Raw genomic sequence first — 57671 nt, 5'->3', positions numbered from 1 at the left:
AATCGCATGCTAAATCACGTTTTTATTTTGTGCAGGAGGCAACGAAGTTAGGGCGAAAAGAGTTTGTAAAGTGGACGTATTTATTGAAAAATGCGAGGAAGCCCTATGAGCAGCTTAAGCAAAGTGACTGTACAATTCCGAAGTTTTATCTAATCGGTAGAGAAGATCATTTATTTTTAGATGAAGCGAAGCGTGCAGTAGAGAATAATCCATACGCATCATTACAAATTCTCGATGACTGCGGGCATGTATGCGTTATTGAAAAAAGCTTGGAGTCAAATGAAGCGATCCACCAATTTATCGAGTCCAATCAGGTGTTTGCAAAAGTTAGTTCACTGTGAGACTTTTCAACACTTTCATAATAACAACTTTAAAGCCATCTACACTTTTATAGTAGGTGGCTTTAAACATTTGTAATGAACATTTAGAGGAATTCTTAAGGTATCACTTTTTTTAATATAAAATGAAACTAGATAAGTACTCGTTTACTCTAAAATAATTGTTTTTTAATCAATAGTAGTTTAAATGGTGCTCTTTTTATACTTATAAATATTTTTTCGGCTTTCTTCTATATCGATTACGGTTTTAAAACCACTTTAATACAATCATCTTGTTTTGTGTCGAATATTTCATAACCATGTTTTGCTTTTTCAAGAGGGAGGACATGTGTAATAATATCGCCCGCATTAACTTTACCATCGGCGATTAAGTTATAGACATGAGGCATGAGATGTACAACCGGGGCTTGTCCGGTACGGATTGCTACATTGCGTTGAAAGATATCTCCGAGTGGGAAAGCATTGTATCGACCACCATAAACACCGGTAATTTGAATTGTACCTCCTTTACGTACGGCTTGGCTGGCTAAGACAATCGCTCCCATAGCACCACTTTGCAGTTTTACGCCACTTGCAAGGAATTCTAGAGGCGTCATTTTTCCACTCATCCCGACACAATCAATGACAACATCTGCGCCGCCCTTTGTAATCTCTTTCAAATATTCACCACAATTTTCATGGTCTTCGAAATTAACGATTTCCACCTTGTTTGTCTTCTTTGCGTGTTTGAGACGATATCCAATGTAGTCAACTGCGATTACTCTTTCTGCACCTTTCAACCAAGCAAATTTTTGCGCCAATAGTCCAACAGGTCCGCAGCCAAGAATAACAACCGTATCTCCCTTTTTTACACCGGCATTTTCTACACTCCAAAAAGCAGTTGAGGCAGCATCGGCAAGGAGAACTAAACTTTCATCGGGAACTTCGGATTTTTCAGGGATTTTGAAGGGGAGAAAATTACCATAGGGAACACGCATATACTCTGCCTGACCTCCCGGAAATCCGCCTGCTGTGTCTGAATATCCGAAGTAGGCGCCCATTTCACCATTGTCATTGGCATTATCGCATTGACTTTCCAACTCGTGATTACAATACCAGCAGTTCCCGCAAGCGACATTAAAAGGAATGACAACCCGGTCACCTTTTTTCACCTTCGTTACATCCTTGCCAACTTCTTCTACAATTCCCATTGGTTCATGGCCAATGACATAATCTTGCCCTATATTTGGGATCATACCATGCATCAGATGCAAATCAGATCCGCAAATAGCTGTTGTTGTTAGGCGAATTATAATATCATCGGATTTTTTTATTTTAGGATCTTTTACTTCTTTAACCTCAACATTTTTTATACCTTGGAAAGTAACAGCTTTCATTAAAAAATCCCTCTTTTCCGTTTACTTTTTTGGTGGGGTAGGGAACATTCCTTTGCGATTCATGCTCTTAGGGAATAGATCCAACTGTGCAATACTAATCGCATTCTCTGCAGATTTAATATCCAATTCTTTTTGACCTTCAAGATCATAGGGCTTAAGCCATTCTTTCTTCAACATTAGCTCAGAAATCTCAAAGTATATATCAATCATGACTTCTAGCTGCGTTCTCATGATTTTTTGGAGAGTTGGGGAAGCTGTTTCTGTTAAGGCGATTGAAAGATTTCGAATTCCCGTTTTTGTTGTAAGTAAAAATTCAAGGGCAATTCCCGAATCAGTTAGTTCGGGCATTCCGATTGAATTTAAAGGATCTAAATAGTCTTCCATAACATAGTCCTCCTAATATTCTAATTCCGATTTAGCGTAGAGCTTAACCATAGCGGTAAGTGCGGGGGTAGTTAATTTTACGTTTTTGTCTAATAAAGCTCTTAAATCATCATCAAAGACTACACCTTGACTCAGCTTCGATTTAAGTAAACTAGTTGTCATAAAGTTAATGACTTCATGAAATTCCATTGTTTCATGAAGTGCTAATTTTTTCTCAAACATTGTCATCCCACCTCCAGAGTTTATTTGAAAAAGTTTGCCCTGGAGCGAGTCTATTTATTCAAATTCACCTTTTAGGTTGGATTAAACAGCTGTTTTTATTAATTGAATAACTAAAAAGACGAACTGAAGCACATACTTCTTTTGTGCTTCAAATTCGTCTCTTTATTTACGTTTGATAAAAACAAATGATTAAGACTTATGCATTAAACCACATCTGTATTAGTCATCGTTAAGGTTGTCCGGAGTGGAAAGCAACTTTTAGCCTCATAGTAATATTACTTATTATTGTTTTTCTTGATAAATTTAACGTTGTTGTTATTGTTGTTATTACGGTTAATTTGATTATGATCATTTAAATTATCAAAGTTGAAATCTTCACCGAATTCAAATGCATTATTATTGTTCTTATTGTTATTATTATTGCGTTGACGTTCACGTTTGAAGTTATTATTTTCCAATGCTGCTCACCTCCTTACGCATAATTAGAATGGCTTAAACAGCTATAGAAAATACTCAATAATCAGTTGGAAATTTTCCCTTAAGTTTAATTTTTTGAGTGCATCATTACAGGAATTATTTACCATCGCAGCGCATGAAAAAGTACAATTTGTCATACATAAAGAGCTGAATAAAAGTTGTGCCGTTGTTCAAGCTACTGGACTTTAAAGAAAAATTTATCCATAAATTTGAAGATACTTATGAGTAGTTGTATTAAATTCTTATTTTATTATCTCCACATTCAGAGCATACTAGGTAATAAAAATTTGCTTAGAGAGGTAAGTTGAGTGAGTGATTTAGAAAAGTATGAAAAGTTAAGAGCTTATATTGAACAACAGATAGCTGATATACAAGGAAATCTTGAATCGATAGGAATGGCAGAAAAATTAGCTAAACAAATGCAACTTCATTTTTTATTTCAGATAAAGGATAAAATGAATCAGCTAGATGAAGAAGATTGATTAATTTGGAAGGAAAATAACTCTTGAAAAGTTCTGCTCAACAAGCCACTCTATTTTCGGACAGAGTGGCTATTTTTATAAATTTTACTTGTAATAACCCGCCTATTTATCCATAACTTAATCGAGAGTGTGATGGTACCAAATAGCTGAATGATATCTTTTAATATCCTATTGATCAATCAAAAGATTGTAATTTTATTTGTAAGAATATTACAATCTATTACAAAGAGGATTGGCAACAATGGTAATAAGCAATACTAATCTTATTACTTTGAATCAATCCGACTATAAAAATAAATTAGAATTGGAGGATATTCATTGATGAAATACGAAATTCCTAAACTTTTGAAAGAACATGAAAACTTGATTAAAGGTACTTTTTTATAGTAATGAGATAAGTTTTAAGCGTGAAGAAACAAAACCTTATGAAAGTAAATTAGGGGGATGTCCCTATTTGGAAAATAATATAGATTATCCGATGGGTGAAAATGGAAAACCTATGTTGTTTTTAGCACAAATTAATCTGGGGGATCTTGAAAATATAGTTGAATTACCAGAAAAGGGATTACTACAATTTTTTGTTACAAATGATGACTTGTACGGTTTGGAAGACCCCATTTTCGTAAGATATATTGAAAGTTATATAGAAAATGAAGAACATTTAGTGAAGGAACATCCTTTTGGAAATGAAGAATATATCATGAATCTCCCTTTTTCACATAGTGGTAAAATGTATTTTAAATCAAGGGAAATGCCTATGTCTTCCTCATTAGATTTATTTCAAGAGACTTTCATGGATAAGTTATCAGAAGAAGAATATGAGAAATTGAGCGAAGATTGCTATAGTAGTGATAGCAGAATTGGCGGTTATCCTTATTTTGTTCAAAATGACTATATTGGATTTGGTGATGACGATTTTCTTTTATTGCAACTAGATATTGATGATGAATGCGGTATTATGTTTGGGGATTCTGGGAATTGTGTTTTCTCTATTCCAAAAGATGCTTTGAAAAATAGGGATTTTTCGAAAGTCGTGTATGATTGGCAAAGTTGCTAGTGAGACACCAAATTCGTCTAAAGCTTATAAAAAAGCCGCCACTAATAAGCGAAAGAGAGGTTTAAAGTTTATATGGATAAACAATCCTATGCAAGATATTTACTTCAATTGATGGATGATGATATGAATTCCGGAGAAGCAGATATCGATGAAGCACGATTCTATGGTTACTTTCAAATGTTTATGCCAGATGGAAAAGGTGTAGGGGCTACTTTTGAACCTCTTGAAGCTGGACATGTTTATTTGCAGAGGATATTACAAATCTATGAAATGCTAAATCCTGTGGATTATAGTGGGCCCACAGTGTCAGGATATTTTATTAGTAAAGATAGTAATGTACCCAATGATATACTCGTAGATTATGGCAGGCAGTTTATTCAAGGCTTAAAGGATTTATTGCTGGGATCTTCCAGGAAGTTTGATACGAAAGATTCTACTGAGTACCTAGATGGAATCGAGGAGGTTAAAATTGTACCTCCCGGATCGATAGATGGAATTCGTCAGCAATATGATTCTGAAATATATGAGGCGATTTTTGATATAATCAGCGAACAGATTGAATACGATGAACCGATTGAAGTTTTGGACGAGGCATATTACTCGATTGCTTGTGATTACTGGATTTCATATTATCTTCAGTGGCCCCGTTATAGATTAAATGGTGACCCGTTCGCAGCTTATTTTGAACTGTACAGACATGGATACGCAGCAGTCTTCTCAGAAAATAAACTATATATTGGTTTATAATTTTGGAGGTGAATAGAAATGACAGAACGAATACCATGCAGGATGGAAGGATGCAGCGCAACTATTCTACCGAGTACAGCAGCCAAAACAAACGGTATCTGCATGCCTTGCCACCACGAGCAGGAACGAAAAAAACGGGTAGCTTATATTGAGAAAAACCGAAAAACGGTGAATCTCTATGAGGGATTAGCAGATCAAGTGGACATTCTCAAGGTCATGCATGCACCGAGAAAGTATGATCCGCTAATTCAATACGCTCCCTTTCCAATAAGAAAGGAGAAGCTTTACGTTTCTTTATCAAACCAAGATGCGCAGCGTATGCTGAAATATGCAATAGAATTACTCGCTGTTAACGAAGAAAGTGAAGCACAGGATATTCTATTAGCTTTGGTGTGCTACCGAAATGAGAATATATCAATTGCTTTACCAGAGCTGATACAGCGCGGCTTGTTTCAGGATCCGATTCTTTTTAAAGATGCACCACAAGACATTCGAGGTCAGCTTATAGAGCGGGTGTTATGGGATGAGGACAACCGAAATCATCTTCTCCTTGCACTCGGCTGGATTGGTGATGCTAAGGTCATAAACCAGTACCAGGAATGGCAAATGCATCAACCAAAATGGGCGGAACAGTTATATGTAACGCCTGAAACTTATGCTGTTGATGGAGGATGGGAGCTTACTCCAAATGGGGAAAGGCGCAACCTAGTACATCAAATATGTTTTGGCATCAGGCAAGCTGACCATCAGGATGATGTTGTAATTGAAGAAAATCATGCCCGTTTTCTTGAGACGAGCGATTCAACATGCCCATGGTGCAATAGGAAGTTAACGAAGTTGATGGTCGCTGCTACTTCTCATCCGGCTTTGCAATATCTCGACCTGCAAATGGAGAACCTACAGGTGATAACCTGTGAATTATGTGGGAGCTTTAGCGTGATATATATGGAATTGGACAAAGATGGCTTACCTGTCTGGAGCCGTTTTAATCAGGAACCCGTTTATCTCCCAGATTTAGATGACGTAAACAGCAGTACTGAACCCTCACCTAAACTAGTTCTATCAAAAGAGCCACAATCACCGTATTATGCTGCTGTTTGGACTATGTCACAATTGGATTCTCAGATTGGCGGGCACCCAAGCTGGGTCCAGGATCCTGAGTATCCAGTTTGTCCTTGTTGCGAACGAAGAATGCAGTTTTTAGGGCAAATCGATTATGCTGATTTTGATGAATATGCTGAAGGCATCTATTATATGTTTATTTGTTCTAAAGACCTGATTACAGCAACGATATATCAGCAAAGCTGAATAACATTCGTGTTTATGATAGTACCGTGTCAAAGGGGGAGTACGCTTGAATTGGAAGGAAGTTAGCAAGACAGATGATCTTTCACTTGTAAAGAAGGCAGTAACGGAACTGGATGTGAATGAACAGGACGAGCGGGGGAGAACACCGCTGATGCTTTTTTTGACCAATCGAATGCCCGTTGAGGCGATAGAAATATTGATCGAACAGGGAGCAGATCTTGAGGCACAGGATAAACTTGGTGATACTGCACTAAAAAAAGCTGTAAAGTTCAAGCAAATTGAAGCCCTGTTAAAGCTCATCGAAGCTGGGGCCAAACTGGACTCCCCTTTCGGCATATTGGCTACAGCTTGGAATGCAGCTCGTATAGATATAAAGATTGCGGACCTTCTGCTCGAAACCAAAGGAGCCGTTCGCCTTTCTCTGACACTAGAAGAGCAAAGGGTTGTTGATGGGGTTTTATATGAGGAGTCTCAGAAAAAGATGTGTGAAAAGATTGAAAGAATAAATTCGGCGGAAATCCTACATGCCATTGTGAACGAATATAACTGGGATGATGGCCCGGAACCGATGTTGTCGGTTTTTCAAAATCCGGTCACTCAAAAAATTACACTTCTTGACATGTATGAATTGTTAGATGGAGATTATTGGCTGGATAAGGGTAATTCGAGTGATCCGCTTAGCACGGAAGAGGAAAGACACTTTAATCAACTTGCGGTTGCCCTGAATGAAAGATTGGAGCGGACCAGCAGCTAAAAAAGCCCGTTTTGAAAACGGGAGGCTACTTCATGCTTTTTACTATGCCCCCATTTTCCTTAAGTCAAAAAATAATTCTACGGACAAAAGAGTAAACAATTGATTTGTGCTACTCTTTTTTGTTTTATATATCCTGTCTGTTTAGATAACGGGGTCTTTTTTAGCTATTGCTTAGCAATTGGGAAATGCCAATCGTATGAGCTAAAGATTTGGCTGGAATGGTAGGACTTAAATCACAAAAACAAACAGGTTGAAAAACTTTACTCCCGCGTATTAGTAATTGCGAAAACAGGGTATATGTTAGATGTGATACATAGGAGGAGTAAAGATGAAACTTGAGTTTTTAAAAATTGAAAATATCGTGGAAACAGAGAAAAACAAAATCATTTACATTCCAGCTGGGGGCATCCAGTTTGGATTTAAAAATAAGATTATTTCTTTAAAGGATCCGTTACGAATTGTTATGACACATGGAGGGAGCTTCCTCAATGTTGTTCGCTACATTGATTTCGTAGTTTACGATGACCTATCAATCTATACGACAGGTGAGATTAAGCGAGAGAGCTTATTTGGGATTGTAGCGAATGACGAAGTAATATTAGCCATTCATAAAGCGCTGGAAAAAAGCAGCAAGGATGTTCCGTTTTACAGGTCATTGGATTTTAAAGAAATGTATAACCGTGATTTTGAAGAAGGTTACGATCAGAGTGCTAAATTTGAGGTAATGGATATGGAAATTTAAATACTGAACATTTTGAGCAATTCGTGGCTGAAGGCATAGAAATGGAATTCGAAAGCTTTTTAGAAAACCGTAGCGAGTACATGCGCTACGGTTTTTCTTTGACGAAAAAAGTGACATGTAAACAATGCTTTTTGTAGTGCACTAATTAATATCTGAAGGACACTTGTAACTTATGCAGTTCGGGAAATGGGAGAGGGGGATATTGCGTCATTTTCCTCCACTTGTTTTATAATGGAATTTATAGTTTTTAGATAAGGAAGTGATTTTTTTGGTCAGTAAAATAATTTTAGATGACAGAGTAATTCAATTAAATAGCTATGAAGAAGAAAAAGTAAAGGGGCGCTATAAAGTCTTGGTCATTTTTGATGTGACAAGTGAAGATTATCATGACATTGCGACTTTACTTTACAACGGAACATTTGACGTTAAAATTCCTGAGAAAGAATTAATGTTTAGAGGAACGATTTATAACTACTCGACTTCTATTACAAATTTGTATGAAAAAGATCAAGTAGGGCAGTATACATTGACTTTAGTGGAAGAAAAGGAATGAATTTGAATGAAATTAAGCATATTAGATCAATCTCCTATCTCTTCCAACCAAACGCCTAGGGATGCATTAAATTGTTCAATGAAATTAGCACAGGCTGGGGAGGCATTTGGCTATACAAGATACTGGATTGCCGAACATCATGATTTATCTGGTCTAGCATGTCCTGCACCTGAAGTGATGTTAAGCTATATTGGCGCTCACACGAATCGAATTCGGTTAGGATCTGGCGCGGTTTTATTGCCGCATTATCGACCATATAAAGTGGCTGAAACATTTAATATGCTAGCGACGTTATTTCCAAATCGTATTGATTTAGGGATTGGACGAGCGCCAGGTGGATCTTCGGAAGCGATGACGGCCTTGTCTGGTAACTTTATTAAAAATGTAGGGAACTTTCCTGCCTTATTGAGCGACTTACTTCATTTTATAAATGACAATTTTCCATCGGATAACGAATATTCAAAGTTATCGGCGTCTCCCATACCTGAAAATCCGCCCGTAACTTGGCTCCTAGGAACAGGTAAAAAAAGTGCGTTACTAGCAGCGGAGCATGGTTTGCCATATACTTTTGGTTATTTTATGAGCGATCAGGATGGTGCTGGTATCATTAAGGAATATATTGATACTTTTAAACCAAGAAAAGAAGGGCAAACGCCACAAGTTATCGTTACGGTAAATGTCATTTGTGGAGAAACGACAGAAAAAGCCGAAGAAGTTGCAGCAAGCTATCTCATCTGGTCTTTACAAATGGAAAAAGGGGAGGCGCATCAAGGAGTGCCTTCTATAAGTGAAGCTAAGCACTATAAGTTAACGGAAAAAGATCTAGAAACGTTGGGAAAAGTGAAACAGAACATCATTATTGGCAACCCTCATGAAGTGAAACAGAAGTTACTTAAGTTAAAGGCAAAATACGAAGCAGACGAATTGATGATTAATACCATCACATACTTACCGGAAGATCGAATTCGCTCCTATGAACTCATTGCAAAAGAAGTGTTTCAGAAGGACATTACTTAGGAGATTTAATAGTAAATTATCAACAATCGGGCGCATTCTTGAAGAAGAATGGCGTCCTTTTTTAACTATAGGGCAATCTAATGTTGACTCAGAAACTTGAAAAAACAACTACTGCTTTCTCCATTTTGCAAACTTCCTTAAATAGAGAATACCTAAAGTCATTAATAATGTACCATTTACTTTATACATAAGCGTTTTATATGTTTCATCATGTACTGTAATACTAAGAAGTAAAGAGCCCCATATAATGATCAGAAGCCCTATGATTGAATTAATTATTTTCATACTTACACATCCTAAACCAATTTTTTACATTATCTATTACTTCGATATGTTTGTTACTATATCCTTTAATCATTTGTAAAGCATCACAGCACGCTATAGAGAAGTTTGTGCTTATCCAATATATAAAGCATATGGAGGTGTTTATGTATGAAGAAATTAATTTTCATATTTATTTTCATTTTTTTAACTGCTTGTTCAGGTGAAACGTATTCTATTTACGGAGAAATCTCTTCAATTGAAGAAGATAGTATCAATGTTGGCTGTTCGGATTTAGTTAATAGTAAAGATGACATAGGTTATTCTTGTGCTATTAAAATAACCGAGGAAACGATTATTAAGACTCAAGCTGGTGATGTATTAACATTAGATGAATTAAATATAAATAATATCGTTTCAGTTTATTTTGAAGAACCAGTAACATTAAGTGCCGATACTGAAAGACCAACATTTGAAGCTAAAGAAATAACGGTGATCGAAAATTAGAAATAAAAGGTGTGAGGTTTTTGCAATTAAAAAAGAGTTATTGGGGAATTTAAATGCCTCAATAACTCTCAATTCATATTCAGTAAGAAGTTTTATTCGTAATAATTGGAAATAGAAGTAACAGGCAAAGTAGATTGGCTACACCGAATTGGAAATAAGCAAACCCTTCAAAGCCATAGAAATAAATATACCCCACAGAAATCATAATAATTCCGCCAGCTAATAAAACAAACGTAGGGATAACTGTAACTAATTTAGGAAAGCTTTTCTTTCTTAGATAAATGGAAAGTATTATAAATATAACACCTGCTAATATACCCAACAAAAAGGGACTCCAAAAAAGCATACATATACACCTCCTACATATCATTTTACCATATTCCCTTGCATTAAAAAACGAAATAATTAATCTTTTAACAAGGATTGATACATCAGTTAGGTTTTTATGCGAACTTACCTTACCGAATTTATCAAGCTAAATAAACAGAGATAAATAAAAAACAAGAGGGAAATTGAATATAAACAGATAAATTCGGGTATAAAGCATAAAGAATAGGTTTAATATTTTTTATAAGTAATGTATTTTAGAGGAGGTTTTATTGTGGCAGAGAACAAAGACAAACATGTTGTAAAAAAAGAAGATGGGGAACGTGAAATTCTAACTACTCGTCAAGGACACCCTGTAAGGGACAACCAGAATATCCGCACAGTGGGTAACCGTGGACCAGCGACTTTAGAAAATTACCATTTCATTGAAAAAATTTCACATTTCGACCGTGAAGAGGTTCCTGAACGTGTAGTACATGCACGTGGTTCAGGTGCTTTCGGTTATTTTGAAACTTACGGCAAGGTTGGAGATGAGCCGGTAGAAAAATATACCCGCGCAAAAGTCTTTTCTGGTGCCGGTAAACAAACGCCACTTATGGTGCGTTTTTCTACAGTAGCAGGTGCAAAGGATTCACCTGAGACTGCACGCGATCCACGCGGCTTTGCGGTGAAAATGTATACGGAAGATGGCAACTGGGATCTTGTAGGTAATAATTTAAAGATTTTCTTTATTCGTGATGCGATGAAGTTCCCTGATATGATTCATGCTTTTAAAGCAGATCCAGTTTCCAACGTACCGAATCCACAGCGTATGTTTGACTTTGTTTCACGTACACCGGAAGCGACGCATATGATTACGTTCCTATTTTCTCCTTGGGGTATTCCAGCGACTTATCGTCATATGCAAGGTTCAGGTGTCAACACATATAAATGGGTTAATGAAAAAGGTGAAGCTGTACTTGTGAAGTATCACTGGGAACCAAAACAAGGTATCCGCAATTTGACACAAGAAGAAGCAAACTCTATTCAGGCTACAAATGTTGGACATGCTACACAGGACTTATATGAATCAATTGAACGTGGAGAGTATCCAGAGTGGGAACTGTTCGTCCAAATTATGGAGGACGATTATCATCCGGAACTTGATTTTGATCCACTTGATGACACGAAACTATGGCCAGAAGATAAGTTCCCTTGGTTGCCTGTAGGTCGTATGGTGCTTAACCGCAATCCTGAAGATTTCCATGGAGAAATCGAGCAGGCTGCATTCGGAACTGGTGTTCTAGTAGACGGTATGGACTTTTCGGACGATAAAATGCTGCAAGGACGTACATTCTCTTACTCAGATACACAGCGTTACCGTGTAGGCTCAAACTATTTAAAATTGCCAGTCAACGCACCAAAGGCACCGGTTCGTACAAATCAGCAGCGTGGTCAAATGGATACTCGTGATCCTAAAGAATCCGGTGAAAACCCACATATTAATTATGAGCCGTCAATGATTGGTGGCTACCGTGATGCAGGGGATAAAGCACACCCACCACATCAGCCATCTTATAATGCGGCATTAATGAGTGAGCCTATTGATCGCCCGAATAACTATGGTCAAGCAGGTGAAACATACCGCAGTTTTGAAGACTGGGAACGTGATGAGCTTATTAATAACTTATCGGATGCTCTGGCAATCTGTGATAAGCGCATTCAAGAAGCGATGTTTGATCACTTTACACAGGCGGATGAAGATTATGGCCGCCGTGTGAAGGAAGAGACTCAAAAGAAAATGAAAGAAATCGAAAAGGTGGCTCAGGAAGGTAAATTACCAGGCCGAGAGTCAGGGTTTTCTAAATATGGACAAGGTACGACTGCTGCGAATGAAGCAACAAAAGATGCAGTGAAGAAAAGCCATGAGGCAGACCCGTATTAATGATTAAAAAATCCAATTAGTTAAACTAAAAGACTTAAGTTTGGTATTCAATCAGGCTTAAGTCTTTTAACTTACCTGCGATTTGTAGAGGCGGTGTAGTTACACTTATTGGTGGAAACATGACTGTATTTATAATGGAGAGATAGTTATAAGACTATCAACGGAATATGTTCATGATAAAGCGTAACCCCTAAAAATAGGGAGCCCCCTGTTAAAGTACTTTTAAATTAACGTACATTGCTAAAAGGAAACCTACAAGTGCGCCAATAACCCCTAAAATAATCATTGCTAATCCTTCTTGTTTCTGCTCTTGATAATCACGTCGTAATACTATCCCTATACAAATAGGGAAAAACATAAATAATGGTGGCATTAAAGTAATAAATAATAACGCCACTGAGATCCAACCAATTGAGCTTAATATAGAACCACCGTTTTTTTTCTCCTCCATAGCTCCCCCTTAATCATCAAAAGTGGTTAGGTCTAATGTACATAAATTCGGATAACGTAATTATTAGGTAAAACATTAATACTCCCAAAGTGGTAGAGGGGAATGATCTTGAAATGCTTGTTTCACTAAAGCATTCGTTAGTTGAAGATCATAAATAATAACCAAATCAATAAGAGATGATTGCCCTCATAATAAACAATAATTATTCTTCTAAATGTTTTAGGTCATGTAAATCAGATGTACTCCAGCCTCGTTGGGTAATGTCATTTTTATTACTGACGAAATATTTATATTCCACTAGTCGTTCATTATTAAATATTACGCCTATATAATATGGATTCAGGTGTTTATAACCGTCCTCCCGATGGGGCACCGTCCTAAAACCCCAAGTTTCTCCAGGGTACTGTTCTTCCAAATATATCTGTAGATAACCTACTTTTTTTTCGATTTGCATATCAATCCAATAGGGACGTACAAAATAAAAAATACCAAAAGAAACTAAAAATAAAATAGCCAATCCCTGACTAGCTTTTCTCCATCTTCCTTTCAAAATAATAGAAACTAATAGAATAACAAGTAAAATCCCACCAACTATAATCAATTCAATTAGTTCAGTTGGATGCAATGAATATCCCCCTTTTTATTGAATCAGTTAGTTCACATTCTAAGCAGCTTTATCATTGTTCTTTAAAATAATAATCAAGGTAAGCTTTTTCTTCAACAGGAGAAAGCAGATCATAAGCTATCCCAACGTTTCCGTCTTGAAGCTCCCAAATTGCGTTATGGTCCTCAACTGCTTTAGAAAAATCACCTTCTACCCATCTGCTTAATATATCTATATAAATCTGACCCCATTCATACTTTTCTTTGTTCATTTCCGCTATTTCAAGCAAACGTTCAATGCGTTCTTTCGTAATCATATGAACGCCCCATTTCTGGTCTGCTTTTACTTTTTGGTGAGACATAGCATGTATTACTTCTTGCAATTGAAATTCTAACATTCCATCTGGGAAAAATTCGATTAAATCAAGCTTTTGGTCCTCTGGCATATCTTTCTCAGGAGTTTGAAATCCTTTTTCAATTTGTTCCCGAGCCTCTTCAATTTCTTGTTCCGTTGGCTGTTTTAAATAAGCATCTAAATAATAAATTCCAACTGCAAGGACTAGAACACCTATAATAATTCCTAGAATGATTAGTGTTTTCTTCATTTAATATACTCCATTAACCCACGTGCAACAGCTAGCTCTACGTCCTCATTTTCACTCGCTAGATCTATAATAAATTCATTAATCACTGCATATTTTACTTCTTCAGTAATTTGTAACCGTCAACCCAAATTGAACATTTTTTGCTCATTAAGGATGAACACTTTTTATTCGTTAAAAATCTTTTGCTGATGTTTTAAACGATGACTTTCGTTGTTCATATGAATAACCTCGACTCGATGTAACAGCCGATCCAAAATAGCTGTCATCATTCCCTGATTGTCCACTAATTCTGTCCATTCTTCTGGACTTCGATTCGATGTTAAAATGAGTGAACTTTGCTCGTACAGCTGGTGCACGAGTTGAAAGAATAACGTTGCTTCGCGTTGATCTAAAGCCATATACATCACATCATCTATAATAATTAAATCTGACGCCCGCAAACGTTTTAATTGGATTTGTGAGCGATGCGTAAACTCCTCCGTTTTCAGTAACTGAATTAGTTCACCCATTGTAATAAAATAGACTTGAAAGCCTCCTTGTATTGCCTCAATGCCTAAGCCTACGGCCAGTAATGTTTTACCTGCACCAGGTGGTCCTAAAAGAATTAAATTATAACTTTGTTCTAACCATTGAAACTCTTGCAGCTGCTTCATTTGACGCTCTGTAATCGCTGTTTGTTCTTCTAGTTGAAACATATGCAAGGGTTTATGATAAGGAAATCGCGCCCAAGCCAAGCGTTTCTCTATGCTCTTTTCTTCACGTCTTCTAAGCTCTAATGTTGTTAATTCCTCAAGGAATTCTAAATAAGTCCATGATACTTGTTCAGCTTGACGGAGAAGCTCAGGGAGCCCCTCAGCCGTTTCTGCTAAACGTAATTGTTTAAAAGCTTGTTGAATATCTACCACACTTTTGCTCATTTTATTTACCTCCCATACGATGAATGTATTCTTTTAAATCTCTCGTTTGAACAGCTATTTTTAGAGATTCTTTTGATTCTTTTACAACAGTTGTGGGTTGCTCTGGTTCGATTTTTGTCCGCTTAAAATAGGCAACAACGTCTCGAAACTCATTTGCACTATATAACTTTTCTTGAATACATTTATCAATCGCTGCTGGAATCCATTCTGGACTCTCTTTCGCAACCTTTTGGAACAGTAATAATTGATCTCTACGATAACGACCGTATGTATGGCAAACATCTTCAATATATTGCTCAGCATCTTCATAAGGAAATAATGTAAGCACTTTTCGTTGTAATTGATCGAGCGATGTGGAGCGATCACGTCCATGATTTAAATTTTTTATAAGTTTTCCTTTTTCTAAACTAATTGTGTGTTCCGCAAGAATTTCTCCAGTATGCGGTGCTAAAATTTTTAGTTTCTGCCCTTGGGGCACTAAATGTATGATTGGATATTTCGTATAAGTCCCCAATGGAACCGAATATCGATTTGATGCGTACCGAACTGTATTGTCCTTGTTCACATTCCTTGTTATAATTTCTGTATGGTTGCTTTCTATTATAGAAAGCGGTGTAGAGACTTTTCTTAAGTGTTGCTTTTCCAGGAGAAACACTTCGAAAGGTCTTTTTTTTGTTGTATTGTGCACTTTATAATTACCTGTACGTTCTAACCATTTCAAAGACCGATGGTTCCAATCTTCAAGTGTTGTATAGATGCGATTTTTAGCGAAATTATACTTAATGTATTTTACAACGTTTTCTATTTTCCCTTTAGACTCAGGGTCTGCTTTTCGACAGAGGTATACTTTAAACTTACGGTCTTTGACATACTGCTGAAAATCCTTCGTTAAAATGAGATCGCCGGCATTTTCACTTACCGCAATTAAATTATCTTGATCATAAACAATTTCATCTGTCACACCTTCGTAAAACTGAAAAGCCTTTTCATGGCAACCAATGGTGTCCCTTGTTGTAAAAGGACGATCTAACCAAAGGACATATTTATGACGAGAATGTGCTAAAACAAAGGCGATAAAATATAATTTTACTTCTTTGCCATCTGTTGTTTTTTGAATCGTTTGTCCCCAATCTACCTGTAATTGTTTGCCTGGTGGTTGTTCAATTACCGCTTCGTATTCTCGAGGTTCGTCTATCTTTTCAATTTGATAAATCTCACGTATTTCATTTACATAGCGTCTTACAGTACTTTCTCCAACATTAATTGATGGAAACTGCTCCTGCAGCCAATCTAAAATTTGTGCACCCGTTAAACTAGGATACTCACGTAACCAATTCACAATCCAATCCCGGTATTCATCTAGCTTTTTCTTTCGACCAGTATGACTAAATTCAATTACTGCATCTTCAAATGACATATCTAAATATTTATACACAGTATTACGTGAAATTTTAAGTCGTTTAGCAATCTGTGCAATTCTTAAACGACGTTTTCGTAATTGATGGATTTCAATATGTAACACAAGCTTCTCCTCCATTGGGACAGCCTCCTTATAAACTGATATTTCCAGTTTACAGGAAACTATTATTTAGATGAAAAGTGTTCATTTGAAATGAGCAAAAACTGTTAAGTTTATTTTAGCGGTTACAATTTCAACCACTCCTTACTTTGGTAATTTACTACCAATATAATTGTAAGATGATTTGAAACAGCTTACAAGACCAAAAGAAAAACAGCTCCCAACTGCTAGTTCTTAAAATTATTTTCATTAAAGTAATTCATAAAAAAATCCATTACTTCTGTATTAGTTTTACAGAAGTAATGGAGTATAAAGCTTTAATCTTTATTGGATTTCCAAACGTAAATCACCCGTCTTAGCTAGTCCTTTAGCTTTTAGGAAATGATAAACAGTAACAGAAATGATCGCTGGTAAAATGACGCCTAATACAATATACATTATTAAAACCATCACACCTTGGTTAGCAAGAATATTTAAAGGTGCAATAAATGAGTTTAGACCAAGTCCAGCTAATGTATAAGGAACTTCAAAGTTAAACATTAATATCGCGATTGGCGCACAAATGATGGAGGATAGAAATGGTCCTATAACAAGAAGTGGGTTTTTAACGAGATTTGGCAATTGTACTTTTGGTGTTAAAAATGATTGGGCAATATTGGCACCTAATTCGTTTTGTTTATAAGACATCGCCGTAAATCCGGCAAACTGAGCTGTACATCCAATCAGTGCAGCGGCACTCGAAACTGGGTCAAGTTGTAAGGCAATAGCAATTGCTGCAGAAGAGGCTGGAGACATCAGGAAAATACTCCAGACTAGTGCGATAATTATGGAACCTATCACAGGAGATCCTGAAACAGAGTTTGCGATAAATCTACTTAACTGCTCCAAAAGTGGGGTAGTAACTGCTGCTAATACTACACCCGAGACACCTCCGATTAATATAGCTGAAAATGGAATAGCCAACATATCTAACTTCGTTTTACCAGCAATGCGCTTTCCAACCCAAACAGCAATAATGGTAGCTAACACGGCACTTATCGGTTGCCCTGTAGTAAGAATCCAGGCTCCATCTGCATTCATATGAAGGGCATTTGCACCGATCGTACTAGATGCCATCGCACTGAAAATAACTAATGTATTTCCACCAAGTTGATAAGCGATACCAGCACCAATTGCAGGCGCAAGCATAAGTTGTGCTGCCTTACCGATAGTTGTAAAGCCTTCCCAACCAGTAAAAGTTCCGAACGTTTCAATCAGAAGGCCAATACCTAATGTGACAAGAACTGCGTTTGCAAGCCCTTGAGACCCTTTATACATCCTATCAATAATGTATTGTTTTGTCGTTTGTTTCATTTTCAAATACCTCCTAAAATATAACATTAATTATATTATGAATTTTCCGAAAATAACAAACCCATGAATGGATAGGTTACTTACGAATAGAAATAAGCTCTGTTTGCTTGATTAACTACTTTGTTTAAATCCTTTCCTCTAGTAAATTGTTATAATATTAATATAATTTAAAAAAGTAGTCAATATTATTCTGGTATAATAATGATGAAGTAAAGCAAAGATCTAATGACATCTTGGGATTTAGCATTTTGGTTAGCAAGCGTAAATTTATAATGTTAAGGATAAATCGGTACTCTTATACTCTATATATAAATCAAGGCCTAATCACAAATAGGGACATCAGTTGATAATGAGTTAGCTAAAGTATTTGGTGAATCATTACAATTTTTTGGGAAGTATTGGTCGTGGGAAGAAGTGATTTATGGTAGCTTAAGAACAAGGCTAACAATGAATGTGCTTACAGGTTTATACAAAGAATAGGAGGAGACGAATTAATGCTTGAGGAGAAGCAAAAACAACATACTAAATGGTTCTTAGATGGAGATTTAAAATTACGACAACAAGATCTTGAAGATGGAAGAATAGGTATTTGGGTTTCAGTTCATAAATTTAACGTTTGTTTTACCATGATTATGTATGATTTTATTGATTGGTGTAGGGAGTTGGATATAAATTTAGAAGTTGATATGGGTTGGAATAACCATAGGGGCTTTGTAATTGAGAGTAAGGATTTAGTGTTGTTAAGGTCAGAAATAAAAAGGTTCATAGACATATACAATATAAAGCCTACTGAAGATGGCGAGAAATTTTCTGACGATGAGTGGTATTCATAATATAATGTGAATGTTTTTAAGAGATAATCAATAGTTACTAAGGATATAGGTAAAGACTTAAGAAATGCACCAAAATATTTTAGGCCCTGCTTATCATTTTGGGGAGAAATAGAAGTGGAGAAGGTGGAAAAAATGAGAAAAAAGTTATCTAAAGATGAATTAGTTGGACTAGTAAATAAAATATGTAATCCTAAGCTGTCTGATGAAGAAGTAAGCGGATATATAGAAATTTTAGAAGACAATGTTCCTCATCCAGCCCCTAGTGACTTAATTTTTTGGAATGAAGAGGATTTATCACCAGAAGAAGTAGTGGAGATTGCCTTAGCGTATGAAGAAGAAAAATAATTATATTTAGAACATGTATCAGGAGAACCTTGAATGGCTATATGCCTTCAAGGGTTCTTTTTTGTAGGTTTGAAACCCCTCTGCTGTACAGGGGATTCCGGAAAGCTTTTAGCTATGGACAATAAAAAAACTCCAATCGTACAATATAGTTAGGTCTGGACAACCGACTACATACGAAAGGAGCTATAAAAAAGGGTTTTGTTTAGTGTACTCAAATGGATGTTAATTTTCATGCATTTTTGCATTATGTAATACGAATAGCCAAATATCCGGAAGTATTCTGGATAGTTAGCTATATTGCACACGTAGTAAAAAATCGCAATTAAAAAAATTGTAAAAGCTGTCCACAAGAGCAGTCTATTTTAGAAATAGGATTAGTCTACTATCTATAATACAGTATATTTTTTGTAATCATATTAATCCCGTACCCTAAAATCAACTGAAATAGATGGTTTAAGCCTTTGCATTATGATTGCCAAGAATATTGATTTCAATCGGTTCGCTATCAACGTAGACTAATAACGGTTTATTTCCTATGATGTAACCTGAAACAACTTTAATTCCATCTTTTCTTAGTGTAATCTTTATTTCGCAATTAATATCTATTTCGTTTTCGCTAATAAAAGTAGCGTGTAATATCAGGTCTAAATTTTCAAAATCAAATATGTGCGATTTAAATAAATTTAATAATTTACTCGGGATATTGAATTTATTTAACATCTTTCCATCAATGTAGTACTTACCTTCACCACAAACCTCAAAGTTATTCAGATTACCCTCATATATTAAGTCTTGTTTTTCGTCAAAAACAACCATTTTTCGGTTATTCTATTGGTAATATATGTTAAAATTATTTTTATGAAATGTGAAGGGGTTGGTGTCATGGTGCATAAAAAGAAGTATTTTATTATCTTCGTACCAGTGTTAATAATAGGCTTACTTTTAATATACTATTTTACGGCAAATGAGCTTACTTATCTAATGTTAATTCCTCTGATTGCTTGGTTCATTTATTATGCTTGGATATATATCGAAAAAAGATTAAAAAACAAAACTTAATTATTTTATTTGATTGATAAAGCATAAATAATAACGTTCCCAAATGACACTTAGGGAACCAATCCCCCTTATTCAATTGAATAGGGAAATTTTGGCTGTTTGTGAACAATAAGTACACAAACTATGCTTTGGGTGCGTTTATATATTCAACAACTTTTATTAAGAAATAACGTCTATGTAGGAAATAGTATAAGTTGAGGTGATATTATGCGGTATTTATTCCATAAAACAACGCTTTTCATTATGGGTTTTTTATCATTCTGTTTAATAGTGATTGGGTTTCTATTACAAACGATTCTTATACCTTTACAAGATTTCGATTCTATAAGTAAACCAGAGCTATTAGAACTTCAAAAAGAACTTGCATTAAACTATCCTTTAGGAACAGGTTTGCTTTATCTTGGAATATTTCTGATGATTTTAGTTATTATTCTTTTCATTATGAAGTTTATAAATAAAAAATAACAATTAAAAATCAGACGCATAACTATTCAGACTCAATGAAATAAACGTTCCCAAATCAAAGTTTGGGAATACATCAGAAAGCCAGAGATATTGTTAAATCAACGTTTATGGCTTTTTGTATGTAATATTGTTTATACGCGGTTTTATGTATTTTTCTACAAACCTAGTTCCAATAACAGTTTGAGCGTGTTTTTGGAAATGCTGCGTCATGGGTTTTCTTGCATAAAATCATGCATATCCTTATCGTTGTAAATCCGCATTTTTCGAAGTAACCCCATTTAGAGTAAAATATTTCATAAAAAAACGCTTAGAAATAATCTGAGCATTTTTAATCACCATTTATATAGAGAATTTACTGTCTAAATATAATGCTAAATTAGAGTTACATTTACATTATTTTTAATATTTTTCTCCTCATCAACCGAACCCGTTAGGTGAGATGTTTACTTTAGAATTCGGCAACAATTTTGTGGTCACGACTACAGGTATTTTTAGAATAACTTACTCTATCAAAAATAATTAAAAAAAGTACTTAGAATAGGAAAAATATTAGGATATAATCTTTTCAAATTAAATATTAAATTCCATTACTAAGCGAAAACCGCAGGGAATATAACCACTTCATTTATGTTGGTGGTTATGTTCATCTGCGGTTTTTTCTTTTTCGAAAGGAGTGACATGTAAACAATGCATAAAAGTCTTGAAGATTATCCAGTGATTTTGACTGCTGAACATATAGCCGAAATTTTAATGGTTTCCAAACCAACTGCTTATGAATTGATGGAACAGACTTCATTTCCATTGATTCGAATTGGTCGTTGCAAACGAGTTTTAAAGGATAAATTTTTTGATTGGCTTTCACAGCAACAGGCGTGTGGCTTATAAAACAGGAAGCAAGTGGTCAAAATGAAAGTAGATCACTTGCTTACCTTTATTAATACACAAGATTAAATGGAGGTTAGCAATAATAATGCAAGGCAGTGTGAAAAAGAGAGGAAATACCGATCAGTATGTAGTTTATATTGGAAGAGATCCTTTTACTGGTAAGCGTAAACAAAAAACAAAAGGTGGTTTCAAACGCAAAAAAGATGCACAAGCAGCTCTTAACAAAGTGCTTCAGGAAATTGATGCACAAGGTTATGTAGAACCAAGTAAGGAAATTTTCGCTTCTTTTATTGAAAGTTGGTTTAAATCTCACTTTGAAAAACGGATTAAAGAAACAACGGCATCTAATGCTCAATCTTTAATCAATAAACATTTAATAAGAGAGAACCCGTTTGCAAATAAACCTTTATCGAAAATTACGACAGAGGATATTGATGCTTTTTATAATTTTAAAATTAATGAAGAGTATAGTTCGAGTTATATTCATAAGATGCATCAAATTTTAAATCAAGCATTCAATCAAGCGGTTAAATGGAAGAGAATTAAATACAATCCAGTTAACGACGCTGATCCGCCTGCTGTGAAAAAAGAAGAAATGAAAATTTGGTCTTATGATGAAATCAATATGTTTCTTGAACACTGTAAAGGAGAAAGACATTATTTAACTTTCTTACTTGCCATTTATACTGGATTGAGAAGAGGCGAGATTTTAGGATTAAAATGGAGCGATGTTGATTTTATTAATAAAACGATTCATGTCCAACGTTCGTTAGCTTATATTCCGAAAAAGGGTTATATTTTAACGTCAACTAAGACGCGAAAATCGAATCGAATCATTCCAATTTCAGATATGGTTGTGAAAGCCTTAGTTAACCATCGCAAACAACAAGAAATTTGGAAAGAACAACTTGGTGAACAATATCAGGAGGAAGATCTTGTGATATGTACGGAAACTGGATCAAAACAAGATCCACGAAATGTGTTACGAGCATTAAAAAGACTGATTACCACTTCTGGCGTAACACAAATTCGCTTCCATGATTTTCGTCATACACACGCATCCATTTTAATTTCTAATAGTATTGATGTTGTGAAGGTGTCAAAACGCTTAGGTCATCCGAATGCTAGAATCACGTTAGAAACATATGCTCATCTCGTTCCAAATGAAGATAATGATTTAGCAGATGTTTTTGAAAAAGCACTGGAAAAAATCTCGTGAGCATTTTGTGAGCATGGCTTGAAATTCGTGGTTCTGGACTGAAACTGTTCCAAAAGAAAAAGCCAACAAACGCTGTTATAACAACGTTTGTTGGCTTACTAAACTGATGGTCCCGACTGGTCTCGAACCAGCGACCCCCACCTTGTCGAATTTATCCGGCTAAATAAAACGAGTTAAATTAAATTCAATTAAGTTAAATAAGCCTGATTTAATAAGGTTTTTAAGAGAGGATAAATTAATTCATTTAAATAAATAAGCACAAAAAAATAATTCTGCGGACAAATTGCGGATGAGTAAACAAGTGGTTTGTATTACTCTTTTTTTATTTATCTGTATTATCTGTTTTAGAAAATTGTGTTGTCATATCAAACCAACAGGGATTTTTTAACATCAGTAACTATTTATAAATGTAAAAAAGCTGATTTGTTTTACGTTAGTCCTAGGGCATTCACATCCTAGTTAATTTAGTTTCGTTGCTTAAATTATGCCGAATTGGGTAAGTGCTCATTCTTATTGTTTGAAATCCTAGATATCGAAGTGATTGAAATTAACGTGAATAGGACTAAACAAAAATAATATTATACAGTAATAATATTGGCTATTAATGTTAGATGATGTATTATAATGGAAATGTAAAATTGCAACTTGAGAATTGAACAGAAGATTAGTAAGTTTTTATTGAAATATTGGAAAGGAGGAATAGAAATGAACGATAAGGCATTAAAGAAAATAACTTTGCTACTAGTAGTTTTATTCTTAACGTTTGGTACCATGATTCCAAATAAGAATTGGGTACAAGCAGCTAGTGGTACTCCACCAAAGGTAATCAATATTAATCGAAATTTACCTCTTGATGAAAAAACAAATGCAACAAGTATTACTTATCTAGTAACATTCAGTGAAAGTGTAACGGGAGTTGATTCCGATGACTTCATATTAACAACAACAGGGAATGCATCTGGTCGTATCGCATCAGTGGTTGGAGGCGGAACAATCTTTCAAGTAATGGTTAACGACATAACAGGTGTGGGAACACTTCGATTGGATTTAAAACCTTCTGGAACAGGGATAGTTAATGGAGATGGACTTGCGATTGCAACAGGTTATACAGTGGGACAAGTCTATACCGTAGGAACAGCACCAACAATTATAACGCAGCCAAGTAATCAAACGATAACAGCAGGAGGCAGTGCAACCTTTACGGTTACAGCAACTGGCGATGCAACATTAAGCTATCAATGGCAAAAAGGTGGAATAAATATTGTAGGAGCAACAAGTGCTAGTTTAACAATTAATAATTTACAGACAAGTGACGCTGGTGACTATACGGTAGTAGTGACAAACGAAATAGGAAACGTAACATCGAATGCGGCAACATTATCTATCAAGCCCGCGACAGTCGCACCAACAATTACAACGCAACCAAGTGATAAAACAATAACTGTGGGAGGCGGTGCAATATTTACTGTTACAGCAACTGGCGATGCACCATTAAACTATCAATGGAAAAAAGGTGGAGTGGATATCGCAGGGGGAGCAAGCGCAAGCTTGACAATTAACAATGTGCAAATAAGTGATGCAGGCAGTTATACGGTAGTCGTAACAAACGCAGTAGGAAATGTAACGTCGAATACGGCAACATTAACAGTTACGCCAGTCCCAGTCGCACTGGAAATTACAACACAGCCAAGTAATCAAATGATAATAGCAGGAGGCAGTGCAACATTTACTGTTACAGCAACAAGTGATACATCTTTAAGCTATCAGTGGAAAAAAGATGGAGCAGATATTGTAGGGGCAACAAGGGCGAGCTTGACAATTAACAATGTGCAAGCGGGTGATGCAGGCATTTATGCGGTCGTAGTAACAAACGCAGTTGGAAATGCAACATCGAATGCGGCAACATTAACTGTTATGCCAGCCCCGACACCAGTTGATCCAACACCGGGTAATGGTGACGTGGAAGTAGAGCCAACGCAACCAGCGCCAGTTAATCCGACACCAACAGTGCCGACACAACCAACACCATCTGTTCCAGCACCAACAGATACAGTAACACCACCGGCTGATAACACTGAAACAACACCGCCTTTAGAAGTACCTACTGAAACGCCAAGTGTGGAACAAGACATTTTAAAATTAGTCAAGTTAGATTTACCGGTTGGATTAGTTGAAGGTTCAGTAACGATAACAATTAATAAAGAAACAGGGAATTTAGTCATTACCAGTACAGAATTAAATAATACGAGAGCAGCTACAATTACAATTCCGGTTCTTACTGAAAATGCTAATAAGATATTAAAAATCCGTACTGCAAATGGTTTAGAAGCTGTAGCCTATACAATTAAAGACGGTAAGATCGTTGTGCAATTGCATAAAGCTGGTGAATTAGTATTCGTTGATGCGAACATAGATTTAACTGATATTAGCAACAATCAATTCCGTTCAGACATTGAAATGTTAGCACAACGCGGTATCTTCACAGGAGATAACGGCAAATTTAATCCAACTGCAAACATGACACGTGCTCAGTTTGCAGGAACATTAGTCCGCGCACTAGGTTTAAATGAAACAGCTACAAGCTTTGCTGATGTTAATTCAAGTACTTGGTATGCGGGAAGTGCAGGTGCATTAGCTGATTTAGGTTTGATGAATGGTGAAAGTGGTGCATTCAATCCGGGCGGAAAAATCACACGTCAACAAATGTTTGCGGTATTAAGTAACCTTTTAGAAGCAAAAGGTATTGAAGCGTCTAATGATTTAACAGGTGATTTCAAGGATGCTTCAAAAGTATCTGATTATGCGAAACCACATGTATCAATTCTGATTGAAATTGGTGCAGTAAGTGGCGATAATGGCTTATTAAAGCCACAAGAAAACGTAACAAAAGGTCAAATGGCCAAAGTGTTAGCGAAAGTTCTAGCAAAAGTAGAAGCACTTTAATAAACAAAAAATGCGAGCTCTTTATAGGGTTCGCATTTCCTTATATTAGCAGACTTTTTTCACAACACTATCCCAAGTAACACTAAATAATTTGAAAAAAACTGCGGACAAATCCAAGTACCTCCGTCCTTCCTACTATAGTATTGATTCTCTCCACAATGTATTTGACTATTTCCTTATGTTTTATTAATTTCAAATAATTTATAATATGAAGACGTAATAAAATCTAGTTGAAAAAGGAGCTAAATGGATTGAAATTCTTTCGCAATAATTTGTATGAAAAACTTCTCGTACAATGCAAGCCTCAACTCATTCTTTTTCTAATGTTGACTTTATTTTTATTATCAGCTTGTAACTCAGAAAACGGCACAACAGCACCTGAAGAAAATAGCGAGCCAAACACTACTGAAACATCTCCAGAAAACACCGAATCGACAAAACCTACGAATGATGAAACATCAACAAATTTTGAAACACCACAACAGTGCAACACGATTAAATTTGAGAAGGATGCTCTTATTAACGGCGGTGAGCTCGCCCATTGTATGATGGAAACAATGCTGGCAGTAAAAACCGGATCACAATTTGCACAAACTTCTACCGAATCCTCAAATGTCGATTTTAAATTTGATCCACAATATTCGATGCATGTGGAAAATGAAGATATGAGTATTATTATTCATGAAAATACAGGTTGGTTGAAACAGGAAGGGCAATGGATTGAAGAGGATGATACATCTGAAGATATGGATGTCATACTTGCAACAAATACAATCAAATTGACAAGAGTTTTTTCTCATCCGTACATGATTACGCAATATTTAGCAGCTGTATCGCAATGGAAAGTGATTGAGTTTGGAGAAGTACCTGATAATAAGGCATTTGTTAAAACAGCTTGGCAACTTGTCCCAGAAGGCCCTGTCAACTTAGAAGGCATGACACTTTCAGATGTTGAGCTATGGATTACTGATGAATATTTAGGTGCATACTACGTTTCTACTGGTAATATTGCAGGCATTTCTGAAACAACTAGTAATACATTCACACAATGGGGTGAGCCCATTACAATTCCAGAACCATTTTAATTCATAGTTTAGACCACTCACTATTCATTTTGAGTGGTTTTTCTTTGATATGAAGAAATTAATTTAATAAAATTTATCACTAGTGTCGTATTAAAATAATTTAACGTCATAAATAAAACTGAATTTCCTGTAATGTTTTTCGTGCAGAAAAAAGCTTGGGACACGTCGGGTGGTAAGACGGATTCGCTTGAAAAGGTTTTTATTTTGAGTGAATGAAGCTGAATGGTATAGCTGATGGAGGAATTTGCTCTTTGTCCATTTATCCGGTGCAGGGGAATAAGATGGTTTTATGATATCTGGGAGCAACTATCCTGATGGTTATCCAGACTTTACTAAATATGCACATCCAACTGTTAAGCCAGTAGTAACTTAAATTGCAAGCTCAACCAACCGAGACGGGCTAACTGATATCCAATTTCAATCAAATCAATTGATAGCCTTAACCTCGTGAAACTGTGGAGGATAACGATACAATAATAGACACGGGGATAGAAGTTGTTAAAGGAGACGGAACAGGTGTTTTTGATGCAGGTGAAGATTTCGTGACAGGCCTGTGGGATACAATCACAAATCCAAAAATCCAGGTGTAAGAATGAAAGACTCTCAAAATGGAAAAGCCCGCAACCGTTGTTATACCAACGTTTACAGGCTTTTAAAATGATGGTCTCGACAAGTCTCGAACTTGCGACCCCCACCTTGTCGAATTTATCCGGCTAAATAAACCGAGTTAAATTAAATTCAATTAAGTTAAATAAGCCTGATTTAATAAGGTTTTTAAGAGAGGATAAATTAATTCAGTTAAATAAAATAAGTACAAAAAAATAATTCTGCGGACAAATTGCGGACAAAAGAGTAAACAAGTGGTTTGTATTACTCTTATTTTGTTTTTCTGTATTAACTGTATTATAAGTTTTGTATCTATATAGGTAGGGGTCTCTATATAAGCTATTACAAACAGATGAACTTTTAATGTAACTCAATATTCAAAAGTAATCAGTTCTGTTAAATCATTAATTTTCACCGCAAGGATATAAGTACTTAAATTTGACCTTTGCTTTATTCAACAAACGGGCCATATTGTGGAGCAACTTTTTTTCTAATTGAGGGTTTCCTAAGAGCGTTGTCCCCCAACAGCGCCCGATGGTTGAAAATCATTAACCAATCCTTATTTAATCATCAGATATAAATAGTTAACTCCTCATTTCTTTTTAATTAATAAAATCACTACAACACAACACAGTATTTTTATTTGATCTTTGATTCTTCTTCCTTATCGCCGGTGTGTATATTTTTGTTTTGTCTAGGTTAGATTTAAAGTAATGTTCGACGGAAATTGAGGTGATTTATATTAGATCGCGTTCTTTAAAGAAAGAGGAAAAGGATTCCGTATCCCAGGACATCCCATTATCAAAGAAGCTTGAAGATAACATAAATTTTTTCTCCGCTCTATACAAGGATAGTCCGGATGTAGTTTTTTGTTCTTTTATTGCCGGAAAGAACGAGGTAGCCGTTATTTATATAGAAGGATTAAGCGATACCCAAAAGCTTGAAGATCAGGTACTTGAAACATTATTGAATGAAAAAGAGTTCGATGAAACAAACATGCTTCTTTCTATTAAACACCGATTGCCGATTGCAAATATAGATAAAGTTTCCACATATGTAGCCTGTGTCGAGGCAATTGCAGGCGGAAACCCCCTTCTGCTTTTGAACGGGTCAGAGGAAGCTTTAGCCTTGGGGCTAGTAAAATTTGAAAAGCGTTCGATTGAGGAACCCCAAGCCGAAACTGCCATTCGAGGGTCAAGAGAAGGTTTCACCGAATCACTTGGTACCAATACTTCTTTAGTACGACGCATCATTAAAGACCCGGCACTGAAAATGAGAAGCGTCACTGTCGGCAAATATACGAAGACAAAGGTCGCGATTGCTTATATTGAGGGGTTAGCAGATAAAACCTTACTTGAGGAAATAGAAAATCGGCTTAACCGCATTGATATTGATGGGGTGCTGGAAAGCGGGTACATCGAACAATTTATTGAAGAAAGTACCTATTCGCCTTTTCCGCAAGTATTGTATACGGAACGGCCAGATGTAGTTTGCGCTAACTTACTGGAAGGCCGAGCCGTTTTAATGATTGAGGGCACACCTTTTGCATTAATAGTACCTGTGAGTTTCTTTAGTCTTTTTCAGTCTCAGGAAGATTATTACGAACGATTTTGGATTGGGACTTTCATCCGAACTCTCCGGTTTCTTTTTTTAATAATCGCCTTGTTCCTCCCTTCTGTTTATGTCGCTATTACGACGTTTCATCAGGAAATGGTTCCAACGGATTTACTGCTAAGTATTGCATCTTCCAGAGAAAGTGTCCCTTTTCCTGCCCTTGTAGAAGTAATTATCATGGAGATCGCCTTTGAAGCATTACGTGAAGCTGGAATACGTCTTCCTAAACAGGTTGGTTCTGCTGTTAGTATTGTTGGTGCACTTGTGATTGGACAGGCAGCGGTTCAAGCAGGGATTGTTTCTGCCCCTATGATTATTGTGGTCAGTATCACCGGAATCGCCTCTTTCATGGTCCCTCGTTATTCGGTTGGGCTTGCCATTCGTCTCTTAAGGTTCCCTATCATACTTTTAGCAGGCGTATTAGGATTAGTTGGAGTGATGCTTGCATTTATTATGCTCATTATACATTTATCCACATTAAGATCATTTGGCATTCCGTATTTAAGCCCGGTCAACACACTGCAAAAACATCCGTTGAGAGATACAATTCTACGTTCACCTTTATGGAAAATGAACAAGCGCCCCCACTTAACGGGTGATTTTAATGAAACGAGACAAGGAACGAATTTAAAACCAGGTCCTTAATGATAAAGACTACAATAAGATGGTGGTGAAGTATTTTGTTGGAAAAAGGAAGAATCTCAAGCCTTCAGATGGAAATTTTAATCGTTCCGACTATAATCGCGACCGGTATATTATCAATTCCATCCGTAGCCGCCAAATTCGCCCTACATGATATGTGGATGACACCAATCGCAGGTTCTTTTTTAGGTTTTCTAACGGTGTTCATTGCTTGGAAGCTCCATCAACTATTTCCGAAGATGACCCCTGTTCAATATAGTGAAGAGATTTTGGGGAAGCTGTTAGGAAAGATATTCGGCTTTTTTCTAATTTCCTTTTATATCCACAATACGGGGATCATAGTCAGACAGTATTCCGACTTCATTACTAATAATGTACTGCTAGAAACACCTACCCTCTTAATTTCCGTCACAATTGTTTTAGTCAGTGCACTGGCCGTGCGTGGGGGAATTGAAGTGATTGCCAGGGCTGCTGTTATTTGCACGGCACTTTATCTAAGCACAGCAATATCACTTCTTTTTCTGATTAAGGATATTGATATCACTTATATGCTTCCGATTTTAGAGAATGGACTACTTCCTGTCATGAAGGGCGGCTTTATACATCAAGCATGGTTTAGTGAGTTTTTTCTTCTAGCCTTTATTTTCCCTTTCATAAAGAACTCTAAAGAGAGTTTGAAATCCGGGATGAGGGCTTCCTTCTACGTTATGCTAATGCTGTTATACGTTAACTTTTTTGTTCTCACTTTTTTAGGAGTGTCATCTGCCAATCAATTTTATCCAGTATACTCAATTGTCCGTGCCATTAACGTATTAGGATTTTTCGAGAACTTTGAAGTGATTATCATGGCTTCCTGGGTTCTGGGGAGCTTTGTTAAAATAGCCATATTTTTATATGTATCCAGCTTAGGGCTTGCGCAGTTATTTCGACTTTCAGATTATCGGCTGATTGTGTTTCCTCTAAGCGTATTTATAATTTTCTTTAGTTATTGGGACATTCCAAATTTAGTAGTTTTGGTAGACTATATGTCCACTATTATGCCTTTTTATTTTGTACTTGTTCAGACTATTCTGCCGTTGATTTTACTGCTGATTGCTTATGCACGAAGAAAAAGAAGTGAAAGCGGTTGAAGAAAAACTATCTTATTTTAATTTTTTTATTTATCCTTCCCCTCCTCTCTGGTTGTTGGAGTAGAGTGGAATTGCAGGACTTAGGAATTATTACTGCTACTGCAATAGATTACTTAGATGATGGAAAAACTAGAGTGTCAGTCCAAATATTTATCCCTCGTACAATCACAACGGGTCAAGGTGGCGAGGATCCTAGTGCAGGCTCCACATTTGTTCGAGAAGGGACAGGAGATAATCTTGCCACTGCTATTTCCAATTTACAAGAACATGTCCCGAGAAGACTCTTCTGGGGGCAATGTAAAATCTATATTTTTGGGGAGGAACTTGCCAAGAAAGGGATTCGCAATGAAATAGACTTTCTGGTTCGTCATCCTAGTCCTCGTGTAAATTCTTTTCTATTTGTAAGTGAAGGAGATGCAATGGAGATGCTGACGTTGGTTCCTCCTTTAGAAAGATACTCTGGCGAGGCGCTTAGAAAATTGGCAGAGGAAGAATCCAGTATCAAAACAACGTTAAGAGATGTCGATATGGCTTTAATGGGAACTAGTGAAAGTGTTTCAATGCCCTATATTAAAAAGCTTGAATCAGTAGAACAAGCAAAAAAACCTCATGAAACAATACCAGTTATTCACGGGGCCGCCATTTTCAAAAAAGATCTAATGGCAGGAACGTTGAATGAAGAGGAGGCCCGCGGCTTACTTTGGCTAAAAGACGAGGTAAAGAGGAGTACAATCTCAATTAAGCTTGAAGGGGAAGACGGGGAAATTGCAATGACACCAACATCCGGTAAGGTTAAATTCAGTCCCGAAATTGCAGGTGGTAACTGGATAATGAATCTCCATATTGGAATTAGCGGAGACATTGTTCAAAATGAAACGCATTTAAATCTTATGAACAAAGATGTCATCAAAACCATCGAAAAAGAGTACGAAACAGGTTTAAGGGAACGAATATCCAAGACGATTGAACAGCTCCAACAAGAGTTCCATGTAGATGCGGCAAATTTCGGGAGACGGTTTCATCAAAAATATCCAAAGGAATGGAATAAAGTTAAAGACAATTGGGATGAAAAATACCCTGAAATTGAGATAAAAATTCTTGTTAAGGCAAAAATAAAAGGACCGGGTTATATTGGTCCCCCTGCTGCACTTCCAAGAAATGAGGTGGAAGAATAATGCAATTAGATTGGATGACGATATTTATCATACAAGTTTGTATTTGGTCCATTGTCTTATATGATTGGAAGCGGCTAAAGAAAGCACCTAAAACGGATAAAATTACAGTTTCCGTAATCTTAATGTTGTCAATTATTCTGTCCTTTATTAATCTTGAAAATATGCCCGGACCCATTACTGTTCTTCGATATTTATTTGATCCTTTAGCTAAAATAATGCAGTAAAGGGTCGACTTTCCGTTGTATGATGTCGATGTTCTAAGCCGGCATTTATTCGAGGATAAAAGAAGTGTATAATACGAGTTCGGTTAAGAAGGGAAAAACAACAAATCATATAGGAATTCGCATTGATTTTATGAATTATTTTAAAAATAGCAACTGAATTCACTCAGTTGCTATTTTTTATTAAACTCGTCCTAATTAATAAATTGACAGATTATTGTTTAATTAAGAAAACTATATTTTATAGTAATATTATTTACATTTAACTATTAATTGTTACGAATAATTTAAATTTTAAAGTTCCCTTTCAATTCTGCACTTTAATGATTTAGAATATTAAAGTAAAAAATCATTTTTTTAAAAATTAGTAAAATAAAACTAAATAAGGGAAAAAACAGATGAAAATTTTAATATTAAAAATAATATTAAAGATAAGAATTGAAGTAAAAAGAAAACAAATGTATAAAAAAGCAAAGGATTTAGGGTTTACACACCCAGAAGTAGTAAATTACAGTCAAGAATTGGATGAATTACTTAATAAATATTCTAGTACTGTGGATTGATTAAATGTTGATTCCTAGTAATGTATCTTTGACTATATTGTGAGGCATAAAACCTGCTGAAAATCCTACGTTAATTTATCCTAAAAAAGAGAAGAAAATTGCGAATCAAGAAGATGAAATTGATAAAGGCGTTAATTATCGGTTGATTTCACCGGGTGAAAACTCTAGATTATGGGAGCAGTTTCACAAAGATAATATAATTGCTATTGGTAGGGACTATTTAGGTGTTATAAAGAACTATAGTTTAAAAGAAGCTGTTGAACGAAGAATAGCAGAGCAAAGAGCAGATGGGGTGCGTCCTGTTCATGATACTAAGGCTGTGTGGGATTTCTATAGCGACATTAAAATAGGCGACATCATATATGTGAAAGAGGGAATAAAAAAAATTCTCGCACGCGGAGTTGTTACGGGAGATTACTACTTCGCTTATGAAGCTTCAGAGTAAAAACATAGAAGAACAGTAAAGTGGCTTCAAGTCGGAAAGTGGGAGCTACATCAGACTTTTGCTCAAAAAAAGTTAACATGTTTAAATAATTATCCAAATTTTATTCAAGAAATAGACAAAGTAATGAATGAAGATTTTATTGATCCAAAAATTGCTGAAGTAAATGAGTTTCAAAATTGGTTATCCAATCAAGTTACAGATACAGGAGCTAGCTTAAACGATAAAACAGTGAAGCAAAAAGTAAATGCATTAAAGGAAATAGAACGCCATTTTGAAGCTGCCATTTTTGGTGAATCAGATATTGAGCAACTGAAACTGTTAAAAGATATCGTTGTATCAGATGATTCCTACAAAAAATATAAAGGCGTTTCAGGCAGTTCAATTGATTACTACATTCGTTTTATTGAATCTAAACCTACTGTACAAGAAAATGAAAATTTTACAATGGATGATTTTCTTTCGGCTGTATTTATTGATAAGAAGGAGCTTGTACGTTTAATTTCTCTACTTGAAAATAAGAAGAATCTTATTTTGAAAGGGGCACCGGGAGTAGGTAAAACGTTTATTGCTAAAAGTTTAGCGTATGTCATGATGGAAGAGAAGGATGAAACTCGTATCCATATGGTTCAGTTCCACCAAAGCTATAGTTATGAGGACTTCATTGAGGGGTTCCGCCCAAAAGCTGAAGGGGATGGATTTGAACTGAAACAAGGTCCGTTTGTGAAGTTTGCTAGAAAAGCAGCACGAGATCCAGAACGAGATTACTTTTTTGTTATTGATGAAATTAATCGCGGGAATATGAGTAAAATATTCGGGGAATTAATGATGCTAATCGAAGCGGATAAGCGAGGCGAGCAAATCAATCTTCTTTATTCTAACGAGAAGTTTTCTGTACCTTCAAATTTATATATCATTGGAATGATGAATACGGCAGATAGAAGTTTAGCTTTATTAGACTATGCACTTAGAAGAAGGTTTTCATTTTTTGAAATTAAACCGGCCTTTTATAATAACAAGTTTAAATCGTATGTGAACCAATTAAATAATCCAGAAGCTTTAATTTGTGTTATTGATGAAATTAAAAGTTTAAATAATCAAATTGCAGAAGAGTTAGGAACAGGTTTTCAAATTGGGCATAGCTACTTCGTAGGGGATGTAAGTTAGGTCACGCCAACCCTAAAATCACATTAGAGTTCTATGCACACCTATTACCAAATGCAGATAATGACATTGCAGACATTTTTCACAATGCTATCCAAAGTAACACTAAATAATTGGAAAAAATCTTGCGGACAAATTGCGGACAAATCCTAGAATTCAAGCGTAAGGTAGTTGGTCTTCCAAAAAGAAAAAGCCCATAAACGTTGATATACCAACGTTTACGGGCACTTGAAATAATGGTCTCGACAAGTCTCGAACTTGCGACCCCCACCTTGTCGAGGTGGTGCTCTCCCAGCTGAGCTACAAGACCTTAATAAGATACAAAAAACAATTATATCTATGTTCTTGTAAATTATACCATAAAATTATGTTGGAGGTATTAAAAGGAGGCTTATTTTGTGGTTTTTTTTTACTATCTGAAGAGTTAGGTGATAAAAGTACATACCAACTGTTACATAATCGCATCCCTTCATGCTCAGTGATTGCTAAATTTCAAACATCTCAACCGCCATTGAAATCAGTTTATTCTGAATACATAGTGCAATTTTTTCCGAAACGAACGAATGTTAAATCAATGGCAATGGAACAATGTAGTAAAGTGGATCCAGGACTGAAATTTATTTCTGAACATAATATGAAGGCTTGTCTACTTTTTGATAATAAATCATATATTGAATAGTCGACATTAGAATTTTCAACTTTGTAGCTAATGGAAAGAGATTAAAAAATGAGATGAAGGGTGATTGAAATATGGATAAATTTCAGAAATTAAAAGATTTTATGGATACTGTACCGCAACTAGGGCTTTCTGGTATTGATTGCATCATTTATCGTGAACATGAGGAGATTTTTCGATATGATGCTGGTTATTCGGATATTGAGAATCAAGTTCCTATGCAACCCAATGCATTGTATAACATCTATTCGGCAACTAAATTAGTCACATGTATTGCGACATTACAATTAGTTGAAGACGGGAAAATATTATTGACTGATCCCTTGTATATGTATCTACCTGAATTTAAAGAGATGTATGTTAAAAGTGGAACATTTATTATTACACCTGCAACAAAGCATATAAGAATAGCTGATTTATTAACGATGACAGCGGGCTTAAGTTATGAAAGGGATACGCCGCAACTTCGAAAACTTTTTGAAGAGAAAGGATTGGATTTTAATACAAGAGAGTTTGTAGAGACACTTGCAAAAGAGCCTCTGTTATTTGAACCAGGCGAAGGTTGGAATTATAGTTTTTGTCATGATGTTTTAGCTGCGGTAATTGAAGTTGTAACAGGTAAAAGCTTCGGAGCGTATTTAGAAGAAAAGATTTTTAAGCCATTAGGGATGAAGACAACTGGTTTTTCTGTTGCAGAAGAAAAGAAAATTAATATTGCTCCACAATATGAGTATAATCCAATAACAGAAAAGTTAAGACGAATTAGCAGCGATTGTGTAGGAGTAATTGGTTTGAGGCATGAGAGTGGAGGCGGTGGGCTAATTACTACTCTTGAAGATTACATTTTATTTGCAGATGCATTGGCCTGTGGGGGAGTTGGCAAATATGGGGAACGCATTATTAGTGTAAATTCCATTAATTTAATGAGAACAAATCAATTAGAAGGCAAAAGTTATTTAGACTACAAAAAAATGATACCAGCTGAAGGAGTTGGTTATGGTCTAGGTGTATCAGTAGTAATGGATGCGGCCAAGGCATTTCGTTTAGTACCTGACAATTCTTTTTCTTGGGGTGGGTTAGGAGGAGTTCATGTTTTTATAGATCCTACAAACAAAATTTCTTATTTTGTTGCTCAACATTGTCTTCGTAGCCCAAAACATTTAATAGAACCAAAAATGCTAAATATTTTATATGGAGCGCTTTGAGATATTCTGATTGGATATACGGGGGAGTACATTGAATTGCATAAAGAAGATATAATGCATATTCGTGAAATAGAAAAGCTACAATTTGTTGACTACGATGTATGGGCACACAATCATTTAAAATAATATTTAGTATTTGTAGTAATGACTCAGGATGTATAAACTACATGAACTGACGGAGGCATTAGTAAAACAAGCACAGTAAATGACAAAAAACGCTCAGAATAAACTATTGAGCGTTTATGCTTGCCTTCTATATTGCCTATTTACTATTAAAAACTATGTTAATTGTTTTGTTATTTACATTTTTATTTTGGGGTTTTCTCCTCATCGACCGAACCCGTTATCTTTTTTTTGCTATTTTTTGAATTAGCTAAAGAATGACCTAAAGATGATTGTATAGAGTGAAATAAAATAGAAAAGAATTAAAGTGTACATAATAAATGCGCTCAGACAATTTTTTTAACGAGATGGCGGTTAATCTCATCTCGATTCGTCTGAGCGTATTTAAAATTATAGAGTTTTTCTATATTTATATAATGCTTCTATTGCTGATGCTTACCTTTCGCAAGCCCAGCCATCTTTATCGTAATAGCATGCAGGTATTTATCCACGCTGTTTCCTAAATATTAACGTTTTTTCTTTTTATCATCTTTTAGTAATGCTTGCTTCTTATCTATCTTTTCCAGGGCTACATGGACTTGATATTTATTGTCTTCGAGTTGAACAACATTGACTACTTTTCCTTTACGGCCTTTTATCTTGAGATTTTCATCAACCTCGGGTATACGTTCTAAACATTGACTTAGTACAGGTTTGTTGTTTTCTAAATAATGAATAGCAAATTGCATATTTATGGGCTCCTTATAAACTCAAATATAATTTTGAGTGAATTTTTTTCAATTTATGATGATTTCGGAGCGTATAGAACTGACTAAAAAGAAGATAGACAAACTATTTAGAAATGATTTCTCCACTTCAATAATAAGATAGGGTAACGAATGAATTGAGGTGTGAAGAAATGACGAAAAAATGGGGTTTAATGGCTGTTGCTGCATTTGGTCTGTATGCGGCCGCGATGTATTTTTATATTTTTCATGGCCAAAATAGCGGAATACCAGATGTTCTTCAAGGATCGGCAGCGGATCCAAGTACTTTTCTTACTACGCAGGAGTTGTTATTAAGTGAAGAGTTATCAAAGATAAGAAATTTCCTCTTCTTTGTAGCAGGGCCGTTGGAATGGCTGCTTTATTTTGCTATTTTGATTACTGGAATGTCCCGGGTGTTTGAAAAATGGAGTTCTGTACAGTTTAAATGGTCCTTGTTTAGAACAGGCATGTATGTATTTTTACTCTCGTTAGTATTGTTCATCCTACGATTCCCACTGGATTTTTATCAGTATACGGTGAGCAAAAGCTATGGTATTAGTACTCAGTTTTTTTCCTCCTGGATGCGGGATAATGTAATTGATTTTTGGCTTGATTTTGGGATGTCGGTGATTACGGTGTCGGTTCTCTATTGGCTTATTAAAAAAAGTCCGAAGAGATGGTGGTTCTATACTTGGGCGTTAACTGTTCCATTTTCAATTTTCCTTATGTTCATCCAACCCGTCGTGATTGACCCGATCTATAATGATTTTTATCCATTAAAGGATAAAGAATTGGAGACGAAGATTCTTTCACTTGCAGAGCAGGCGGACATTCCTTCAGACCATGTGTATGAAGTGAATATGTCGGAAAAGACGAATGCTTTAAATGCGTATGTGACAGGGATCGGCGAAAATTCTAGAATTGTACTGTGGGATACGACATTAGACCGGTTAACGCATGATGAGATTCTCTTTATAATGGCGCATGAGATGGGTCATTACTTGTTAAAAGATATTTATATTAACATCGCTGTCTATTTGTTCATGACGTTTATAGGGCTTTGGTTAATTGCAAAAATAATGCCTCGGATGATTAATCGTTATGGATCGATTTTAAAAGTTAAGAAATTAAGTAATATTAGCTCATTGCCATTGTTTTTATTGATTTCATCATTCCTTTTATTCTTCTCAAATCCATTGTCAAATGCGGTTTCACGTTATCAGGAGGTTCGGGCCGATGAATATGCAATGGAGCTCGTGGAAAATCCCGAAGCAGCGATTTCAACGTTTCAACAGTTGACGAAAGCTGGACTTGGCGAAGTAAACCCGTCCACACTGGTCAAATGGTTCCGCTACTCCCATCCGCCGATGTTAGAAAGAATCAATAAAGTAGCCGAACAAGCTGACGAAGAATAGAATAATTTGGGCGCTTCAAAACCCTGTAAATCAAGGGTTTGGGGCGTTTTTTCTTTTTCTGGTGAATTAGCGCGAATGCTGGATTTTATTGAACAAAACCTATCATCATAAATGGGTTATGTTATTATTTACATATTAGTTCTAATAATTAGAATAGAATGAAAATTACTATGGGGGAAAGCTTTATGGAACAAAAAATACTAGAATTGCTCAACGGAATTTATCCAGTGGATTTGATTAAATTGGAAGCCGTTACAAATGAAATGTATCGGTGTACCGGAGCACAAGGCGAATATTTTGCAAGGATTACAAACTACAAAGGGTATGATGAACAAGTAGAAGAGGTTGCCTATACAAACTTCCTACATAAAGCAGGACTAGGTGTGTCACCAACAATCCTTTCAATAAATGGTCAAGAGGTAGAAAAAATCACCATTAATAATAAGGAAGTTTTAACAGTGCTTTATGAATCGGCTCCTGGTAAGCATTTATCAAGAAAAGAATGGGATGCCGATGTATTAAAAGCTTTAGGCCGGCAAATCGGCAAATTACATCGTCTCTCGAGAAAGTTTGAAGAGACTTATCCGACACGCTACATCAACGATTGGCATCAAAATGAGGAGTACGCTTTCTTGAAGTATATTCCTGAGGAAGAAACTGCGATTAGAGAGGTTGCGCAGGAGATTTTAACAAAGATTAAAAACCTTCCGAAGGACAAGGCCAATTATGGGTTGTTACACGGTGATTTATGGTTGGAAAATGTAGTAGTAGATCGTGATTTAAAACTGACAATGGTTGATTTTCAGGATTGTGAGAAGCATTTTTATGCATTTGATTTAGCTGTTCCTATTTATAGTGCGATCGAGTATTCATTTGTAGGTGGTGGCAACATCATGGAATATGGAAGAAGTATAACAAAAGCAATCATCGAGGGTTACCAAGAAGAAAATGATATCTCAAGCGAAATGCTAGAAAAAGTCCCTTTATTTATAAAACTTAAAGAAGTGTTTGAGTATAGCTTAATGCATATGTACTGGAATAAAGACAAGTTAACGGAAGAGCAGATTCGTATCATGAACCATTTTAGGATGAGAATTGAAAATGGTTATACATTTATCGATATAAATGGCTTGTTGTGAAATGAAATTGGAGAGTGAAGTGGTTAGGTTGAAATATGTTAGTGGATTTATAGTAGGAATAGCTTTATGTATAGTTTTTTGGCTTGTTTACCCCGCGAAAGAACAAGTAAATCAATTAGAGGAAAAAGTAAGTATCCTTGAAGAACAAATTGGTGGTCATTATCAAGATTATAATCTTTCCTTGGTAAATACGGCTGAGCAGCTTCTAGCCCATGACTTTAATCAACCTATAATGGTAGAAGACGAACTTATGATTGAAGAACTTTCCAATGAGTTGTATAGCATAAGAGACAAACTCTTTTATATCAAGAGTCAAGTATTAATGCATTCAGATTGGGAGGATAAATTGATGGAAGTAGAGAGATATTTAACTGAATATCTTTCTGGAGTTTCATTTACAAAAGAAGAGGTTGCTGATTTAAATCAAGGTCTTCATGCAATTCGTTTCATTGCTATGGATTTTGGAGATATTGCTAGGTACGACACGCAAGCTGCATATGATGCGATGCATGATGAAGAGCACGCAATGGTAGAGAGAGTTAAGTTTCGTCTATCAACAAAATATTAACCAAATGCGTTTTTGGGTTAATTACATTACTTTTAAATGTGGGGGACTTCTATGTCATTTGTACAATGCCAACATGTTAATGCTTTAATGGCAGAATTTAATAAAACATGGTTCGTTGCTGGCGGATGGGCAATTGACCTTTTTATAGGGAAAGAAAAAAGGGAACATAAGGATATTGAAATAGCTATATTTCGAAAAGACCAACTACATTTAAAAAGATATTTAAATGACTGGGATTTTAAGCAGGTGAAACAAGGTGAATTTTATGATTGGAGAAATGAATTTTTAGAGCTGCCAATTCACGAATTACACGCTACTAATAAGTTAAGTGGAGAGAGAATGGAAGTTCTTCTTAATGAAACAGTGGAGAATGACTGGAAATTTAGACGTGATTTAAGAATTCATGCGCCACTCAATTCAATTTGGAGCGTTTCTGAAACCGGCATTCCCTATTTAAATCCTGAAATTGTTCTATTATATAAAGCGAAGAATACAAGAGAAAAAGACCATCAGGATTTTTTCATAATAAAGGACTTGCTTAATAATAAGCAGAAATAATGGCTACGAAATGCACTTGAACTGCACGAACCAGAACATAAGTGGCTTGAATTATTAATTTAGTAATTTGGCGCGGTACTAAAATAATGAATGGAGATAACTATAGTGAAAAAAACAGCCATAATGTTATATCCGCAATTCAGCGAATATGAATTAAGTGTCGTGCTATCGATTTTAATGCAAGGGAACAAATCCATTATAACGGTGGGGTTGAACAACCAACCTATTAGGGGAGAGTCTGGATTAACTTGTGTAGCTGACACCACGATTAGTGAAATTAATATTGAAGAGATTGATAGTATCGTGTTACCGGGTTGTTTGGATATTGAACCGCTTCTAGATGAAGAGGGTTTAGATAAGTTTTTAAAGCAAGTCGTTTCATCAGAAACAATCGTTGCCAGTATATCAAGTTCTCCGTATTTTTTGGCAAAAGCGGGATTGCTGACAGGGAAGAAATATACAGTGGGGTTACCGATGGAAGCGATTGAAAAGCTAGGCGTTTTTGAGAAGGAAAATTACTGCCCTGATTTAGTCGTACAGGATGGCAATATGATTACAGCACGAGGAAGTGGGTTTATTAAATTCGGCGTTTGTTTAGGAAAGGCATTAAACCTCGATTTCGATGAAAGCTGGTATCAAGAAACATAAAAAATACATAATGATTTGGTGATGATGAGATGGATATTTCCAATGTAGTAGAAAATATGGATGATATGTTAAAAAGCGCGGAAATGATTGGTATCGGTTCAACACGAAAAGTTTATCGTTACGAAAACCTTGTCTTCAAAACTTTTTTACACCCGATTGGATACGCTCAAAGCAAAAATGAATATGAAATATATAAAACATTGGAAATGAAGGGGTTAGAAAAACATATCGCACCCATTCTTTTTATGAATGAAGAATATGTTATTCAGCCTTTTTATGAGCAGCTCCCTTTAAATAATAACTGCTCATACGATCTTGATTTAGAGATGGACCCAAGAATGACAGAAGATTTAAAAGCTGCACTCCAGGTATTTGATCAAGAACTAGATGGCTTTGATTTTAAAGATATTGGCAATTATGGGTTGAATGAAGAAGGGCACCTCGTTTTAATTGATTACGGCATGACGAAAACATTATATGAAGAACAGTGGGTTCCATTAGCTGAAGCGGGTACGCTACCTCAAATTCAATTTGAAAAATGTCAGGTGTGTAATATCGAAAAGGAACTAAGGATGTATGGAGAAAATGACACCGATCTGCGTTGTGTTGCTTGTGGTAAAGATTATTAATAAATAGTAGATTTTTGATGGAGGTGTACTCAGTGAATAAAAATAATGAAACGCCCCAAGCACGAAGAGAGCGATTGAGACAGGAAGAATTAAAGCGAAATCCATCTGCTAGTATGCATGGTGGAGGGCTTCAGGATTTGATTGGAGATTTGGGTTGGAAAGGTACAGGGTTACTCTTTCTTATAATAGTCATTGCTATTGTTATCTATTTAGCATTTTTCAACTAAAGAAGATTATAGGTAAGGCGTAATTTTGAATAATCGAATCTTAAAGGGGATGCCTATGAAAATTTATTGGTTTTAGTTGGAATATTTTTTCTAGCTTGGATTGCAATTTCACATCAATATCCTGAACCGAGTTGGTGGTCCATCTTTAATGCGGATCGCTCAACACATACGCCTCTCATGGAGCATGTCTCATTAATTAAAGTATCGATTACACTCATCATTTTTGGGGGAGTGGCTTACCTTGTACAGGTTTATTTCAGTTTGGGGGCGGATGTCCAGACGTTTTAGAGTAATTTTATATATCGCTATTATAGTTTTAGCATTAATATTCGCTCGGTTTATTTATATTGAAGTAAATAAAAGTATTTATAAAAATAGGGTATCGGATTATTTGATTACGGAAATGGGATACGATGAAGATGAAATAGCCAAAGTTGAAGGGGTTTATGGGTTCAAAATGCCTAAATTTTATGCAACCGTGGTTTTTAAAAATGAACCGTACGTTGAATATCTTTATTTTGCACATGGCAGTGTATTACAGTTCGAGTATCAGATTATTGATCCTCAGTACAAGAATTTATCACAGGATGAATTGAAAAATTATGACCCGAGATTCTAACGCCTTGAAATAAATAAGGGAAGCTTTTACCCTTAAACGCAAAGCAGAAAGGGATTTGAGCGGAAATAAGGGGAGAAATTACCGTTAATTCACTAAAAAGCACGTTTTTTTATGATTTTAGACATGATAAGGGAAAATCCTTCCGCTATTTTTGAGGGTTTTCTCATTATTTTTCTAATAAGGGAAATTATTACCGCTATTTTTGGCAGGAGGGGGAAATTTTTGAGAAATAAATATATCATATTGTTTTCTACTTTACTTTCTATTTTAATAGTAAGCTCTGGATGCGCTATTTCAGGTGAGGAGAAAATAACAATCGAGGTTAATTCGGAATCAGAATATGTGGATACATTTAAAGATTTGAATTTGGGCATCCTGTTTGATTTTAATATTAAATTACCGAATGCGGTTAAAAGCTGGGTGAATCTATGGGTGGAGCGATATATTGACGGTGAATTAGAGTCAGAACCATTAACGCAATTATCCTACGGGAACAGTCCTAATAAAGTTCAAGAAGGACATTTGGGCTTTGGTATGATAAATACGAGCTCAGAAGAAATGCTTGTTTTCCTTTATGGACCTAGTGTTAGAACCAATCCAGAAAGAATTGAAAAAGAAGCTAAGTCGGGTATTATTAGTGGAGCGGAATATGCCATTGGTAATGACAAAGTAGAATTAGAATTAGGTGAAACAAAAATTTTAGGAGTGTATAGAGAAAAGGCGGGCTCGATGCGTACGTTCGATTTCCAAGATGAGGATTCCATTAATCAAATGATTCAACAGGATGATGAGGTACTACTACTAAAGATAAAGCTTGAAGAAAGAATTATTAATTATTAACAGAGGGCGTGATTCAGTAATTTGAATCAACGCCTTTTTCATTACTGATTAAGCATCTCCCAATAAAGTCCTTTTCCCTCCACCAATTGTTGATGTGTACCGCATTCGACAATTTGTCCCCGGAGCATGACGCAGATACGATCAAACTGGTCCAAGTCTGCTAGGGAATGGGTAACCATAACAACGGTTTTGTTAGCGGCTTCCTCGTGTAAGGTGTTGAACAATATTTTTTCTGTTGAAACATCGAGGCTCGTAAACGGTTCATCCACAATCCATAAGTCACTTTCTTTTAATAAAAGTCGGGCAAAAGCTAACCGCTGTTTTTCTCCGCCTGACAAATTCCCGCCTTTTTCAAAAATAGGATCTTCGAGGTTTTTGTTTAATTGTGCTTTTTGGAGTACGTCCTGTAACGCTTCATCTGATGCTTCCTCATTCGCCATTAGCAGATTGCTTTTAATTGTTCCCGAAAAGAAATGGTTGTGCTGCAGCATCGTAATCATATGCGTATACATCGACTGTGAGCTGATGTCATTAATATCAGTAGTATTAACGTGGATTACACCGGACGTTCTTTTTATTTCCTTCATTAAAAGTTGCAGCAACGTAGTTTTGCCGCAGCCACTTGGACCAATAATGGCTATTTTCTCACCAGCCTGAATGTTTAAAGAAAGCTTTTCAAGAGCGGGTCGAGTAGCAGCAGGGTACGAATAGGAGACGTCGTGCAATTGTATCTGTTGGATAAATCCCTTTAAATGCTGTGTTCCATCTGATTCATTTTTAGATGTAATTGCCTCAAGTCGACCAACGGCATTTTTCGTATGTCTTGCAAAAATAGGAACGAGGGCAAGCGGGACGGCCGATTCAAAAACCGTAAGCGAGATGAGCACAATTAATGCAAGATACACGCCATCCAGCTGTCCGACTGAAGTTAAATAAGCTCCGACAAATACTACGGAAAAGCTTGTAAACAAGGCAATGAGCTGATTCCATAAATAAGAAGTCTGTTCCTGATCAAGCTCTTTTCTGCGGGAGTTCCCGTATCCTTTGTATAAGGCTGATAATTCCTCGGCTTTTGATTCATTTTGATGATGCAGTACTAAATCCCGGTAGCCGTAAAAGTATTCTGTAGCTAAAATCGTGAGTTCCTTTTTTTCTAATGTACTTGTAGAATAAGGACGCCGAAATAATATATAGGGAACAACAATGCTTGTTAATACAATACCAATGAGCAAAAGCAGCGAAATCCACGGTGAGAAAAACAGTGAAAATAATATGACCACCATAAATACAAAAAGGGCGATAAAGGGCGGATACAATACGCGTAAAAAGAAGTTTTGCAACTGCTCTACATCGCCTGTAATCCGTGTCAGTAGATCACCGCTTTTATAATGGTTGAGTACATGTGCTTGCGGCAAGAGCTTTTTGAAAAATTTCATCCGCACAATGCTAATAAATTTAAAGGTAACGCGGTGTGAAATGTAGCGTTCGGCATATTTACTCGCGGACTTTGTTACACCGAATAATTTAAGAAAAGCAGTTAAAATTAAAATGATGTAAAAAGGCGGCATGAGGGCAGCTTTTGAAATGAGCAGGCCGCTTTGTGCAAATAAAGCCACCGCTGTTAACCCGCTTATTGTGCCAGCTAATAATGCAAGAAGCACATCTTTTTTATCCTGCCATATCATTGCGACCAGTTCCTGCATTACGTAACCCTCCTTACGACCATTTCCTTATAATAAGGGTGATCTTTTAGTGTATCAGGTGTGCCGGCTGTGACGATTTGCCCGTTTTCAACGATAAAAATGACATCTGCAAACCGGATGCTTTTATATTTGTGTGCAGCAATAATAACGGTTGCTTGTTCACTTAGTTTTTCAATGGATGTACTGAGCAGATGTTCTGTAGCGACATCCAATCCAGCTGTTGGCTCATCAAAAAAGACAATAGAAGGTTCTTTTAGGAAAGCTCGTGCAATCGCCACGCGCTGCTTCTCGCCGCCGGATAGTCCGATGCCACCTTCACCGATCACGGCAGCAAGTCCATCAGGTAAAGAGGCAACCCATTCGGTTAATTGTGCTTGTTTTAATGCGTTATAAATTTGTGTATCTGAAACTTGCAGCCCCATACATATATTGTCGCGAAGTGTCCCTGCAAAAATATACGGATGCTGTGAAATATAGCTTGTTTGCGCATACCAGTCATTTGCACGATATAATTTGCGTGGTTTACCGTTTAAATAGATGCCCCCTGAATCTAGCTCGGTTAAGCTCGATAAAAGATTTAATATCGTCGTTTTGCCATGACCTGTTTTCCCGATAAATGCGGCGGTTTGTCCAGGCTGGATAGTGAATGATAGGGGGCCAATAGTAAAGCCGCTGTTATAGCGAAATTTCGCATGTTCCACAGATAGCACCGGTCCGTTTGTTAATTCTTTATCTCCCCATTGTACAGGTCTTTCCTCTTCCTTCAGCTGTTCTTCGAGTAATGCGGCAGCACCTAAACTCCCTCTGCCTGTATGAAATGCCGCGCCTAATTCTTTCAACGAATTATAATATTCAGGAGCCAATGTCAAAATAAAAAAAGCCGGTGCAAAGGTTAAGGTTTTAAAAACAATCATTTGAAAGCCGATTTCCAGTGCGACTAAACCAATACCAAGCGTTGTAATAAGCTCAATAAAAAGTGTTGAGGCGAATGCAATTTTTAATACACCGAGTGTCCGGCTCATAAATGCTTCATTGCTTTTGGCTAAAATCTGTTCCTGCTGTTTGCTCTGCCCGAACAAGCGAATCGTTTGTAACCCTTGAAGCAAGTCCAGAAATTTACCGGAAAATCGATTCAGTGCATCCAATTGCTCCTCTGACTTTTTCTTCGTTTGCATCCCGATGATGATATAAGTAATCGGCACAAATGGTGCAGTAACGAGCATGATCCAACCACTGTTCGGATGAATGAGAAACACAGCAATCAAAATCATAATAGGGACTACGATAGTCTTAATAAGCTGAGGTGTATATTCTCTATAATAACTTTCCAGTTGGTCCACAGTGTCTACCAGCAGTGTGACCTTCTCGCCGGTTTGGTAAGAGACGTGTTTTTCCATTGTCGTTGAAGACCAATGCTGCATTAACTTTTTCCGAACTGTTAACTTTACATCTTCCGCTAGCTTTCCGCCGATCCGACCTAAAGAATATTGAGAAGCCAGTCTAACAACAATGGCTAACAGTAATAGTAAAAAGAATACGTACGTATACGAAAAAGCCTTCTTTTCTATAAAAACAAGGTTGACCGTTTCTACAATACTGTAGCTTTGCAAAATAATACTTCCTCCCAAAAATAATGAGATGAAAATTAAAATAACAATCTTGGATCGGTTAGCGCGCATGAAATGCTGCAGAAATGGCATAGTATCAACTCCTCATTAGCTATACTAGTCAATTTTTGTTAAAAGCAACCATCCACTACGCAATTTTTAGTTCTTCCGAGCAGAGAATCTTTGCGAGCAGTGAATATTAACAAATTGGATGTGAATACTGATGTGAGGATATTTAATAAAACTTGCATATGATTTACAGATTCTTGATGTTGGAGGTAAGACAATGGACAACTCGGCGGTGTTTTGGAGTAGGGCGCTAACAGAGCTTACATTAACTTTTCACATTATTTTTGCGACGCTCGGTGTCGGGGTCCCGCTCATCATTTTAATTGCTCAGTATGTGGGCTATAAGAAAAACGATGAACACTATACGTTGCTGGCACGAAGAGTAGCGCGGGGCTTTACGATTACAGTAGCGGTAGGGGTTGTGACAGGGACCATTATTGGCTTGCAGCTATCGCTTTTATGGCCTCAGTTTATGGAGTTAGCAGGACAAACGATTGCGCTTCCGTTATTTATGGAGACATTTGCCTTTTTCTTTGAAGCGATTTTTTTAGGGATTTATTTGTATACTTGGGATCGATTTAAAAATCCGAAATATCATATGCTGCTTCTCATTCCGGTCGCAATCGGCGCTTTCATGTCGGCTATTTTCATTACGATTGTCAATGCGTTTATGAATGCACCGAGAGGCTTTGATCTCGTTGGCGGAGAGATCATTAATATTCAACCGATTTTAGCGATGTTTACACCTGCTATGCCAACTAAAGTTGGACATGTGCTAACTTCGAGTTTTATGACCGTTGCATTTACATTAGCGGCGATTGCGGCTTATAAATTGCTGAAAGGCGAGAACCATATTTATCATAAAAAGTCGCTGAACCTAATGATGAAGTTGGGACTCATTTTCTCCATAGCAACAGCCGTTGTAGGAGACTTTTCAGCCAAATATTTAGCGGAATATCAGCCGGAAAAACTAGCAGCAGCCGAGTGGCATTTTGAAACTGAAGCCGGGGCAGATTTAATCTTTTTCGGGATACTCGACGGGGATGAAGTGAAATATGAAATTCGTATGCCGAAAGTATTGAGTTTCTTAATAAGTAATAATTTCAATGCAGAAGTAACAGGGTTAAATGATTTCCCTGAAGATGAAAGACCACCGCTTATTACCCATTATTATTTTAATATTATGGTGGCAATCGGCAGTCTAATGATTTTTTTAGCGCTCGGATATGTAGTTGGAAAATGGAGAGGTTGGCAGTGGATTGCATCCAAGTGGTTTAGGTGGCTTATCGTATTGGGCGGGCCTTTATCATTTATAGCCATTGAAACAGGCTGGTGGCTAGCAGAACAGGGACGGCAGCCATGGATTTTATACGGGATTATGCGCACAGAGCAAGGTGCTACAACAGCAACCGGTGTCGAATGGCTGTTTATCGCATTTGCTGTTGTCTATTTAATATTAGGGATTGGAAGCGTTGTCGTATTACGAAGAATGTTTAAAAATAATCCCGTTTCCAAAGAATTAGCGCTTCGTAAAGGCGGTGAACAATAATGTCGTTAGAAATACTAGGGATTTTTGTTTTATGGATATTCTTGTTTGGCTATGTCATTGTCGCCTCGATTGATTTTGGTGCAGGGTTTTTCAATGCATACAGTCTTTTAACAGGGAAGAACAACATTTTGTCAAAAATAATCAAACGTTATTTATCACCAGTATGGGAAATCACCAATGTGTTTTTAGTATTTTTCTTTGTTGGCATCGTAGGATTTTTTCCGCAGACGGCTTATTATTATGGAACAATTTTGTTAGTGCCGGTATCGATTGCTTTAATCTTGCTGGCAATTCGGGGGAGCTACTATGCGTTTGAATCCTATAGTGGGTTAAGAGGGCATAAAGGATATGCGACAGCATACGGCATCGCAGGTTTATTGATCCCGGCATCATTATCTGTCGTATTGGCGATTTCAGAAGGTGGCTTTGTCACAATGCACGAAAATGGCCCGAGACTTGACTATAGCGCGTTATTTACAAGTCCTTTAGCATGGTCAATTGTCGTATTGAGTCTTACTGCTGTGTTGTATATTTCCGCAGTTTTTTTAAATTGGTATGCCAATAAAGCAGGTGATATAAAGGCAAGTGATTTGATGCGTAAATATGCACTGATTTGGGCGATTCCTTTAATCGTCAGTGCTATGGGGATTATTTTAGAAATGCGTAATACAAATAGTTGGCACTATCAAAATATATTAGATCTTACATGGCTATTTATCGTATCCGGCATTTTATTTATTATTACGATCTGGCTCATTTGGAGAAAGAAGAGCTACGGTTTATCGGTAGTTGTGATGATTTTACAGTTTGCCACAGCTTTCTTTGCTTACGGTATTTCTCATTATCCTTATTTGCTTTATCCTTATTTAACGATTCACGATAGTTTCACAAATGACTCGATGGCTATTGCACTTGTATTAGCCTTTATCGCTGGACTATTTTTACTCATTCCATCGATGTATTTAGTATTTAAATTATTTATTTTTCATAAAGGCTATATTACCGGGGAAGACGAAACACATGTTTAGGGGTGGATTTTATGATGGATTTTTTAATTTTCTACGCACCGTTTATAGTCGTGTTCCTCTCTGTACTCGCAGCATTTGTAGTAGCGGTAAAGACGGAGACACATTGATTGGGGCTTCTCGTAAGTAGCGCATAGTATTAAATTAAAATAAAGACACTATTTTTCTTTAAGAGAAAAATGGTGTTTTTTTGCTGTGCTTCAAATTGAATGCCAATATGGTTCGAATAATTATGCTAAAATATGGTTATTAGGTTAGGGGGTATTGTCGATGAAAGCGATTATTCAAAAAGAATTTGGGGATGCAAATGTTCTTACATATGCGGATATCGAGCAACCGAAAATAGGAGATGGAGAATGTTTAATAAAAGTATCCTATACAAGTGTCAATTACGCTGATATAAAAAAACGGATTGGCAACAAAGGACAAGGGAATTTTCCATTAATATTAGGCTTAGATACTGCGGGGACTATTGTAGAAACTGCTCCTGATTCAAAATTTTCTATTGGAGACCGTGTTATTGCTTTTCCTAAAGGTGGATCCTATGCAGAATATGTCCGTGCTAATGAAAAGCTAGTATTTAAAATTCCAGACACGCTTTCATTTGAACAAGCTGCTGCCATGCCGACAGTTTCTATCTTATCGTATATGCTTTTACATGAAATTGGACAAGTAAAAAAGGCCGATACAATTGTTATACATAGTGCTGCGGGTGGCGTAGGTTCGATGCTTATACAGTTAGCAAAATTAGCAGGTGTTGAACGAATCATTGGAACAGTTGGCAACATCGACAAAGCAAGTTATGTTAAAAAACTTGGGGCGAACATAGTTTGTACATATGAAACATTTACAGAGGAAGTTTTGAACGTAACAAATAATCAAGGGGCAAATATTATATTCGATTCGATTGCCGGTGATGTCACAAGTAAGAGTTTAGACTGCTTAGCGTTCTATGGCACCCTCGTACAGTTCGGAAATAGCAGTGGGAAAGCCGGGCAATTGAAAACAAGTGATGTCCACAGCAGTTGCCGAAACATTAAAGGTTTTAGCTTAGGTACAACGAGAGCACATGATCCATTACGACTGGCACCTGTTGCTGAAAAAGTCATAGAACTTTTTAATACGAAACAGCTTTCACTACCAATTGCGCAAATTTTTAATTTAAAAGATGCTGCAGCAGCGCATCAATTAATTGAAAGCCGGAATTATGAAGGAAAAGTATTGTTGAAAGTTTGAAGGAACGATTAATACTTCACAACGGTAAAGGGGGCGATTCCATGACATCCATCTTCGTTCATGGTTTAGGGCAAAATTCCTCAAGCTGGGAGGAAACGATGTTATTCATCGGGGAACCAAATCAAATGTATCAACCGGATTTGTTTGATCTTGTGAAGGGTGAAGAATTAACTTATAAAAATCTATACACTGCTTTCTCGGAATATATTGACGAGTTTCATGAACCCGTCAACCTTGTTGGCCTTTCGCTTGGAGCAATTTTAGCATTGAATTATACGATAGATCATCCGGAAAAAGTGCATTCTCTTGTTTTAATCGCCCCACAATATAAAATGCCGAAATTCTTATTGAAAATACAAAATATCGTGTTTCGGTTTATACCAAAATCGTCTTTTCAGAAACTTGGCTCCAGCAAGAGCGATTTTATTCGATTGACTAAATCTATGATAGACTTGGATTTCAGTCAAGGTTTGAATGTGGGGAAAAGGATAAAGCGAATAAAAGGGCATCAGTGCAGTTGGCGGCTAAACTCTCGAATGCAGAAATCCTCATAGTACAAGGGGTAGGCCATGAAATAAATACGGAGGCTCCCGAAAAATTAGCATCCTTACTCACGGACTTTTTAAAATAACAGCAAAGGAGTGATCAGTCATAGAAGCGTTAGCAATTATAGTGATTGTATGGATATTTTTATGGTCAATTACTAGAACAATAGAAAAATCAACAAATAAAATCGTAGAAAAGCAAGTGGAGCAAAATAAATTGTTAGAAGAAATTAAAGCGAAATTAAACGAACGATAGAATGAAAGATTCTCACTATAAAGTTCATTTTTTTAATAATACTGGAAATTAAAAGATAATAAGCTAATATAGATTATGGGAAGATTATAGGGAAGAAATGTTATATTCATATATATGATTAAATAAGTTTTTTCAAAATAATGAACCCTAGTAAAAAAGAGAGGGTGCTAGTGAATGAAGAGAAAACTTTTTGCAGCGTTCAGCGCACTAATGCTTGTGTGCAGTTTAGCTTTAACCGCTACATTTGCCGCAAGTACAAACCAATTTTCAGATGTACCGCCTTCCAAGTACTTTGCTGAAGCGGTTTATGATTTGGCAGAACGGAATATTATAGGAGGTTATCCGGACGGAACATTTAAACCCGGAAACTCCATTACACGCGGACAAGCGGCGGCAATCATTGCGAAGCTTATCAAATTAGATACAACCAAAGTAAAGGACCCTAAATTTAAGGATGTTACGACAGCAAATGGTTTTTATAAAGCGATTGCAGCTATGGCAGAAAAAGGTATCATCCGAGGGTATGGAGATGGTCGTTTTGGACCAAATGATCCGATAACGCGGGGACAAATGGCTTCTATTCTTGTGAAAGCGTTCGATTTACCGCGTTATGATTACTCGTCTCATAAAAACCCATTTGAAGATGTGAAAACAGGGACCGGACACAATCCGAACATCCTAACCATCCATCGACTAGGCATTACAGGAGGAACATCTCCGACTAAATTCAGTCCGAATGTAGCGATTACAAGAGGACAAGCGGCCAAAATGATGCAAGCTACCGAAGAAGCGAAATCACAAATTGTAACGTTGCGGGCAAGCGACTACAACTGGGAACAGTTTAAAATGTTCGATTCTAATCATAGTGATTCGGGTTTATTTAATGCAGTATCAGGGAGCAATGAATTGAATGGTAGAACTGCTGATAAACTTCACTTAGTTCCGCTAAAAGAAGGGACGGGCACATTGCAAGTCGCTTTGGTCTATTCAGGAAATCCGGACAAGAAGTATTATCGGAAATACTATGTAAATGTTAAAGAAGTGAATGGAAAACTGAAGTTGACGCTTGAAGAAACACAAGATTTTCTTACTACACCTGCTATTCTGGATGTGAAGAATAAGAAAGCGGTTCAAAACGTTTCACTCTATACAATGGAAGGCAGCAAGCTATCTGATAGTGTGGCGTTTACAAAATGTATGTCATACAGTCCATCTGATTGCAAAGACAGCGATCAAACCGATAATGAGGGCAAGTATAATAATATCCGCATCGCTATCGATAAGCCTGGGCGATATATTGCCATTATCCGTGATATTGACGGCGAAGAAGTAAGGTACGGGATTGAAGCGGTAAGTCTCAGCCCGCATTTTAATTATAGCATTCGAGTACTAGAGGAGAAGACAACCGATTCAGTGGATCTTGGCGCAAGCTACCACATCGGAAATCATATTTTACCAAAAGGATCTGAGGAAATTGCTATGGTGACACGTGCTGAGGGAACGAACGAGTTCACTGTCGAAGGAAAGAAAAAGGGCAGCTTTACGATTAATTTACCCGACCATGAAAAGACGGATCTTTTAGGGGTAGAGGTATATGTTGAGCAGTTAGGTCCGATTATTAAAGTAAATATTTATGAAGATATCGATATGCATATGTAATTGGTGAGGTTACTACAGAAGCAGGCATGATGTATATGTCTGCTTTTGTTATGTATGGGGGCATATAAAAATGAAGTTCACCTAAAATGAGTCCTATGTTAAAATGGAATTGCCAAGTTTTGTTATTCCGAAAATATCATTCGGAAAATCATTGTAAACCAGTTTTTATCTTACTACAATCATTCAATATGAAGGAGAATAAGATGAAAATGAATAAGGTTAATGTAATAATTGAACAAATCGACTTTTCAGGAACAGTTTTAGTAAAAAGAAATCATCAAGCCATACAGCAGTTTAGCAATGGCTATGCCAATCGTTCATACGAAGCATTGAATAATGAGCAAACGCGCTTTGGTATTGCTTCTGGCTGCAAAATCTTTACCGCCGTTGCCATTTGCCAGCTCGTTGAAAAAGGACAGCTGTCTTTTGATACGAAGTTATCGGATGTGTTGGATATAACATTCCCTCAATTTGACCGGGACATTACGATTCATCATTTACTCACACATACTTCAGGGATACCGGATTATTTCGATGAAGAAGTGATGGAAGATTTTGAAGAATTATGGGTGAAGCATCCGATGTATTTAATGCGTAGCGGGAGTGATTTTTTACCGTTATTTCTAAATGAGCCGATGAAGCTAGGTGTCGGTGAACGCTTCCATTATAATAACGCCGGCTATATATTGCTCGGACTTGTCGTTCAGGAAATTAGTAGCATGCGCTTTGATGAGTATATAACGGAATCAATTTTTAAAGTTGCTGGTATGGAGCACTCAGGTTATTTTGCAATAGATGCTTTACCGAATAATACTGCATTAGGCTATATTGATAATGAAGATGGATCGTGGAGGTCAAACATTTATTCCGTTCCTGCAAAGGGTGGGGCAGACGGTGGCGCTTTTGTAACGGTCGAGGATATGTATCGTTTTTGGAAGGCGCTTTATGATTTTACATTATTAAGCGAGCAGATGACGAAGCAGCTGTTAACACCGTATATCCACACAGACGATGACTATGATCGATTTTACGGCTACGGGGTTTGGATTGATATACACGATTCGAATATTACAAAATACCATGTAATGGGCTATGATCCGGGGGTTAGCTTTCACTCTGCCTATTACCCGGAAAGCGATGAAATTACAGTAGTATGTTCGAACAAAAGTGAAGGGGCTTTTGACGTATTTAAGGCAATTGAAACTATGTAAACATGAAAACCAACTAGCGTAATTTAGACTAGTTGGTTTTCGTTTTCTAATATATTGGTTTAATGTGCTAATATATAATGAAAAGTGCTAATATAATGGCGTTTTGCTAATATATCGGCTGCATGTGCTAATAAGCTGCTGAAATGTGCAAATATCACCCGGAAGTTTTCTAATATCGGGGGTGAAGTTTCTAATATATGGATAAAATTTCTAATATAATCACGGCTTCGAAAATACGATTCCAGGTGCTAATAAATCAGTTGAATATTCTAATAAATTGCGAAAAGTGCTAATAAAATCCCTGCTTGCTAATAAGTCGGCTCCATTTGCTAATAAGCTGCTGAAATGTGCAAATATCACCCGGAAAACTTCTAATATCCATACCAAAGTTTCTAATATCCGATCTAAATGTTCTAATAAAATTTCTCTTCAGACCGACTTCATTCCGATACAACATCCTGCTTCTGATCCGCCTTCAACGCAATATAGATCATCATAGCTAAAATCAGCGAAGTGCCGAACCATTGGAAGCTGCCAAACGGTTCCTTCAGCCATAAAACAGTTGCCAACACGGCAGTCAATGGCTCAATATTGCCCAGCAAGCTTGTTTCTTTCGCAGTAAGGGTTTGCAGACTTTCGATATAAAACCAAAAAGCGAGCATCGTGCCGAAAATAATGACGATGATTAAATAAAAGACAGTCGATCCAGTCCAATTCGAAACGTCAACATCCCAAGGCGGCTGCACAAAACTCATCGTAACTCCGGCAAGCAGCATGCCCCAACCAACCACAACTAGTGAATCAAACCGCTGCAGCAGAGGGATGGCATAAAGTGTATAAAAGGCAAGCGACAAACCAGAAAGCAGTCCCCAAATAATCGCCGGGAGCGGTACGGCAAATGCAGACAGCGAGCCATTTGTTAATAAAAAGAAGCTACCGCAAAGGGCTAACACAATTGTTACAGCATCTTTTTTTGTAAACTTAGACTGTCCACGCAGTGTGACCCATACAATTATCATGACAGGTGCCAAATATTGTAGCAAAGTTGCGACCGCTGCATTGCCTTCTTTTATCGAGGCCATGTAAGTATATTGCACAGCGAGCATGCCGACAATTGCAAAGGTAACCAATCGGAATGCTGTGTATTTCTGACGCCAAATCTCTAAAATTTGGCGGCGATCTTTAAATATTGCCTGGGTAATTAAGAGTAATATACCAGCAATTACAAGCCGTGTCGAGACAAGCCAGCTCACTTCAATACCTTGAGAAAACAGCTGCTGTGACATCGTTCCACCGATTCCCCAGAAAAAACAGCCGCTTACAACTAATAGAAAGCCAATCATTCTTTTGTTTTTCATGCCTAACCCTCACATTATGTATAGTCTCTTCATTGTAACGAATTTTTATACGAAACTCTATGTTGGTTTTCATAACAGTGTGACGAGTATATAACTATTTTAATATAATTAATGAAATTGCTGTCCCTTTTCCCGGATTTTAAGGACATACACATATAAAAAGAGGTGAATTATCATGTTAACAATTAGCGCAGGTCATTTTGGTAAAGGTACAGGAGCAAGGGGCTTTCTTGATGAAGGTGAGGGAAATATTGAGGTTGTAAAGCAGCTCGGGAAAAAACTAAGTCAAAAAGGAATCATCACCCATACAATCATTGATACCCATTCGAAAAATAAGCAGCAAAATTTAACGTATTTAATCAGTCAACATAACGCCACACAACGGCATTTAGATGTGAGTATTCATTTTAATGCCACTGCGGAAAAACAAAAATCAGGAATCGGCACGGAAGTATTGTATATGAACCCGGCGATAATGCCGTTTGCTCAGAAAATGAGTCGACAAGTCGCTAAAGCAGGGAGGTTTAAAGATCGGGGGGCCAAGCTTCGTAAAGACTTAGCTTTTTTAAAAGGAACAGCCAAAAAAGCGATTATCATTGAAATTTGCTTTGTCAGCTCAGAAGAAGATATACAGCTATATCGAGCAAATAAAGAACAAATTATCGAAGCCATTGCGGATACTTTAAAAAGCTATTTATCAGGGACGACCCCAATACCAAAGCAGACGCCGACAATTTCTAGTCCTGCTTTGCAGCAAGCGGTGGAAACTTTATTTAATGATAAACTAGCAGTTCGTCAGCAATTGGAACATGGCATTCAATCTGGCGCTTATCAACAGATATGGTTGGATTATTTTGAACAGGGTAAGTTAACGCTATACGACTATTTAGCCCTCACCGCACTGCAATTTCAAAAAAATAAACATTTTGTGTAACCTTTATGGAATTGAATCGACTAATGTAGTGAAATTACCGAAAGGGTGGGATATTATGAAAAAAATAGTACCTTTAGCATTATCAGCATTTTTATTAGGAACAATGACTGCAGGAGCAGAACAGCCACTGAATAAAGAAGGGGCTGAGCAAGTTGTGAAGGAAGCAACATTTGCGAAGTATTCCGGGGAAATAACTGAAGTTAAACAAATGGAAACATCAAAACTTTATACAGCTAAAGTAGATGAAAATATTTTCCACTTCCATGTTGATGATAAAACACTCGTTTTTGATCAACAAGGCAATGAGGTGGATTTACAGGTTGGGGATACAACTTCAATTTATATCTTTGCCGACCAGCCAATGATTTTAATTTATCCGCCTCAATACTCACCGGCAGTGGTGGTAGTGGAGAAAGATGATGCAGCTGGCTCAGTAAAGGTTGCGCAATTTGATGAAAACCTTTTAAGTGATGACGGCGAATTAAAGCTGAACTTAGATGAAAAAGCTGACATTGTAAATACAAAAGGTGAAAAAGTTGAAGCGAAAGATTTAAAAAAATATAATGCCGCTGTATTTTACGGACCAACAACGAAAAGCATCCCGGCACAAACTTCACCTGAGAAAATTGTCGTATTTCCAAAGCTAGAAGACGCTGAGGAAGTAGAAACACCTGAAATCGCACCGGAAATCCAGGCTATTATTGGTGGGGATTATAAAGAAGTCGATGGAAAAATCATGGTACCTTTACGTCTTATTGCAGAAGAAATGGACTTTAAAGTTACTTCTACAGGAAAAGGGGCTATTCTTTCA

The 57671-nt window shown here is 36.6% G+C and carries 61 protein-coding genes and 1 tRNA gene (2 of these 62 running past the window's edge); 44 read left to right on the top strand and 18 right to left on the bottom strand.

What is annotated here, in order from left to right:
- Window positions 1-341 carry the end of an alpha/beta hydrolase gene (locus MKY13_RS10575; RefSeq protein WP_339212513.1) on the top strand. The gene continues 454 nt to the left of window position 1, outside the view, so the window shows 341 of its 795 coding nt (coding positions 455-795); its start codon lies off the left edge, out of view; the stop codon is at window positions 339-341.
- Between the two features lie 236 nt (window positions 342-577).
- On the opposite strand, the gene MKY13_RS10570 is transcribed toward MKY13_RS10575, so the two are convergent.
- From MKY13_RS10570 to MKY13_RS10555, 4 genes are all read right to left on the bottom strand, one after another.
- Entirely contained in the window at window positions 578-1714 is a 1137-nt protein-coding gene (locus tag MKY13_RS10570) for a zinc-dependent alcohol dehydrogenase (RefSeq protein ID WP_339212511.1), read from the bottom strand.
- A 21-nt stretch (window positions 1715-1735) separates the two neighbouring features.
- A complete protein-coding gene (locus MKY13_RS10565) occupies window positions 1736-2098 on the bottom strand; it encodes a spore coat protein (RefSeq protein ID WP_191701548.1) in 363 nt (120 codons plus the stop codon).
- Window positions 2099-2110: 12 nt separating this feature from the next.
- A complete protein-coding gene (locus MKY13_RS10560) occupies window positions 2111-2320 on the bottom strand; it encodes a spore coat protein (protein WP_191701549.1) in 210 nt (69 codons plus the stop codon).
- A gap of 275 nt (window positions 2321-2595) precedes the next feature.
- Window positions 2596-2778 (bottom strand): histidinol-phosphatase, encoded by a 183-nt coding sequence (locus MKY13_RS10555; protein WP_191701550.1) that lies wholly within the window; start codon window positions 2776-2778, stop codon window positions 2596-2598.
- Between the two features lie 327 nt (window positions 2779-3105).
- Between MKY13_RS10555 and MKY13_RS10550 the strand changes: the two genes are divergently transcribed.
- The 8 genes from MKY13_RS10550 (at window position 3106) to MKY13_RS10515 (ending at window position 9457) form a co-directional block, all read left to right on the top strand.
- Window positions 3106-3279, top strand: a complete 174-nt coding sequence (locus MKY13_RS10550; RefSeq protein ID WP_191701551.1) for a hypothetical protein — start codon at window positions 3106-3108, stop codon at window positions 3277-3279.
- Window positions 3280-3733: 454 nt separating this feature from the next.
- The gene (locus MKY13_RS10545) at window positions 3734-4336 is read left to right on the top strand and encodes a YwqG family protein (RefSeq protein WP_339212507.1); all 603 of its coding nucleotides are present in this window, start codon (window positions 3734-3736) and stop codon (window positions 4334-4336) included.
- 72 nt (window positions 4337-4408) lie between these two features.
- Window positions 4409-5083: a hypothetical protein gene (locus MKY13_RS10540; RefSeq protein ID WP_339212505.1), complete on the top strand. Its 675-nt coding sequence runs from the start codon at window positions 4409-4411 to the stop codon at window positions 5081-5083.
- 18 nt (window positions 5084-5101) lie between these two features.
- A complete protein-coding gene (locus tag MKY13_RS10535; RefSeq protein WP_339212502.1) occupies window positions 5102-6391 on the top strand; it encodes a DUF1963 domain-containing protein in 1290 nt (429 codons plus the stop codon).
- A gap of 46 nt (window positions 6392-6437) precedes the next feature.
- Window positions 6438-7145, top strand: coding sequence for a DUF4274 domain-containing protein (locus MKY13_RS10530; RefSeq protein WP_339212500.1), 708 nt, complete (start codon window positions 6438-6440; stop codon window positions 7143-7145).
- A gap of 328 nt (window positions 7146-7473) precedes the next feature.
- Window positions 7474-7887: a molecular chaperone gene (locus MKY13_RS10525; RefSeq protein WP_339212498.1), complete on the top strand. Its 414-nt coding sequence runs from the start codon at window positions 7474-7476 to the stop codon at window positions 7885-7887.
- Window positions 7888-8155: 268 nt separating this feature from the next.
- Window positions 8156-8440 carry a DUF3219 family protein gene (locus MKY13_RS10520; protein ID WP_339212496.1) on the top strand — a complete coding sequence of 95 codons (285 nt, stop codon included), beginning with the start codon at window positions 8156-8158 and terminating at the stop codon, window positions 8438-8440.
- A gap of 6 nt (window positions 8441-8446) precedes the next feature.
- Entirely contained in the window at window positions 8447-9457 is a 1011-nt protein-coding gene (locus MKY13_RS10515) for an LLM class flavin-dependent oxidoreductase (RefSeq protein ID WP_339212492.1), read from the top strand.
- Between the two features lie 108 nt (window positions 9458-9565).
- On the opposite strand, the gene MKY13_RS10510 is transcribed toward MKY13_RS10515, so the two are convergent.
- On the bottom strand, window positions 9566-9742 hold the full coding sequence (locus MKY13_RS10510; protein ID WP_339212489.1) for a hypothetical protein: 177 nt from the start codon (window positions 9740-9742) through the stop codon (window positions 9566-9568).
- A gap of 147 nt (window positions 9743-9889) precedes the next feature.
- On the opposite strand from MKY13_RS10510, the gene MKY13_RS10505 reads away from it, so the two are divergent.
- On the top strand, window positions 9890-10225 hold the full coding sequence (locus MKY13_RS10505; protein ID WP_339212486.1) for a hypothetical protein: 336 nt from the start codon (window positions 9890-9892) through the stop codon (window positions 10223-10225).
- A 79-nt stretch (window positions 10226-10304) separates the two neighbouring features.
- Here MKY13_RS10505 and MKY13_RS10500 read toward each other — a convergent pair whose 3' ends face one another.
- A complete protein-coding gene (locus MKY13_RS10500) occupies window positions 10305-10571 on the bottom strand; it encodes a hypothetical protein (RefSeq protein ID WP_339212484.1) in 267 nt (88 codons plus the stop codon).
- Window positions 10572-10826: 255 nt separating this feature from the next.
- Between MKY13_RS10500 and MKY13_RS10495 the strand changes: the two genes are divergently transcribed.
- Window positions 10827-12476 carry a catalase gene (locus MKY13_RS10495; protein ID WP_339212481.1) on the top strand — a complete coding sequence of 550 codons (1650 nt, stop codon included), beginning with the start codon at window positions 10827-10829 and terminating at the stop codon, window positions 12474-12476.
- 211 nt (window positions 12477-12687) lie between these two features.
- Here MKY13_RS10495 and MKY13_RS10490 read toward each other — a convergent pair whose 3' ends face one another.
- The 6 genes from MKY13_RS10490 to MKY13_RS10465 form a co-directional block, all read right to left on the bottom strand.
- Entirely contained in the window at window positions 12688-12927 is a 240-nt protein-coding gene (locus MKY13_RS10490) for a hypothetical protein (RefSeq protein WP_191701562.1), read from the bottom strand.
- Between the two features lie 202 nt (window positions 12928-13129).
- Entirely contained in the window at window positions 13130-13552 is a 423-nt protein-coding gene (locus MKY13_RS10485; RefSeq protein WP_339212479.1) for a hypothetical protein, read from the bottom strand.
- A gap of 52 nt (window positions 13553-13604) precedes the next feature.
- A complete protein-coding gene (locus MKY13_RS10480; RefSeq protein ID WP_191701564.1) occupies window positions 13605-14135 on the bottom strand; it encodes a DUF6241 domain-containing protein in 531 nt (176 codons plus the stop codon).
- 164 nt (window positions 14136-14299) lie between these two features.
- Window positions 14300-15052: an IS21-like element helper ATPase IstB gene (gene istB / locus MKY13_RS10475; protein ID WP_191701900.1), complete on the bottom strand. Its 753-nt coding sequence runs from the start codon at window positions 15050-15052 to the stop codon at window positions 14300-14302.
- A gap of 1 nt (window position 15053) precedes the next feature.
- Window positions 15054-16574, bottom strand: coding sequence for an IS21 family transposase (gene istA, locus MKY13_RS10470; protein ID WP_318245237.1), 1521 nt, complete (start codon window positions 16572-16574; stop codon window positions 15054-15056).
- A gap of 321 nt (window positions 16575-16895) precedes the next feature.
- Window positions 16896-17924 (bottom strand): PTS sugar transporter subunit IIC, encoded by a 1029-nt coding sequence (locus MKY13_RS10465; protein WP_191701565.1) that lies wholly within the window; start codon window positions 17922-17924, stop codon window positions 16896-16898.
- 494 nt (window positions 17925-18418) lie between these two features.
- On the opposite strand from MKY13_RS10465, the gene MKY13_RS10460 reads away from it, so the two are divergent.
- Both MKY13_RS10460 and MKY13_RS10455 read left to right on the top strand, forming a co-directional pair.
- The gene (locus tag MKY13_RS10460; RefSeq protein ID WP_191701566.1) at window positions 18419-18757 is read left to right on the top strand and encodes a hypothetical protein; all 339 of its coding nucleotides are present in this window, start codon (window positions 18419-18421) and stop codon (window positions 18755-18757) included.
- Between the two features lie 132 nt (window positions 18758-18889).
- Complete coding sequence (locus tag MKY13_RS10455) at window positions 18890-19102, top strand: bacteriocin immunity protein (protein ID WP_191701602.1); 213 nt, start codon at window positions 18890-18892, stop codon at window positions 19100-19102.
- Window positions 19103-19555: 453 nt separating this feature from the next.
- Here MKY13_RS10455 and MKY13_RS10450 read toward each other — a convergent pair whose 3' ends face one another.
- Window positions 19556-19918, bottom strand: coding sequence for a hypothetical protein (locus MKY13_RS10450; protein WP_191701567.1), 363 nt, complete (start codon window positions 19916-19918; stop codon window positions 19556-19558).
- Between the two features lie 486 nt (window positions 19919-20404).
- On the opposite strand from MKY13_RS10450, the gene MKY13_RS10445 reads away from it, so the two are divergent.
- From MKY13_RS10445 to MKY13_RS10390, 12 genes are all read left to right on the top strand, one after another.
- Entirely contained in the window at window positions 20405-20626 is a 222-nt protein-coding gene (locus MKY13_RS10445) for a hypothetical protein (RefSeq protein ID WP_339212474.1), read from the top strand.
- 687 nt (window positions 20627-21313) lie between these two features.
- The gene (locus MKY13_RS10440) at window positions 21314-21511 is read left to right on the top strand and encodes a helix-turn-helix domain-containing protein (protein WP_191701568.1); all 198 of its coding nucleotides are present in this window, start codon (window positions 21314-21316) and stop codon (window positions 21509-21511) included.
- A gap of 97 nt (window positions 21512-21608) precedes the next feature.
- Complete coding sequence (locus MKY13_RS10435; protein WP_339212472.1) at window positions 21609-22730, top strand: tyrosine-type recombinase/integrase; 1122 nt, start codon at window positions 21609-21611, stop codon at window positions 22728-22730.
- A gap of 705 nt (window positions 22731-23435) precedes the next feature.
- Entirely contained in the window at window positions 23436-25673 is a 2238-nt protein-coding gene (locus MKY13_RS10430; protein WP_191701570.1) for an immunoglobulin domain-containing protein, read from the top strand.
- A 272-nt stretch (window positions 25674-25945) separates the two neighbouring features.
- The gene (locus tag MKY13_RS10425; RefSeq protein ID WP_339212469.1) at window positions 25946-26758 is read left to right on the top strand and encodes a hypothetical protein; all 813 of its coding nucleotides are present in this window, start codon (window positions 25946-25948) and stop codon (window positions 26756-26758) included.
- A 1338-nt stretch (window positions 26759-28096) separates the two neighbouring features.
- On the top strand, window positions 28097-29623 hold the full coding sequence (locus MKY13_RS10420; protein WP_318245229.1) for a spore germination protein: 1527 nt from the start codon (window positions 28097-28099) through the stop codon (window positions 29621-29623).
- A gap of 35 nt (window positions 29624-29658) precedes the next feature.
- The gene (locus tag MKY13_RS10415) at window positions 29659-30750 is read left to right on the top strand and encodes an endospore germination permease (protein ID WP_339212465.1); all 1092 of its coding nucleotides are present in this window, start codon (window positions 29659-29661) and stop codon (window positions 30748-30750) included.
- Window positions 30747-31925 carry a Ger(x)C family spore germination protein gene (locus tag MKY13_RS10410; protein WP_191701573.1) on the top strand — a complete coding sequence of 393 codons (1179 nt, stop codon included), beginning with the start codon at window positions 30747-30749 and terminating at the stop codon, window positions 31923-31925. The genes MKY13_RS10415 and MKY13_RS10410 overlap by 4 nt, the downstream gene beginning before the upstream one ends.
- Window positions 31925-32149 carry a hypothetical protein gene (locus tag MKY13_RS10405; protein ID WP_191701574.1) on the top strand — a complete coding sequence of 75 codons (225 nt, stop codon included), beginning with the start codon at window positions 31925-31927 and terminating at the stop codon, window positions 32147-32149. The genes MKY13_RS10410 and MKY13_RS10405 overlap by 1 nt, the downstream gene beginning before the upstream one ends.
- Window positions 32150-32544: 395 nt before the next feature.
- On the top strand, window positions 32545-32709 hold the full coding sequence (locus MKY13_RS10400) for an aspartyl-phosphate phosphatase Spo0E family protein (protein WP_191701575.1): 165 nt from the start codon (window positions 32545-32547) through the stop codon (window positions 32707-32709).
- Between the two features lie 142 nt (window positions 32710-32851).
- A complete protein-coding gene (locus MKY13_RS10395) occupies window positions 32852-33154 on the top strand; it encodes a hypothetical protein (protein ID WP_191701576.1) in 303 nt (100 codons plus the stop codon).
- 123 nt (window positions 33155-33277) lie between these two features.
- Window positions 33278-34318 carry an AAA family ATPase gene (locus MKY13_RS10390; RefSeq protein WP_191701577.1) on the top strand — a complete coding sequence of 347 codons (1041 nt, stop codon included), beginning with the start codon at window positions 33278-33280 and terminating at the stop codon, window positions 34316-34318.
- A gap of 234 nt (window positions 34319-34552) precedes the next feature.
- Here MKY13_RS10390 and MKY13_RS10385 read toward each other — a convergent pair.
- Window positions 34553-34625 (bottom strand) — tRNA-Val (locus MKY13_RS10385).
- 440 nt (window positions 34626-35065) lie between these two features.
- On the opposite strand from MKY13_RS10385, the gene MKY13_RS10380 reads away from it, so the two are divergent.
- Window positions 35066-36196, top strand: coding sequence for a serine hydrolase domain-containing protein (locus tag MKY13_RS10380; protein WP_191701578.1), 1131 nt, complete (start codon window positions 35066-35068; stop codon window positions 36194-36196).
- Between the two features lie 629 nt (window positions 36197-36825).
- On the opposite strand, the gene MKY13_RS10375 is transcribed toward MKY13_RS10380, so the two are convergent.
- Window positions 36826-37047, bottom strand: coding sequence for a hypothetical protein (locus MKY13_RS10375; protein WP_339212459.1), 222 nt, complete (start codon window positions 37045-37047; stop codon window positions 36826-36828).
- A gap of 170 nt (window positions 37048-37217) precedes the next feature.
- Between MKY13_RS10375 and MKY13_RS10370 the strand changes: the two genes are divergently transcribed.
- The 9 genes from MKY13_RS10370 (at window position 37218) to MKY13_RS10330 (ending at window position 43708) form a co-directional block, all read left to right on the top strand.
- On the top strand, window positions 37218-38480 hold the full coding sequence (locus tag MKY13_RS10370) for a M48 family metallopeptidase (RefSeq protein WP_339212457.1): 1263 nt from the start codon (window positions 37218-37220) through the stop codon (window positions 38478-38480).
- Between the two features lie 185 nt (window positions 38481-38665).
- On the top strand, window positions 38666-39619 hold the full coding sequence (locus tag MKY13_RS10365; protein WP_339212455.1) for a phosphotransferase: 954 nt from the start codon (window positions 38666-38668) through the stop codon (window positions 39617-39619).
- A gap of 28 nt (window positions 39620-39647) precedes the next feature.
- Window positions 39648-40187: a hypothetical protein gene (locus MKY13_RS10360; RefSeq protein WP_339212452.1), complete on the top strand. Its 540-nt coding sequence runs from the start codon at window positions 39648-39650 to the stop codon at window positions 40185-40187.
- A gap of 51 nt (window positions 40188-40238) precedes the next feature.
- Window positions 40239-40745 (top strand): hypothetical protein, encoded by a 507-nt coding sequence (locus MKY13_RS10355; RefSeq protein ID WP_339212450.1) that lies wholly within the window; start codon window positions 40239-40241, stop codon window positions 40743-40745.
- Window positions 40746-40850: 105 nt separating this feature from the next.
- Window positions 40851-41393 (top strand): DJ-1/PfpI family protein, encoded by a 543-nt coding sequence (locus MKY13_RS10350; protein ID WP_339212447.1) that lies wholly within the window; start codon window positions 40851-40853, stop codon window positions 41391-41393.
- Between the two features lie 29 nt (window positions 41394-41422).
- Entirely contained in the window at window positions 41423-42022 is a 600-nt protein-coding gene (locus MKY13_RS10345; protein WP_339212444.1) for a protein kinase, read from the top strand.
- Between the two features lie 32 nt (window positions 42023-42054).
- Entirely contained in the window at window positions 42055-42249 is a 195-nt protein-coding gene (locus MKY13_RS10340) for a DUF6366 family protein (RefSeq protein ID WP_339212441.1), read from the top strand.
- Between the two features lie 223 nt (window positions 42250-42472).
- A complete protein-coding gene (locus tag MKY13_RS10335) occupies window positions 42473-42868 on the top strand; it encodes a DUF3139 domain-containing protein (RefSeq protein ID WP_339212438.1) in 396 nt (131 codons plus the stop codon).
- A 222-nt stretch (window positions 42869-43090) separates the two neighbouring features.
- Entirely contained in the window at window positions 43091-43708 is a 618-nt protein-coding gene (locus MKY13_RS10330) for a hypothetical protein (protein ID WP_339212437.1), read from the top strand.
- Between the two features lie 41 nt (window positions 43709-43749).
- Here MKY13_RS10330 and cydC read toward each other — a convergent pair whose 3' ends face one another.
- Together cydC and cydD are read right to left on the bottom strand one after the other, a co-directional pair.
- Window positions 43750-45411 (bottom strand): thiol reductant ABC exporter subunit CydC, encoded by a 1662-nt coding sequence (gene cydC, locus MKY13_RS10325; protein WP_339212435.1) that lies wholly within the window; start codon window positions 45409-45411, stop codon window positions 43750-43752.
- Window positions 45411-47111, bottom strand: a complete 1701-nt coding sequence (gene cydD / locus MKY13_RS10320) for a thiol reductant ABC exporter subunit CydD (RefSeq protein ID WP_191701590.1) — start codon at window positions 47109-47111, stop codon at window positions 45411-45413. The genes cydC and cydD overlap by 1 nt, the downstream gene beginning before the upstream one ends.
- Before the next feature lie 193 nt (window positions 47112-47304).
- On the opposite strand from cydD, the gene MKY13_RS10315 reads away from it, so the two are divergent.
- The 7 genes from MKY13_RS10315 (at window position 47305) to MKY13_RS10285 (ending at window position 54568) form a co-directional block, all read left to right on the top strand.
- Window positions 47305-48636 (top strand): cytochrome ubiquinol oxidase subunit I, encoded by a 1332-nt coding sequence (locus MKY13_RS10315; protein WP_339212431.1) that lies wholly within the window; start codon window positions 47305-47307, stop codon window positions 48634-48636.
- Window positions 48636-49664, top strand: coding sequence for a cytochrome d ubiquinol oxidase subunit II (locus MKY13_RS10310; RefSeq protein WP_191701592.1), 1029 nt, complete (start codon window positions 48636-48638; stop codon window positions 49662-49664). The genes MKY13_RS10315 and MKY13_RS10310 overlap by 1 nt, the downstream gene beginning before the upstream one ends.
- 267 nt (window positions 49665-49931) lie before the next feature.
- Window positions 49932-50897 (top strand): zinc-binding dehydrogenase, encoded by a 966-nt coding sequence (locus tag MKY13_RS10305; protein ID WP_339212428.1) that lies wholly within the window; start codon window positions 49932-49934, stop codon window positions 50895-50897.
- Window positions 50894-51451 (top strand): alpha/beta hydrolase, encoded by a 558-nt coding sequence (locus MKY13_RS10300; protein ID WP_339212425.1) that lies wholly within the window; start codon window positions 50894-50896, stop codon window positions 51449-51451. The genes MKY13_RS10305 and MKY13_RS10300 overlap by 4 nt, the downstream gene beginning before the upstream one ends.
- Window positions 51452-51569: 118 nt before the next feature.
- Window positions 51570-51698, top strand: a complete 129-nt coding sequence (locus tag MKY13_RS10295; RefSeq protein ID WP_263617369.1) for a hypothetical protein — start codon at window positions 51570-51572, stop codon at window positions 51696-51698.
- A 174-nt stretch (window positions 51699-51872) separates the two neighbouring features.
- A complete protein-coding gene (locus MKY13_RS10290) occupies window positions 51873-53357 on the top strand; it encodes an S-layer homology domain-containing protein (protein WP_339212423.1) in 1485 nt (494 codons plus the stop codon).
- Window positions 53358-53560: 203 nt separating this feature from the next.
- Window positions 53561-54568, top strand: a complete 1008-nt coding sequence (locus MKY13_RS10285; RefSeq protein ID WP_191701882.1) for a serine hydrolase — start codon at window positions 53561-53563, stop codon at window positions 54566-54568.
- 440 nt (window positions 54569-55008) lie between these two features.
- Here the strand turns inward: MKY13_RS10285 and MKY13_RS10280 are convergent, their stop codons facing one another.
- On the bottom strand, window positions 55009-55926 hold the full coding sequence (locus tag MKY13_RS10280) for an EamA family transporter (protein WP_339212420.1): 918 nt from the start codon (window positions 55924-55926) through the stop codon (window positions 55009-55011).
- A gap of 175 nt (window positions 55927-56101) precedes the next feature.
- Between MKY13_RS10280 and MKY13_RS10275 the strand changes: the two genes are divergently transcribed.
- Together MKY13_RS10275 and MKY13_RS10270 are read left to right on the top strand one after the other, a co-directional pair.
- Window positions 56102-56860, top strand: coding sequence for an N-acetylmuramoyl-L-alanine amidase (locus tag MKY13_RS10275; RefSeq protein WP_339212418.1), 759 nt, complete (start codon window positions 56102-56104; stop codon window positions 56858-56860).
- Window positions 56861-56915: 55 nt separating this feature from the next.
- Window positions 56916-57671, top strand: the 5' portion of a protein-coding gene (locus MKY13_RS10270) for a stalk domain-containing protein (RefSeq protein WP_191701879.1). The gene runs 147 nt beyond the window's last position; the window shows 756 of its 903 coding nt (coding positions 1-756); the start codon lies at window positions 56916-56918; its stop codon lies off the right edge, out of view.

Origin of the sequence: Solibacillus sp. FSL W8-0372 (genome assembly GCF_037969735.1) — a bacterium.
Classification (GTDB): Bacteria; Bacillota; Bacilli; order Bacillales_A; family Planococcaceae; genus Solibacillus; species Solibacillus faecavium.
Note: the sequence above shows the minus strand (reverse complement) of the source record. Positions and strands in the feature narration are given on the sequence as shown.

Excerpts from the sequence above, each read along its gene's own strand:
- MKY13_RS10570 (WP_339212511.1), bottom strand. The coding sequence starts at position 1,714 with ATGAAAGCTGTTACTTTCCAAGGTATAAAAAATGTTGAGGTTAAAGAA.
- MKY13_RS10565 (WP_191701548.1), bottom strand. The coding sequence starts at position 2,098 with ATGGAAGACTATTTAGATCCTTTAAATTCAATCGGAATGCCCGAACTA.
- MKY13_RS10560 (WP_191701549.1), bottom strand. The coding sequence starts at position 2,320 with ATGTTTGAGAAAAAATTAGCACTTCATGAAACAATGGAATTTCATGAA.
- MKY13_RS10540 (WP_339212505.1), top strand. The coding sequence starts at position 4,409 with ATGGATAAACAATCCTATGCAAGATATTTACTTCAATTGATGGATGAT.
- MKY13_RS10535 (WP_339212502.1), top strand. The coding sequence starts at position 5,102 with ATGACAGAACGAATACCATGCAGGATGGAAGGATGCAGCGCAACTATT.
- MKY13_RS10525 (WP_339212498.1), top strand. The coding sequence starts at position 7,474 with ATGAAACTTGAGTTTTTAAAAATTGAAAATATCGTGGAAACAGAGAAA.
- MKY13_RS10515 (WP_339212492.1), top strand. The coding sequence starts at position 8,447 with ATGAAATTAAGCATATTAGATCAATCTCCTATCTCTTCCAACCAAACG.
- MKY13_RS10510 (WP_339212489.1), bottom strand. The coding sequence starts at position 9,742 with ATGAAAATAATTAATTCAATCATAGGGCTTCTGATCATTATATGGGGC.
- MKY13_RS10505 (WP_339212486.1), top strand. The coding sequence starts at position 9,890 with ATGAAGAAATTAATTTTCATATTTATTTTCATTTTTTTAACTGCTTGT.
- MKY13_RS10500 (WP_339212484.1), bottom strand. The coding sequence starts at position 10,571 with ATGCTTTTTTGGAGTCCCTTTTTGTTGGGTATATTAGCAGGTGTTATA.
- MKY13_RS10490 (WP_191701562.1), bottom strand. The coding sequence starts at position 12,927 with ATGGAGGAGAAAAAAAACGGTGGTTCTATATTAAGCTCAATTGGTTGG.
- MKY13_RS10480 (WP_191701564.1), bottom strand. The coding sequence starts at position 14,135 with ATGAAGAAAACACTAATCATTCTAGGAATTATTATAGGTGTTCTAGTC.
- istB (WP_191701900.1), bottom strand. The coding sequence starts at position 15,052 with ATGAGCAAAAGTGTGGTAGATATTCAACAAGCTTTTAAACAATTACGT.
- MKY13_RS10465 (WP_191701565.1), bottom strand. The coding sequence starts at position 17,924 with ATGAAACAAACGACAAAACAATACATTATTGATAGGATGTATAAAGGG.
- MKY13_RS10460 (WP_191701566.1), top strand. The coding sequence starts at position 18,419 with ATGCTTGAGGAGAAGCAAAAACAACATACTAAATGGTTCTTAGATGGA.
- MKY13_RS10455 (WP_191701602.1), top strand. The coding sequence starts at position 18,890 with ATGAGAAAAAAGTTATCTAAAGATGAATTAGTTGGACTAGTAAATAAA.
- MKY13_RS10450 (WP_191701567.1), bottom strand. The coding sequence starts at position 19,918 with ATGGTTGTTTTTGACGAAAAACAAGACTTAATATATGAGGGTAATCTG.
- MKY13_RS10445 (WP_339212474.1), top strand. The coding sequence starts at position 20,405 with ATGGGTTTTTTATCATTCTGTTTAATAGTGATTGGGTTTCTATTACAA.
- MKY13_RS10440 (WP_191701568.1), top strand. The coding sequence starts at position 21,314 with ATGCATAAAAGTCTTGAAGATTATCCAGTGATTTTGACTGCTGAACAT.
- MKY13_RS10430 (WP_191701570.1), top strand. The coding sequence starts at position 23,436 with ATGAACGATAAGGCATTAAAGAAAATAACTTTGCTACTAGTAGTTTTA.
- MKY13_RS10405 (WP_191701574.1), top strand. The coding sequence starts at position 31,925 with ATGCAATTAGATTGGATGACGATATTTATCATACAAGTTTGTATTTGG.
- MKY13_RS10400 (WP_191701575.1), top strand. The coding sequence starts at position 32,545 with ATGAAAATTTTAATATTAAAAATAATATTAAAGATAAGAATTGAAGTA.
- MKY13_RS10390 (WP_191701577.1), top strand. The coding sequence starts at position 33,278 with ATGAATGAAGATTTTATTGATCCAAAAATTGCTGAAGTAAATGAGTTT.
- MKY13_RS10380 (WP_191701578.1), top strand. The coding sequence starts at position 35,066 with ATGGATAAATTTCAGAAATTAAAAGATTTTATGGATACTGTACCGCAA.
- MKY13_RS10375 (WP_339212459.1), bottom strand. The coding sequence starts at position 37,047 with ATGCAATTTGCTATTCATTATTTAGAAAACAACAAACCTGTACTAAGT.
- MKY13_RS10370 (WP_339212457.1), top strand. The coding sequence starts at position 37,218 with ATGACGAAAAAATGGGGTTTAATGGCTGTTGCTGCATTTGGTCTGTAT.
- MKY13_RS10365 (WP_339212455.1), top strand. The coding sequence starts at position 38,666 with ATGGAACAAAAAATACTAGAATTGCTCAACGGAATTTATCCAGTGGAT.
- MKY13_RS10355 (WP_339212450.1), top strand. The coding sequence starts at position 40,239 with ATGTCATTTGTACAATGCCAACATGTTAATGCTTTAATGGCAGAATTT.
- MKY13_RS10345 (WP_339212444.1), top strand. The coding sequence starts at position 41,423 with ATGGATATTTCCAATGTAGTAGAAAATATGGATGATATGTTAAAAAGC.
- cydC (WP_339212435.1), bottom strand. The coding sequence starts at position 45,411 with ATGCAGGAACTGGTCGCAATGATATGGCAGGATAAAAAAGATGTGCTT.
- cydD (WP_191701590.1), bottom strand. The coding sequence starts at position 47,111 with ATGCCATTTCTGCAGCATTTCATGCGCGCTAACCGATCCAAGATTGTT.
- MKY13_RS10315 (WP_339212431.1), top strand. The coding sequence starts at position 47,305 with ATGGACAACTCGGCGGTGTTTTGGAGTAGGGCGCTAACAGAGCTTACA.
- MKY13_RS10310 (WP_191701592.1), top strand. The coding sequence starts at position 48,636 with ATGTCGTTAGAAATACTAGGGATTTTTGTTTTATGGATATTCTTGTTT.
- MKY13_RS10305 (WP_339212428.1), top strand. The coding sequence starts at position 49,932 with ATGAAAGCGATTATTCAAAAAGAATTTGGGGATGCAAATGTTCTTACA.
- MKY13_RS10290 (WP_339212423.1), top strand. The coding sequence starts at position 51,873 with ATGAAGAGAAAACTTTTTGCAGCGTTCAGCGCACTAATGCTTGTGTGC.
- MKY13_RS10285 (WP_191701882.1), top strand. The coding sequence starts at position 53,561 with ATGAAAATGAATAAGGTTAATGTAATAATTGAACAAATCGACTTTTCA.
- MKY13_RS10280 (WP_339212420.1), bottom strand. The coding sequence starts at position 55,926 with ATGAAAAACAAAAGAATGATTGGCTTTCTATTAGTTGTAAGCGGCTGT.
- MKY13_RS10275 (WP_339212418.1), top strand. The coding sequence starts at position 56,102 with ATGTTAACAATTAGCGCAGGTCATTTTGGTAAAGGTACAGGAGCAAGG.